This is a genomic window from Luteimonas terrae, assembly GCF_031457535.1.
Classification (GTDB): Bacteria; Pseudomonadota; Gammaproteobacteria; order Xanthomonadales; family Xanthomonadaceae; genus Luteimonas; species Luteimonas terrae_A.
The window spans coordinates 57672-115342 of sequence record NZ_JAVDWO010000014.1 but is presented as its reverse complement, the minus strand read 5'-3'; the positions used below and the strand labels follow the sequence as shown (position 1 = coordinate 115342).

45 protein-coding genes (1 of these 45 only partly in view) are annotated in these 57671 nt (G+C 66.3%); 24 read left to right on the top strand and 21 right to left on the bottom strand.

Annotated elements, in window-relative coordinates; all coding sequences use genetic code 11:
• Window positions 1-198 precede the first annotated feature (198 nt).
• Window positions 199-1161 carry a glycosyltransferase family 2 protein gene (locus J2W68_RS15400; protein WP_310237516.1) on the bottom strand — a complete coding sequence of 321 codons (963 nt, stop codon included), beginning with the start codon at window positions 1159-1161 and terminating at the stop codon, window positions 199-201.
• Window positions 1162-1309: 148 nt separating this feature from the next.
• Here J2W68_RS15400 and J2W68_RS15395 point away from each other — a divergent pair, with 148 nt between their 5' ends.
• The gene (locus J2W68_RS15395) at window positions 1310-2593 is read left to right on the top strand and encodes a polysaccharide pyruvyl transferase family protein (RefSeq protein WP_310237514.1); all 1284 of its coding nucleotides are present in this window, start codon (window positions 1310-1312) and stop codon (window positions 2591-2593) included.
• Window positions 2586-3503 (top strand): lysylphosphatidylglycerol synthase transmembrane domain-containing protein, encoded by a 918-nt coding sequence (locus J2W68_RS15390; RefSeq protein ID WP_310237510.1) that lies wholly within the window; start codon window positions 2586-2588, stop codon window positions 3501-3503. Before J2W68_RS15395 ends, J2W68_RS15390 begins: the two co-directional genes overlap by 8 nt.
• A 326-nt stretch (window positions 3504-3829) precedes the next feature.
• Here the strand turns inward: J2W68_RS15390 and J2W68_RS15385 are convergent, their stop codons facing one another.
• The 3 genes from J2W68_RS15385 to J2W68_RS15375 all read right to left on the bottom strand — a co-directional run bounded on the left by J2W68_RS15385 (window position 3830) and on the right by J2W68_RS15375 (window position 6725).
• A complete protein-coding gene (locus J2W68_RS15385; protein ID WP_310237507.1) occupies window positions 3830-4930 on the bottom strand; it encodes a nitroreductase family protein in 1101 nt (366 codons plus the stop codon).
• A gap of 1 nt (window position 4931) precedes the next feature.
• Window positions 4932-5876 (bottom strand): electron transfer flavoprotein subunit alpha/FixB family protein, encoded by a 945-nt coding sequence (locus J2W68_RS15380; protein WP_310237503.1) that lies wholly within the window; start codon window positions 5874-5876, stop codon window positions 4932-4934.
• 102 nt (window positions 5877-5978) lie between these two features.
• Window positions 5979-6725, bottom strand: coding sequence for an electron transfer flavoprotein subunit beta/FixA family protein (locus J2W68_RS15375; protein WP_310237501.1), 747 nt, complete (start codon window positions 6723-6725; stop codon window positions 5979-5981).
• 210 nt (window positions 6726-6935) lie between these two features.
• Between J2W68_RS15375 and rfbB the strand changes: the two genes are divergently transcribed.
• Genes rfbB through rfbD form a run of 4 tightly spaced genes read left to right on the top strand, consistent with a single transcriptional unit; the run spans window position 6936 to window position 10328 of the window.
• Window positions 6936-7991, top strand: coding sequence for a dTDP-glucose 4,6-dehydratase (gene rfbB, locus J2W68_RS15370; protein WP_310237498.1), 1056 nt, complete (start codon window positions 6936-6938; stop codon window positions 7989-7991).
• On the top strand, window positions 7988-8875 hold the full coding sequence (gene rfbA / locus J2W68_RS15365; protein ID WP_310237497.1) for a glucose-1-phosphate thymidylyltransferase RfbA: 888 nt from the start codon (window positions 7988-7990) through the stop codon (window positions 8873-8875). The genes rfbB and rfbA overlap by 4 nt, the downstream gene beginning before the upstream one ends.
• A complete protein-coding gene (gene rfbC / locus J2W68_RS15360) occupies window positions 8872-9429 on the top strand; it encodes a dTDP-4-dehydrorhamnose 3,5-epimerase (RefSeq protein WP_310237496.1) in 558 nt (185 codons plus the stop codon). Before rfbA ends, rfbC begins: the two co-directional genes overlap by 4 nt.
• Window positions 9426-10328, top strand: coding sequence for a dTDP-4-dehydrorhamnose reductase (gene rfbD / locus J2W68_RS15355; protein WP_310237494.1), 903 nt, complete (start codon window positions 9426-9428; stop codon window positions 10326-10328). Before rfbC ends, rfbD begins: the two co-directional genes overlap by 4 nt.
• Window positions 10329-10414: 86 nt before the next feature.
• Here rfbD and J2W68_RS15350 read toward each other — a convergent pair whose 3' ends face one another.
• Genes J2W68_RS15350 through J2W68_RS15340 form a run of 3 tightly spaced genes read right to left on the bottom strand, consistent with a single transcriptional unit; the run spans window position 10415 to window position 14405 of the window.
• On the bottom strand, window positions 10415-11581 hold the full coding sequence (locus J2W68_RS15350) for a nucleotide sugar dehydrogenase (protein ID WP_310237546.1): 1167 nt from the start codon (window positions 11579-11581) through the stop codon (window positions 10415-10417).
• 8 nt (window positions 11582-11589) lie between these two features.
• Complete coding sequence (locus J2W68_RS15345) at window positions 11590-13047, bottom strand: mannose-1-phosphate guanylyltransferase/mannose-6-phosphate isomerase (RefSeq protein WP_310237493.1); 1458 nt, start codon at window positions 13045-13047, stop codon at window positions 11590-11592.
• Between the two features lie 8 nt (window positions 13048-13055).
• Entirely contained in the window at window positions 13056-14405 is a 1350-nt protein-coding gene (locus J2W68_RS15340) for a phosphomannomutase (RefSeq protein ID WP_310237491.1), read from the bottom strand.
• Window positions 14406-14529: 124 nt separating this feature from the next.
• Here J2W68_RS15340 and J2W68_RS15335 point away from each other — a divergent pair, with 124 nt between their 5' ends.
• Window positions 14530-15273 carry a CoA transferase subunit A gene (locus J2W68_RS15335; RefSeq protein ID WP_430539750.1) on the top strand — a complete coding sequence of 248 codons (744 nt, stop codon included), beginning with the start codon at window positions 14530-14532 and terminating at the stop codon, window positions 15271-15273.
• Window positions 15273-15908: a CoA transferase subunit B gene (locus J2W68_RS15330; protein ID WP_310237489.1), complete on the top strand. Its 636-nt coding sequence runs from the start codon at window positions 15273-15275 to the stop codon at window positions 15906-15908. The genes J2W68_RS15335 and J2W68_RS15330 overlap by 1 nt, the downstream gene beginning before the upstream one ends.
• 3 nt (window positions 15909-15911) lie before the next feature.
• On the opposite strand, the gene J2W68_RS15325 is transcribed toward J2W68_RS15330, so the two are convergent.
• Entirely contained in the window at window positions 15912-18779 is a 2868-nt protein-coding gene (locus J2W68_RS15325; protein WP_310237487.1) for a rhamnan synthesis F family protein, read from the bottom strand.
• A 107-nt stretch (window positions 18780-18886) separates the two neighbouring features.
• Between J2W68_RS15325 and J2W68_RS15320 the strand changes: the two genes are divergently transcribed.
• The gene (locus J2W68_RS15320; protein ID WP_310237485.1) at window positions 18887-19489 is read left to right on the top strand and encodes an alpha-ketoglutarate-dependent dioxygenase AlkB family protein; all 603 of its coding nucleotides are present in this window, start codon (window positions 18887-18889) and stop codon (window positions 19487-19489) included.
• 107 nt (window positions 19490-19596) lie between these two features.
• Here J2W68_RS15320 and J2W68_RS15315 read toward each other — a convergent pair whose 3' ends face one another.
• The 4 genes from J2W68_RS15315 to J2W68_RS15300 form a co-directional block, all read right to left on the bottom strand.
• Window positions 19597-20295 carry an ABC-type transport auxiliary lipoprotein family protein gene (locus J2W68_RS15315; protein ID WP_310237482.1) on the bottom strand — a complete coding sequence of 233 codons (699 nt, stop codon included), beginning with the start codon at window positions 20293-20295 and terminating at the stop codon, window positions 19597-19599.
• Window positions 20292-21218 carry an MlaD family protein gene (locus J2W68_RS15310; protein ID WP_310152292.1) on the bottom strand — a complete coding sequence of 309 codons (927 nt, stop codon included), beginning with the start codon at window positions 21216-21218 and terminating at the stop codon, window positions 20292-20294. The genes J2W68_RS15315 and J2W68_RS15310 overlap by 4 nt, the downstream gene beginning before the upstream one ends.
• Window positions 21218-22042, bottom strand: a complete 825-nt coding sequence (locus J2W68_RS15305) for an ABC transporter ATP-binding protein (RefSeq protein ID WP_310237481.1) — start codon at window positions 22040-22042, stop codon at window positions 21218-21220. The genes J2W68_RS15310 and J2W68_RS15305 overlap by 1 nt, the downstream gene beginning before the upstream one ends.
• An 81-nt stretch (window positions 22043-22123) precedes the next feature.
• Entirely contained in the window at window positions 22124-23236 is a 1113-nt protein-coding gene (locus J2W68_RS15300) for an ABC transporter permease (RefSeq protein ID WP_310237478.1), read from the bottom strand.
• A gap of 117 nt (window positions 23237-23353) precedes the next feature.
• Between J2W68_RS15300 and J2W68_RS15295 the strand changes: the two genes are divergently transcribed.
• Window positions 23354-24607: a threonine/serine ThrE exporter family protein gene (locus J2W68_RS15295; protein ID WP_310237475.1), complete on the top strand. Its 1254-nt coding sequence runs from the start codon at window positions 23354-23356 to the stop codon at window positions 24605-24607.
• A 72-nt stretch (window positions 24608-24679) separates the two neighbouring features.
• Here the strand turns inward: J2W68_RS15295 and J2W68_RS15290 are convergent, their stop codons facing one another.
• The 3 genes from J2W68_RS15290 to J2W68_RS15280 all read right to left on the bottom strand — a co-directional run bounded on the left by J2W68_RS15290 (window position 24680) and on the right by J2W68_RS15280 (window position 27588).
• A complete protein-coding gene (locus J2W68_RS15290; protein ID WP_310152302.1) occupies window positions 24680-25054 on the bottom strand; it encodes an H-NS histone family protein in 375 nt (124 codons plus the stop codon).
• A gap of 179 nt (window positions 25055-25233) precedes the next feature.
• Window positions 25234-26928 (bottom strand): proline--tRNA ligase, encoded by a 1695-nt coding sequence (locus J2W68_RS15285; protein ID WP_310237472.1) that lies wholly within the window; start codon window positions 26926-26928, stop codon window positions 25234-25236.
• Window positions 26929-27183: 255 nt separating this feature from the next.
• Window positions 27184-27588, bottom strand: coding sequence for a DUF4124 domain-containing protein (locus J2W68_RS15280; RefSeq protein ID WP_310237468.1), 405 nt, complete (start codon window positions 27586-27588; stop codon window positions 27184-27186).
• A 107-nt stretch (window positions 27589-27695) separates the two neighbouring features.
• Here J2W68_RS15280 and pssA point away from each other — a divergent pair, with 107 nt between their 5' ends.
• From pssA to J2W68_RS15260, 4 genes are read left to right on the top strand one after another with little or no spacing between them, the layout of a single operon-like run.
• A complete protein-coding gene (pssA, locus tag J2W68_RS15275) occupies window positions 27696-28469 on the top strand; it encodes a CDP-diacylglycerol--serine O-phosphatidyltransferase (protein ID WP_310237464.1) in 774 nt (257 codons plus the stop codon).
• Window positions 28466-28720 (top strand): hypothetical protein, encoded by a 255-nt coding sequence (locus tag J2W68_RS15270; protein WP_310237461.1) that lies wholly within the window; start codon window positions 28466-28468, stop codon window positions 28718-28720. Before pssA ends, J2W68_RS15270 begins: the two co-directional genes overlap by 4 nt.
• Entirely contained in the window at window positions 28710-29216 is a 507-nt protein-coding gene (gene rimI, locus J2W68_RS15265; protein WP_310237459.1) for a ribosomal protein S18-alanine N-acetyltransferase, read from the top strand. Before J2W68_RS15270 ends, rimI begins: the two co-directional genes overlap by 11 nt.
• Window positions 29217-29272: 56 nt before the next feature.
• Complete coding sequence (locus J2W68_RS15260) at window positions 29273-30067, top strand: NYN domain-containing protein (protein ID WP_310237456.1); 795 nt, start codon at window positions 29273-29275, stop codon at window positions 30065-30067.
• 21 nt (window positions 30068-30088) lie between these two features.
• Here J2W68_RS15260 and J2W68_RS15255 read toward each other — a convergent pair whose 3' ends face one another.
• Complete coding sequence (locus J2W68_RS15255) at window positions 30089-32320, bottom strand: primosomal protein N' (RefSeq protein WP_310237452.1); 2232 nt, start codon at window positions 32318-32320, stop codon at window positions 30089-30091.
• Window positions 32321-32778: 458 nt separating this feature from the next.
• On the opposite strand from J2W68_RS15255, the gene J2W68_RS15250 reads away from it, so the two are divergent.
• The gene (locus J2W68_RS15250) at window positions 32779-33741 is read left to right on the top strand and encodes a hypothetical protein (protein ID WP_310237449.1); all 963 of its coding nucleotides are present in this window, start codon (window positions 32779-32781) and stop codon (window positions 33739-33741) included.
• Complete coding sequence (locus J2W68_RS15245; protein ID WP_310237447.1) at window positions 33728-34369, top strand: DUF3106 domain-containing protein; 642 nt, start codon at window positions 33728-33730, stop codon at window positions 34367-34369. Before J2W68_RS15250 ends, J2W68_RS15245 begins: the two co-directional genes overlap by 14 nt.
• 92 nt (window positions 34370-34461) lie before the next feature.
• Here the strand turns inward: J2W68_RS15245 and J2W68_RS15240 are convergent, their stop codons facing one another.
• Window positions 34462-35625: a DUF3667 domain-containing protein gene (locus tag J2W68_RS15240; protein WP_310237442.1), complete on the bottom strand. Its 1164-nt coding sequence runs from the start codon at window positions 35623-35625 to the stop codon at window positions 34462-34464.
• Between the two features lie 177 nt (window positions 35626-35802).
• Here J2W68_RS15240 and J2W68_RS15235 point away from each other — a divergent pair, with 177 nt between their 5' ends.
• Both J2W68_RS15235 and sppA read left to right on the top strand, forming a co-directional pair.
• Window positions 35803-37182 (top strand): MATE family efflux transporter, encoded by a 1380-nt coding sequence (locus J2W68_RS15235; protein WP_310237441.1) that lies wholly within the window; start codon window positions 35803-35805, stop codon window positions 37180-37182.
• Between the two features lie 117 nt (window positions 37183-37299).
• A complete protein-coding gene (gene sppA, locus J2W68_RS15230) occupies window positions 37300-39195 on the top strand; it encodes a signal peptide peptidase SppA (RefSeq protein WP_310237438.1) in 1896 nt (631 codons plus the stop codon).
• A 71-nt stretch (window positions 39196-39266) separates the two neighbouring features.
• Here the strand turns inward: sppA and J2W68_RS15225 are convergent, their stop codons facing one another.
• Window positions 39267-40295 (bottom strand): sugar kinase, encoded by a 1029-nt coding sequence (locus J2W68_RS15225; protein ID WP_310237435.1) that lies wholly within the window; start codon window positions 40293-40295, stop codon window positions 39267-39269.
• Window positions 40296-40487: 192 nt separating this feature from the next.
• Here J2W68_RS15225 and J2W68_RS15220 point away from each other — a divergent pair, with 192 nt between their 5' ends.
• The 6 genes from J2W68_RS15220 to J2W68_RS15195 all read left to right on the top strand — a co-directional run bounded on the left by J2W68_RS15220 (window position 40488) and on the right by J2W68_RS15195 (window position 54321).
• Window positions 40488-43274, top strand: a complete 2787-nt coding sequence (locus tag J2W68_RS15220; protein WP_310237429.1) for a TonB-dependent receptor — start codon at window positions 40488-40490, stop codon at window positions 43272-43274.
• 277 nt (window positions 43275-43551) lie between these two features.
• A complete protein-coding gene (locus tag J2W68_RS15215) occupies window positions 43552-46686 on the top strand; it encodes a TonB-dependent receptor (RefSeq protein ID WP_310237427.1) in 3135 nt (1044 codons plus the stop codon).
• Window positions 46687-46762: 76 nt separating this feature from the next.
• Window positions 46763-47662: a pectinesterase family protein gene (locus J2W68_RS15210; protein WP_310237424.1), complete on the top strand. Its 900-nt coding sequence runs from the start codon at window positions 46763-46765 to the stop codon at window positions 47660-47662.
• Window positions 47659-48720 carry a pectate lyase gene (gene pelA / locus J2W68_RS15205; protein WP_310237420.1) on the top strand — a complete coding sequence of 354 codons (1062 nt, stop codon included), beginning with the start codon at window positions 47659-47661 and terminating at the stop codon, window positions 48718-48720. Before J2W68_RS15210 ends, pelA begins: the two co-directional genes overlap by 4 nt.
• 55 nt (window positions 48721-48775) lie before the next feature.
• Window positions 48776-52591 carry a LamG-like jellyroll fold domain-containing protein gene (locus J2W68_RS15200; protein ID WP_310237540.1) on the top strand — a complete coding sequence of 1272 codons (3816 nt, stop codon included), beginning with the start codon at window positions 48776-48778 and terminating at the stop codon, window positions 52589-52591.
• Entirely contained in the window at window positions 52591-54321 is a 1731-nt protein-coding gene (locus tag J2W68_RS15195) for a glycoside hydrolase family 43 protein (protein WP_310237417.1), read from the top strand. The genes J2W68_RS15200 and J2W68_RS15195 overlap by 1 nt, the downstream gene beginning before the upstream one ends.
• Window positions 54322-54683: 362 nt before the next feature.
• Here J2W68_RS15195 and J2W68_RS15190 read toward each other — a convergent pair whose 3' ends face one another.
• The 3 genes in view from J2W68_RS15190 to J2W68_RS15180 are tightly spaced (at most 59 nt apart) and all read right to left on the bottom strand, a layout consistent with a single transcriptional unit that may run on beyond the window.
• Complete coding sequence (locus J2W68_RS15190) at window positions 54684-55577, bottom strand: rhamnogalacturonan acetylesterase (protein WP_430539749.1); 894 nt, start codon at window positions 55575-55577, stop codon at window positions 54684-54686.
• Between the two features lie 45 nt (window positions 55578-55622).
• Window positions 55623-56633, bottom strand: coding sequence for a glycoside hydrolase family 43 protein (locus J2W68_RS15185; protein ID WP_310237536.1), 1011 nt, complete (start codon window positions 56631-56633; stop codon window positions 55623-55625).
• Between the two features lie 59 nt (window positions 56634-56692).
• Window positions 56693-57671: the 3' portion of a carboxylesterase/lipase family protein gene (locus tag J2W68_RS15180; RefSeq protein ID WP_310237414.1), read on the bottom strand. It continues 629 nt past the right edge of the window; 979 of the gene's 1608 nt are visible here — the last part of the coding sequence; its start codon lies beyond the right edge, outside the window; its stop codon occupies window positions 56693-56695.

The following is a 57671-nucleotide window of genomic DNA, read 5'->3' as shown; positions in this document are numbered from 1 at the left end:
GAATATTCGATGTTTCTTCAATGGCGCAAGCATTGGGCGATCATCTCTCCAGTTCCGCTGCTGCGAATCTGGAACACGAGTTGAGAGGTGCAGGAAGACCTGTTGATCGTCACAGCGATTCCGTGCCATTGCACTGGGGCATGAAATAAACATATGCGACAGAAAGATCAAGCATAATCTCGGGGATGAAGGGATTTTTCAATCGGCGTTTCTGACCGCTTCGCGCTCGAACCTAAGCTTCAGGACTCCCACCTGGATTCGCTCGAGAATTTTCCTGTTGGCCGTGATCTGATCCGCAAGGAACGAAACAACAAAGAACAGAGAGCCGAGCATGACGCAGAGTGTGGCAAGCACGAGCGACTGAATATGCCCGGCTGTGCCGTGGGCCAAATAGGTGAAGACGAAGCGGGCAGTGACCAAGGCGCCGAGCGCCAGAAGAATCGATCCCGGCCAGATGAAGAACTTCGCGGGATGATAGATCACAAAGATTCTGAGGATTGTCCCCAAGGATCGGGTGACATAGCTGTAGATGCTCTTGACCAGTCTGGATGGACGTAGATCTCCATTGGTCCTGATTGGAACGGACGCGATCCGCAAGTTGCTGGCGCCCGCCTGGATGATCGTTTCAAGAGTGTAGGTATAGGCGTTGAAGACATTCAGCCGGTACGCTGTTTCTCGCGAAATCGCCCTGAAGCCGCTTGGCGCGTCGCCGACGGATGTGCCGCTGGCCTTGCGTACAGCCCAGCTCCCGAGGCGTTGCAGCTTCTTCTTGATCCAGGAGAAATGCTCGGTTTCGTCGATGGGCCTCGACCCAATCACCATGTCCGCTTCACCGTTGATGATCGGTGCGGTCAGGAGTGGAATATCGTCAGCCTCGTACTGGTTGTCCGCGTCGGTATTGACGATGACATCAGCGCCAAGTTGCAGGCAGGCATTGATTCCCGTCATGAAGGCCGTCGCCAGACCGCGGTTCACTGGGTGTCTGATCACGTGGTCGACGCCAAGCTCGGTGGCGATTCTGCCGGTGTCGTCGATCGAGCCGTCGTCAATGACAAGCCACTCAACGCGGTCGAAGCCCGGCACTTGGCGGGGCAAGGCATTGACGGCAACCGCAAGCGTGCCCGATTCGTTCAGGCATGGAATCTGGATAATGAGCTTCAAGTTGGAGGCGCCGGGTTAGGTTGCACGCAATTGTAGCGGGTCCGTCCAGCGCGTTCATCGCGGTTGATCGCGAGTCGCGTTGCCGCCACCGCTGAACTGCTAAACTTTATCGTTTTGCGGCCTGCGTCGGGGTCGCCAGGAGCTGCCCATGAAATCCTATTCGATCATCGCTGCAACGGCTTACGGCAATCGCGGGGCGGAAGCGATGCTGGAGACCGTGGTGGGTCGACTGAAGGCGGAAGATCCGCAGCTTGTGTTCCATGTCTTCAGTTACTACCCGGACGACGACCGGCGTCTGATTTCAGCACCGAATGTCCACCTGCATAGCTCCACGCCCCTGGCCCTTGTGGCATGGCTGTTGCCCTGGGCCGTGCTTTTCGGCGTGCTGCGACTTGTGCTGGGGCGGAGGATACTGGCCTTGGCCCCCGCGTCGATTCGCGCCTTGGGTCGCTCGACCGTGCTGGTGGATCTCGCGGGTGTCGCGTTTATCGACGGCCGTGAGAAGTTTCTTCCGTTCAACTTCCTCACCCTTCTTCCGGCTTGGTTGCTCGGGACGCCAGTCGTCAAGATGCCGCAGGCGGTGGGGCCTTTCGAGAAGCCGTTGAATCGGTTTGCCGCACGTTTGGCCCTGAGTCGCTGCACAATGGTCTGGGCACGCGGCGGCCGGACTCGCGAGCATCTGGATCACTCCGGCTTCAAAGGCCTGCGCTACCGCCAAGGCGATGACATCGCGTTCAACTACAAGATCGAATATTCACTGACGCGGGAGGGCGAGGCGCCGATCCACAAACTGCTCGAGACTTTGGCAACGGATCGGCGGGGCGACGGCGTAAGGGGTGTCATCGGCGTATGCCCGAGCTCGGTTGTTGCGGTGCAGGCGCGGCAGAGAGGTGACAGCTATGAATCCGTTCTCGTCGAGGTAGTGGCCGACCTGTCCCGAAACGGCTTCCTCGTGGTCCTGTTTCCCAACGCGACCCGGGAGAACGATGGCGATGCCGAACGCAACAATGATCTACCGCTGATCCGGCGGATTCTTGCGGGTACTGATGCGCTTGCGCTGCCGATCTCTCCGATCGCGTGTACGTTCGACATCAACGCGGCCGGCATCAAACGAATCATCGCCGAGCTCGACGTCGCGCTTGTCTCGCGATTCCATGCGATGGTCGGCGCGCTTTCCCTAGGCGTGCCTTGCGCGGTCCTGGGATGGAGCCATAAATACGCAGAAGTGATGGCGCGCTTCGGCCAGGAGTCCGAAGTGATGGACTACAAGCAGCTGAGCGCAGAGGAGTTGCGCGATCGTGTGGTCCGTGTGTTCGAACATCGGGTGGAGATCCGCGACTGCATTCTGGCGTCGCTGCCCGAAGTGCAGGCCAGCGCAGACCTTCCCGTCGCGGCCCTGCTGACTGAAGATCTCGGAGCATCGCTTGCGTAAGCTTTATGTCGCACTCGCCAAGTGGCTTTGGGTGGGGTGCGTCGTCGTTGCGGCGGGGGCAGTGGTATGGCGGTCGCGGGACGACGTGCTACGCATGTTCTCGCAGATGCCGCTCTGGCTGATGGCTCTGAGTTTCCTGCTTCTGGTGGCTGCCAAGTTGCTGCTCGGAGAGAACGCCCGTATTGCAGCGGCCCACAGCGGCATCGCGCTCGATTACGGCACGGCCACGAGGCTCTATAACCTGAGTCAACTTGGAAAGTATCTGCCGGGTTCGGTCTGGCAGTTTATCGGACGAGCCGCCGCTTACCGGACGCACGGGGCCAGTTATGCGCAGATCCGGGACGCTTTGCTCACCGAGAGCTTGTGGATCGTAGCGGCTGCATTCTGCATCGGAGGCCTGCTGTGTGGTCCCGCGCTTCTTTCGATCGTGCACAACAGTTTGTCCTCCGTTGTGGCTTGGTGGCTGCTGGCGCTGGTGGCAATTGGAACGCTGGGCGTGGCCGGTCTGCTCGTGTGGAAGCGCGCTGCATTCATGCGCTACCTCCGAAGCGCCGTTCCGACACTGCGGGCGGTTCTCGTACAGACGGCAATATGGTGCCTTCTGGGTGGATCGTTCTGGGTCCTGGTGCAGGCTTGCGATATGGATGCGGGGCTGGTGTTCTCGATCGGGCTGTTCGCAGCCGCGTATGCGGTGGGCTTTCTCGTGCCCATCGCCCCTGCAGGCCTGGGAATCCGCGACGGCATTTTGACCCTTGGCCTGTTGCCGTTCGCACCCGCCGGCGAGGCAGTGGCAGTCACGGTTGTCGCCCGTCTGATCTATCTGGTGGTCGAACTCGTGCTTGTGGCGATTCAGGAGCCGGTTGCGCGTCTGTTCGGCAAGCGCAGGTGCGACAGCGGTTCGGAGACATAGTCCCGGTGTTTCAAGAGGTTGGCGTCCGGACTTCACGCACGGATCTGCGCGCCAAGCCAATCGGATCGGCCGGTCGGCGCTCGGAAGAACGGTGTGGAGGCCTCACGCCTCCATTCGGGAATTGACACTGTCGCCGGTCAAGCGGCGCGCACGTGAACCACTCGATTCGAGCAGGCGGGCCCTGGGTCATCGTCGGGCTGCTCAAGGGCACCGGGTCTCGCGTGCACCAAACCCGCTTACCCGCGGGCGTCTGCGACACATCTGTGATCAGGACAGCACCGATCCAGCCCGTACGGCCCTGCGCCTTTTGCCCCGCCTGTCAACGATTACTGACCCAGGTCGTTGTATCGACGAATGATCCCGAGGGACTTCTTCTGCGAGTAGGGAATCAGACCATCGGGGTCGGCGTAACCGATGGCAATCAGCATGACAACCCGTTCGTCGTAGTCCAGATTCAACGTATTCTGCATTTTCTTTTCGAGAGGCTCGAAATCCGGCCAGTTGATAACGCTGGAGGACAGGCCCAGCGTTTCAAGCGCGAACATGAACCCCATTGCTGCCAGCGAACTGTCGACATAGATGGCGTGCCGGTCCCGCGCACTGAAGTAGTGATGCAAGCGGCCCACTACAACTGCCACTGCAGGAATCTGGTGTGAGTAACCCGCCGAGCCGAATGGAATGCCGGCGATACGCGTCACGAGCTCTGGATCATCGAAAATACGGAACTCGTAGGGCAGTCGGTTGCACGCCGTCGGCGCCTGCCGAGCGACCAGCAGCGCCTTGTCAAGCAGGTCTCGGGGCACAGCTTCCTGCTTGAACCAGCGAATGGAGCGCCGTTGCTGTGCGAGTGCGAGCATGTCCTCGTAACCAACCTCACTGAGGACGGTGTTGCTGCGAGGGTAGGGCTTCGACCTGGCATCGTCTGCCTTGAACAATGCATGGGTTGCTTGGAAACGAGTTCGTGCGGCTGCCACCAAGGGATGGCTCCCATCCACGATCGAGAAATATTCGGTCAGGACCGAATAGGCCCAGTCCATCTCCTCACGGTCGATGGAGCCCGACGCTGATTTTGCGAAGTCCGCCGAGGCCCTCTCATAGAACTCGATTGTTTCCAGAAGGTAATCCAGAGCAAACACCGGGCGGCGGGGTTGCATCGAGATCCCCTTTTCGAGACGGTGAATATTCCGCCGCAACTCCGTGTGGCTTCGCCGTTGGCGAGCCATGTTGCGGTAGTAATCCCGGCGTCCGCGCAGCACGGCAAACTGTTCGCGGTTGAACGTCGGAAACGTCGCCATGCTGTACGGAATTGACAGAATGCGGTGCGCGCCGAAGATTTCGGCTACAGAACGTTGCGACACTTCGTACAGCCGGCGAATCCAGACGATTGCGAGCAGCCGTTTGGCGAGGGCCTTGAGTCGATTGAGCATGTCAGCCGAGCGCCGCTTCGAGTTCCGGTAGCACCTTGAACAGATCACCGACCAGGCCAATGTCCGCGATCTCGAAGATCGGCGCATCGGCATCCTTGTTGATCGCGACGATCGTGCCCGCGTCCTTGATGCCGGTCAGGTGCTGGATCGCGCCTGAGATGCCAATCGCGACGTAGAGCTCGGGCGCGATGATCTTGCCGGTCTGGCCGACCTGCAATTCGTTTGGCACGTAGCCGGCGTCAACTGCAGCACGTGAGGCGCCGACGGCGGCGCCGAGCTTGTCGGCGAAGTCGAACACGATCTTGAAGTTCTCTTCCGAGCCGACGCCGCGGCCGCCCGAGACAACGCGCTTGGCGCTCTGCAGGTCGGGGCGGTCGGTGCTGCCTGCGGCGAGACCGATGAAGCGGGTATGCGTGGGCAGCTCGGTGTCGACGCTGGTCGTTTCGACCGTCGCGCTGCCGCTGCGTGCGGCTTCCTGCCAGGACGCCGTGCGCACTGTGGCGACGACCGGCTGGTCGGCCGGAGCTTCGACAGTGACGATCGCATTGCCGGCGTAGATCGGACGCTTGAAGACGTGGCTGCTCTCGACCGTCATCAGATCGGAGATCTGGTTCACGCCCAGCAGCGCGGCGACGACTGGCAACAGGTCCTTGCCGAATGTCGTCGACGGCGCGAAGACGTGGCTGTAGCCCGCGGCGAGCTTGGCGATCTGCGGGCCCAGCACCTGCGCGAGTGCCTTTGCGTTGGCCGGATTGGCGACGGCGAGGACTTTCGACACGCCGGCGATCGTCGCGGCCTCGGTGGCGGCGCCTGCCGGATCGGCGGCTAACACCGCGACGTCGATCGACTCGGGCGACAGCGCCTGCGCCGCGGCGACGGTCTTGGCGGTCGCGCTGGCGTTCAGGGTACCGTCGAGGTGCTCTGCAATGACAAGGACTTTGGACATGATGGCAGTTCTCCGAATGCATTGGGGAGGTCGCGCTTCGCGTCGGAACGGCGCGCCCTCACCCCAGCCCTCTCCCGCGAGCGGGAGAGGGGGCTAGAAGCGTTACAGCAGGCCCTTGGCCTTCAGGGCGGCGACCAGTTCGGCCGCGTCCTTGACCATCACGCCCTTGCCGCGCTTGGTCGGCGCCTCGTAATGCGTGGTCTTGAGCGTGTGGACCGATTCGACGCCGAGGTCGGCGAACGGGATCGATTCCATCGGCTTCGACTTCGCCTTCATGATGTCGGGCAGCTTGATGAAGCGCGGCTCGTTGAGGCGCAGATCGGTCGTGATGACCGCAGGCAGGTCGACTTCCAGCGTTTCCAGTCCGGCGTCGACCTCGCGTGTCACGGTCGCCTTGCCATCGGCAATCTCCACCTTCGAGGCGAACGTGGCCTGCGGGCGGCCCCACAGCGTCGCCAGCATCTGACCGGTCTGGTTTGCGTCGTCGTCGATCGCCTGCTTGCCGAGAATCACGACGTCCGGCTGCTCTTTCTCGACCAGCTTGAGCAGGGTGCGGGCGGCGGTCAGCGGCTGGATCGACTGGTCGCAGACCACGTGAATGGCGCGATTCGCGCCCATGGCCAGACCGTTGCGCAGGTGCGCTTGGGCGTCGGCGGGCGCGATCGTCGCGACCACGACCTCGGTGGCGATGCCCTTGTCGCGCAGTCGCAGGGCTTCTTCCAGCGCGATTTCATCGAACGGGTTGGCCGACAGCTTGACGCCATCGGTGACCACGCCGGACCCGTCCGGCTTGACCTGGATGCGGACGTTGTAGTCCACCACGCGCTTGTAGGCGACGAGGATCTTCATCGGTGCGGCATTCCTTGTGCGTTGCGGATCACCCGGCCGCGGCGGCTGGCGCGGGGCAATCCGTCGATTCTACCGGGGCTGCCTCTGGCGCGCGAACCGCAAATCGAACGCGTCTACGTTCACGTTCGTTCCGAAATCTGCTGGGTGAGCCGGTATCCTTGGCGACTTGGCCCTACCAAGGGCACCTTGATCGTCCACAGGAGTGAATTCGTGCCCACATGGCTCGTCACCGGCGGTGCCGGTTTCATTGGCGGCAATTTCGTACTGGAGGCCGTGCGTCACGGCGTCCGCGTGATCAATCTTGATGCCCTGACCTATGCGGGCAACCTGCAGACCCTGGCCTCGATCGAGTCCGATCCCAACCACGTGTTCGTGCACGGCGACATCGGCGACCGCGCGCTCGTCGCGGGCCTGCTGGCCGAGTATCAGCCCGACGCGGTGTTGAACTTCGCCGCCGAGAGTCATGTCGACCGGTCCATCGACGGTCCGGCCGCGTTTATCGAAACCAACGTCGTCGGCACGCTCGGCCTGCTCGAGTCGGTGCGCGACTACTGGAAGACGCTGCCGGACACCCGGCGCGAGGCGTTCCGCTTCCTGCATGTTTCGACCGACGAGGTCTACGGCACGCTGGGCGAAACCGGCAAGTTCTCCGAGACCACGCCGTATGCGCCGAATTCGCCGTACTCGGCGTCGAAGGCCGCGTCCGACCATCTGGTGCGCGCGTTCCACCACACCTACGGGCTGCCGGTGCTCACCACCAACTGCTCGAACAACTATGGGCCCTACCACTTCCCTGAGAAGCTCGTTCCGCTGGTGATCGCCAAGGCGCTGGCCGGTGAGCCTTTGCCGGTGTACGGCGACGGCAAGCAGGTCCGCGACTGGTTGTTCGTCACGGATCACTGCGCGGCGATCCGGACGGTGCTGGAGAAGGGCCGGGTCGGTGAGACCTACAATGTGGGCGGCGATTCCGAGCGCCAGAACATCGAAGTGGTCGAGACCATCTGCCGCCTGCTCGACGCGCGCCGTCCCCGCGAGGACGGCCAGCCGCGTGCCAGCCAGATCACCTTCGTGACCGATCGCCCGGGTCACGACCGTCGCTATGCAATCGATGCGTCGAAGCTGCAGGGTGAACTCGGCTGGAAGCCCGAGCACACCTTCGAGACCGGCATCGAAGCCACCGTCGACTGGTATCTCGACAACCAGGCCTGGGTGCAGCGCATCCTCGATGGCAGCTATCGTCTGGAACGCATGGGAGCGCAGGCATGACCGCGCGCAAGGGCATCATCCTTGCCGGCGGCTCCGGCACGCGTCTGTATCCGATCACCAAGGGCGTCAGCAAGCAGCTGCTGCCGGTGTACGACAAGCCGATGATCTATTACCCGCTCAGCGTGCTGATGCTGGCTGGTATCCGCGAGGTGCTGATCATCAATACGCCGCACGAGCAGGTGCTGTTCCAGACCCTGCTGGGTGATGGCTCGCAGTGGGGCATGGACATCCAGTACGCCGCGCAGCCCAGTCCGGACGGCCTGGCGCAGGCGTATCTGATCGGCCGCGATTTCGTCGGCGGCAAGCCGAGTTGCCTGGTGCTGGGCGACAACATCTTCCACGGACATGGTCTGACAGACACGCTCAAGAGCGCCGATGCGCGCAGTGATGGTGCGACGGTGTTCGGCTATTGGGTCAACGACCCCGAACGCTACGGCGTGGCCGAGTTCGATGCCGCGGGCAAGGTTGTCGACATCGCCGAGAAGCCCGAAACACCGCGTTCGAACTACGCGGTCACCGGGCTGTACTTCTACGACGGACGTGCAAGCGATTACGCGGCTGAACTCAAGCCGTCGCCGCGCGGTGAGCTGGAGATCACCGATCTCAATCGCCGCTATCTCGATGACGGCGCACTGTATCTCGAGCAGCTCGGTCGCGGCTTTGCATGGCTCGACACCGGCACGCACCAGTCCCTGCACGAGGCTTCGAACTTCATCCAGACCATCCAGGACCGTCAGGGTCTGCAGGTGTGCTGTCCGGAGGAGATCGCGTACGGCAACGGCTGGATCGACGCCGAGCAACTATTGGCGCTCGCCAGGCCTCTGTCCAAGAACGGCTACGGCCAGTATCTGATGTCGCTCGTGCAGCGGGGAGTCGTGCGTTGAAGATCATCGAGACCAAACTTCCAGGCGCCGTCGTGATCGAACCGGCAGTGTTCGGCGATGCACGTGGCTTCTTCTTCGAGACCTGGAATGTAGAGCGGTTCGGTCAGCGCGGCCTGCCGACCAACTTCGTGCAGAGCAACGTCTCGTCATCGTCCAAGGGCGTGCTGCGCGGCCTGCATTACCAGTGGCCGCGGCCGCAGGGCAAGCTGGTCAGCGTGCTGCGGGGCGAGGTGTTGGACGTTGCCGTCGACATCCGCCGCGGATCGCCGACATTCGGCCAGTGGGAGGGCGTGATCCTGAGTGAGGAAAACAAGCGCCAGTTCTGGATTCCCGAAGGCTTCGCGCACGGATTCGCGGTGTTGTCCGACAATGCGGTCTTCAGCTATCTGTGCACGGATGTCTACGTGAAGGAAGCAGATGCCGGTGTGCGCTGGAATGATCCCGCGATCGGTGTCGACTGGCAGATCGATGGGCCGCTGCTGTCCGACAAGGACACGCACGCGCCTTTGCTGGCCGATATCGCCGAGGATCGGCTGCCGGTGTTCGCCGCATGACCTCGCTGGTCTTCGGGGCGAACGGGCAGGTGGGTCGGGAGCTGTTGCGCGCGTTTGCGCCGCTGGGCGATGTGGTCGCCACGACCCGGACCGGCACGCTGCCTGACGGCAGTGCCTGCCTGACCGCGGACTTTTCGGATCCAGAGTCGGTTGTCGCGCTGCTCGACGCGACGCGGCCCACGCGCGTCATCAATGCAGCGGCCTACACCGCGGTCGACAAGGCCGAGAGCGAGCCCGCGGCCGCGCAGGCTGCTAACGCAGAAACTCCCGGCGCCATTGCGCGCTGGTGCGTGGTGCACGACGTGCCGCTGGTACATTACTCCACCGACTACGTGTTCGACGGCAGCGGCACGCGCCCGTATCGCCCTGAGGACGCTACCGCGCCGCTCGGTGTATACGGCGCAAGCAAGCTCGCGGGAGAAAACGCGATCCGCGCAGCCGGCGGTCGCCATCTGATCTTGCGTACCGCGTGGGTCTACGCCGCGCATGGCCAGAACTTCCTGCGCACGATGCTGCGGGTCGGCGCCGAGCGCGACGCGCTGCGCGTGGTCGCCGACCAGATCGGCACACCGACGCCCGCGGCGCTGATCGCGGACGTCACCGCGCAGATCCTGCGTGCCGGCAACGAAGGATCCGGTACCTGGCATCTGACGGCAACGGGCGAAACCAGTTGGCACGGATTTGCGCAGGCGATCTTCGAAGGCGCGATCGAGCGCGGCCTGATTGCGCGAGCGCCGACGGTCCTGGCGATCACTACCGCCGACTACCCGACGCCAGCAAGGCGGCCCGCCTATTCCCGGTTGGACACAGAATCGCTCGAGCGTGAATTCAGTATCTCGCTACCGGATTGGCGTACCGCGTTATCTGAAGTTCTCGATACGCTGAATCGATTGAGATAACCTGGTCAAGCACCTCTTGCGTCCGCGGCGCCTGTTCCAATCGCGGCTCCAAGCCTGCAGCCGCGATAATCCGCAGCAGAGTTCAGCTAGTTCTCACCGAAAAGGTCACGGGTGTAGACCTTGTGGGCGACATCCCTGATCTCGTCACTGATCCGATTGGCCACGATCACATCGCTGGTCGCCTTGAAAGAATCGAGATTTTTGACAGTCCGTGAATTGAAGAAGCTGTCTTCTTTCAATGCCGGCTCGTACACGATCACTTCCACCCCTTTGGCCTTGATTCGCTTCATCACGCCCTGAATGGAAGAGGCGCGAAAATTGTCGGAATCAGTTTTCATGGTGAGCCTGTAGATTCCGACTGTCGCAGGCTCGCGCCGGAGAATCTGATCCGCGATGAAATCTTTGCGGGTCGAGTTCGAGGCTACGATCGCGGCAACGAGGTTTTGAGGTACGTCCTGATAGTTCGCAAGAAGTTGCTTTGTGTCCTTTGGAAGGCAGTACCCCCCGTAGCCGAAAGACGGATTGTTGTAATGGTCGCCGATTCGTGGATCCATACCCACGCCTTGGATAATGGATCTGCTGTCTAATTGATGTGTCTGGGCGTAAGTGTCAAGTTCATTGAAATACGCGACACGCATCGCAAGATAAGTGTTCGCGAAAAGCTTGATAGCCTCCGCATCGGTTGGGTTCGTCAGAAGAACAGGTATATCTTTCTTCTCCGCACCTGCCTCAAAAAGCGCAGCGATATTTCTTGCCCGCTCCGAGCGTTCGCCGATGATGATCCGGCTTGGGTGCAAGTTGTCATGCAGTGCCCGACCTTCGCGCAGGAATTCTGGCGAGAACATGATGTTGCTGTTGGAGAATCGATGCTGCATCGCGCGCGTGAATCCAACGGGGACGGTGGATTTGACCAGAATCATGGCTTCTGGATTTTCGTTGATCACGGCCTCGATGACTGACTCGACCGAGCTTGTATTGAAGTAGTTTGCCAGTTCGTCGTAATCGGTCGGCGTGGCTATTACCACCAGGTTCGCGTCGCGATATGCGGACGTGCCATCCACAGTTGCGCGAAGGTCCAGATTTTCTTCTTTCAGAAATCGCTGAATGTCCCTGTCGTCGATTGGTGAAAGGCGTTTGTTGATCAAAGCAACCCGCACCGGGTCGATGTCTACCGCGACGACTCGATTGTGCTGAGCGAGTAGGATGGCATTCGACAACCCGACGTAACCGGTGCCGGCAACGGCAATGTTCATGCCTTTGCTCATTTCTGGGGCTCCTTTTTCCCGCGTCGCGGCACCTGCGTGCCCGATACGCGTCCATAGGTATCTTCGAAACGCACGATGTCGTCCTCGCCCAGATAGCTGCCCGATTGCACCTCGATCAGTTCCAGCGGCACCTTGCCCGGGTTGCGCAGCCGGTGCGTCACGCCGAGTGGGATATAGGTGCTCTGGTTCTCGCTCAGCAACAGCACGTCGTCGCCACGCGTGACTTCGGCCGTGCCACTGACGACGATCCAGTGTTCGGCGCGGTGATGGTGCATCTGCAGGCTCAGCACGCCGCCAGGCTTGACGGTGATGCGTTTGACCTGATGACGCGGACCATGGTCGATCGAGTCGTAGGCGCCCCACGGGCGGTAGACCTTGCGATGCCAGGCGGCCTGCGGCAGATCGCGTGATTTGAGTTCGGCGACCACGTCCTTGACCTGCTGGATGCGGTCGCTGCGCCCGACGAGGATCGCGTCGGGCGTTTCCACGACGATCGTGTCTTCCAGCCCGATCATCGCAATCAGGCGTTCGCCGTAGGCATAAGTGTTGCGGCAGTCGATCGACACGACCTCACCGTGATGCGCATTGCCTTGGGCGTCCTGCGGCGAGACCTCGCGCAGGCTCGCCCAGGAACCCACATCGCTCCAGCCTGCGTCCAGCGGCATGACCACCGCCGCGTCGGTTTTTTCCATAACGGCATAGTCGATTGAATCCGACGGGCTCGCAGCGAAGGCGTCCGCGTCCAGACGGGTGAAGTCGACGTCCTTGCGCGCGGCTGACCACGATGCGCGCACCGCCGCGAGCATCGCCGGTGCATGGCGTTCCAGTTCGGCGAGGTAGACATCGGCGCGGAACAGGAACATGCCGCTGTTCCAGAAGTGATCCCCCGATGCGACGTAGGCTTGGGCACGTGCCAGATCCGGCTTCTCGACGAAGGCTTCGACAGGCACAGGTCCGCCACCATTGCCGTTCGCGGCCTTGATGTAGCCGTAGCCGGTTTCCGGCCCGCGCGGCACGACGCCGAATGTCACCAGCTTGCCGGCCTCGGCGGCAGGCAGTGCGGTGCGCACCGCTGCATGAAAGGCCTCCGGCGTCTGCACGACATGATCGGACGGCAACACCAGCAGCACCGCATCGGGTGTCTCACGCAGCGCTTCGAGTGCAGCTGCCGCGATCGCCGGCGCGGTATTGCGGCCGACCGGTTCGAGCACGATCGCCGCGGGACGCGCGCCGACCTGCTGCAACTGCTCGGCGACGACGAAGCGATGCGCCTCGTTCGCGACGACGATCGGCCCCGCGCTGTCGGCCAGCGGCGCCGCGCGGAGCCAGGTCGCCTGCAGCATCGTGTCCGTGCCCACCAGAGGCAGGAACTGTTTGGGGTGCATCTCGCGCGACAACGGCCACAGGCGCGTGCCTGAGCCGCCGGAGAGCAGAACCGGGACGATCGTGGACATGACAGGCCTCAGGCGGACAACAGATCGGACAGTTCGCGCGTGCGGGCTTCGAGCAGTGCTTGGTTCGCGCGCGTCTCGATGTTGAGCCGCAGCAGCGGTTCGGTGTTGGAACTGCGCAGGTTGAAGCGCCAGTCGCCGAAGTCGGCGCTGATGCCGTCGGTGCGGTCGATCTCAGGCGATTGCGCGGCGTAATGCGCCATCACGCGATCGACCGCGACTTTTGCGTCCGCGACACGGAAGTTGATCTCGCCGCTGCACGGGAATTTCGCGACGCGTTCCGCCACCAGATCGCCCAGCGAGCGGCCGCTGGTGGAGACGAGTTCGGCGATCAGCAGCCACGGGATCATCCCGGAATCCGCATAGGCGAACTCGCGGAAATAGTGATGCGCGCTCATCTCGCCACCGTAGACGGCGTCTTCGGCGCGCATCTTCTCCTTGATGAAGGCGTGGCCGCTCTTGCACAGCACCGGCACGCCGCCTGCGGCTTCGACCTGTTCGACCGTGTTCCAGACCAGACGCGGGTCGTGCACGACCTTGCCGCCCGGCTGTTTGGCGAGAATCGCTTCGGCCAGCAGACCGACGAGGTAATAGCCCTCGATGAATTGGCCCGTCTCGTCGAAGAAGAAACAGCGGTCGAAGTCGCCGTCCCAGGCGATGCCGAAGTCGGCACCGTGTGCACGCACCGCATCTGCCGTGGCCTGACGGTTCTCGGTCAGCAGGGGATTGGGAATGCCGTTTGGGAAGTTTCCGTCCGCCTCGTGGAATACGCGCACGAACTCGAACGGCAGGTGGGGGCTGAGCAGATCGACGATCGAGCCGGCGCCGCCATTGCCGGCGTTGACCACGAGCTTGAGCGGACGCAGCGCCGCGCGATCGACATAGCCGAGCAGGTGGGCGATGTAGGCCGACTTGTCGTGCATGGGTGTTTCATGGCCGGGCGTCGCGACCGGCGCCGGCAGGTTGCCTGCCTCGACCGCATCGGAGATCGCGAACAGGCCGGTGTCCGAACTGATCGGCCGCGCATGTTCGCGGACCAGCTTCATGCCGTTGTAGTCCATCGGGTTGTGGCTTGCGGTCACCATGACGCCGCCGGCGGCGCCCAGGTGATCGACCTGGAAGTAGACCTCTTCCGTGCCGCCGACGCCGATGTCGATGATCTCGCGGCCCTGGCTGCGCAGACCTTCCGCCAGCGCAGCCTGCAGTTCCGGACTGCTCAGACGTACATCGCGCCCCAGCACGATCGCGCCGGGCGGCAGCTGACCCGCCAATGCGATACCGATATCACGGGCCAGGCCGGGGTTGAGTTCGTCAGGCACGCGGCCGCGGAGGTCGTAGGCCTTGAAGGCGGGCAGGGGCATCGTCGGTCCATCGGTACGGGGATGGGCCGATTCTAGCGTTTCGGCTGGACAGGACCGTTCGCCACTGCACCAAGGTCCAAGGCCGCGCGCCCGCGCAGCCGGTAGAATCGAAGGCCGTTGCGCCATGAGGATCGAAATGAGCGAGCAGAGTTCCGCCGCGGGTCGACGCGGCAAGCAGTATCCCGATGCCGTGACCGCATTGGCCGACATCGTCGCCGATGGACAGACCTTCGCCGTCGGCGGCTTCGGCCTGTGCGGGATTCCCGAGGCGTTGATCGCCGCCCTGCGCGATTCCGGCGTCAAGGACATCACGGCGATCTCCAACAACGCGGGCGTTGACGGCTTCGGCCTCGGCCAGCTGCTGGAGACGCGCCAGATCCGCAAGATGATTTCGTCCTATGTCGGCGAGAACAAGGAGTTCGAGCGCCAGTACCTCGGTGGTGAACTGGAACTCGAGTTCAACCCGCAGGGCACGCTGGCCGAGCGCCTGCGTGCCGGCGGCGCGGGTATCCCCGCGTTCTTCACCGCGACCGGTTACGGCACGATCGTCGCTGAGGGCAAGGAGACCCGCGAGTTCGACGGCAAGCACTACGTGCTGGAGACCGCGCTGGTTGCCGACGTCGCGCTGGTCAAGGCGTGGAAGGCCGACAAGGCCGGCAATCTCGTGTTCCGCAAGACCGCGCGCAACTTCAATCCGGCCTGCGCGATGGCTGGCAAGATCTGCGTGGCCGAGGTGGAGGAACTGGTCGAGACCGGCGAGATCGATCCCGACCAGGTGCACCTGCCCGGCATCTACGTGGACCGCATCGTCGTCAACGCGACGCCAGAGAAGCGCATCGAGCAGCGCACCGTGCGAGGAGTGAAGTAATGGCCTGGACCCGAGATGAAATGGCCGCGCGCGCGGCGCGCGAATTGACCGACGGCGCGTACGTGAATCTCGGCATCGGCCTGCCGACGCTGGTGGCGAACCACATTCCCGACGGTGTGGACGTGTGGTTGCAGAGCGAGAACGGCCTGCTGGGCATCGGCCCGTTTCCAGCCGAGGACGAGGTCGATGCCGATCTCATCAACGCCGGCAAGCAGACCGTCACCGCGCGCAAGGGCGCGAGCTACTTCGGCAGCCACGACTCGTTCGCGATGATCCGCGGCGGGCACATCGACCTGGCGATCCTGGGCGCGATGCAGGTCACCGGCAGCGGCGATCTCGCGAACTGGATGGTGCCCGGCAAGATGGTCAAGGGCATGGGCGGCGCGATGGACCTCGTCGCCGGCGTCAAGCGCGTCGTGGTGCTGATGGAGCACGTCGCGAAGGACGGCAGCCACAAGATCCTGCCCGAATGCACGTTGCCACTGACCGGCGTGGGCGTGGTCGACCGGATCATCACTGATCTCGCGGTGTTCGACGTGACGGCTGATGGTCTCGTGCTGGTCGAAGTGGCGGATGGCGTGGACGCCGACGAGTTGAAAACGAAGACCGGCGTCGCATTCGCGAAGGTGAACTGATCCTCAGGTCGCGGTGCGTGTGCCAGCCGCCGGGACCTCACCGCGCCCAGTGAACGCGTCCTCGACGCCGATATCCGCAAGCCAAAGCGCCTGCCAACGGCCGGTGCCGATGCACACAAGCGGGATCTGCACCGCGTCGGCATCGAATTCGAGCTCGGCTGCGAGCGGGCCGGCCGCTGCCAGTGCATCGTCGATGAATGCCAGCGCGCCGGTGTGGACGTCATTGATGGTGGACCAGCGGGCTGTGTCGATGTCGCCGGCGTACGTCGGGTGTCGCACGCCGCCGCGCATCTCGAAGCCCGCAAACTGTGAGTGGGGTGCGGTCAATATGCTTTCCAGAAGCAGATCGTGCGCGAGTACCGGCGAGTGGGCGTCACCGTGGCGCGCATCGTGATAACGGGCATGGGCGTTGCCGACGCCGGACAGCCGAGCGTCCGCGCGACCGTCGAGCGCGAAGTAGGCGCCATCAACCGGGCGCCCCAGCAGACATGAGAGATTCCGCTGAATCGTGCCCGCGTATCCAATATCCGCCAGCAGGACCGATGAGTTGCCGGCGCTTTCCTGCCAGTAGGCCTGATAAGTAAGACGCGCCATTTCGGCGACGGCCAGCAGCGCGTCAAAGGCGGGAATCAGGCGACCGACTGTGGCATCGCGCATTTCCGGAAGGAACACGGCTTCCTGCATGCCCGCAACGCCGATTCGTGCGCCCACTGCGGCGCTGGCGTCAGCGCCCAGTCGCGCGTGGAGCAGATCCGCCAGCGTGCCGTTGTAGGTCCCATCGAGCAGCATCAACAAATCGTCGGGGCTTCGCAGCGTCGCCAGTCCCGTTGCCTGACGCGAAGCGAGGAAGTAGCCGCCGCGCAACCCGCGCGTCAATGTCGGTGCGGCATCCTGCAAGCGTTCGAATGCGTGGCTCAGCAGATGGCCTTCCCGGCTCAGGAACAGCAGTGCCTCGACTCCGGTGTCGCTCGCCAAGCGTGACAGCCAGATCAGGTAATCGAGCACCATCGGGCCGATGACCACGTAGCCCAGCGTCCGCGGCGAGATCGCGGGCGCACCATGGAAGGCGTTGGGTCCGGTATCCGCAATGGCGCTGAAATGGTTGGCGATCAGCCCCAGGCGCAGCTGCTCGGACCAGGATGCGTCCGGCGTTGTGCGCAAGGGACGCAAGGCCGGCACGACGTCCAGCAGCGCGGCTGCACGCAGAACGTGCACGGGTGTCAGCATGCCGCGCCAATGCGGTTGCTGGATGTCGGCATGCTCGTTGTCACCGATGTGCAACCAGGCGGCGGGCGCAACGCCTTCACGCTTCGCGAGTACGGGCCAGACGCTGCCATCGTCCTTGCGCAAGCCGGTTTCGCACGAAACGTAGCAAGTGTCGGTCAGCGCGCTCACTGCAGGAGGAAGAATGTCTCGCAGCGTCGCTGCGTCCAGATACATGTCCGATAAAGCGACCAGACGCTTGTTGCGTGCCCGGAGCGCCGCCAGTGCCGAGATCACGCCCGCGCGGGGCGACAGCAGACGACGTTCTGTCGCGAGCTCCAGGGCGCACAGGGCTTCGACAGGCGCCGCCGGGGCGAGAGCGGTCATCGCTGCGTAGATTTCGGCGAGGGTCGGATCCCGGTGCACTTCATGGCGCGCGCGTGCCTCGGCGCGTGCTCTCAGGCGGCTGAAGTCCTCGACGCGCAATGACACTTCGGCCAGGCGCGACAGGTACGCCCGAGCGGCTTCCGGAGACAGGAATGGGCGTTGGACCAGCGTGTCGAATACGTCGAGCGACACCAATGCCGCATCGACCGCTGCGACATCGATCCGCGCCTGCAGCGAGGACGCGAAGTAGGTGGACCAGTTCCGGTTGCCTTCACTGGACAGCGCCAGCGCACCGTTGCGTGGCAGTACGCCCACGCGATAACGCCCCGCCTGCGAGACGGCGACGAACAACCGTTCTAACGCATGCTGCAGAGTGCCATCCAGCTGCCCCTGTTCTTCGGGAAATGCATCGAGCGAAAGCGCGAGCGACAGCAGTGGTCGGATCGCGTCGATCCGTGCCCAGAACATCGAGCCGGCAGGAAAATCGATGTAGGCATGCGGATTGATGGAAAACCCGATCCGGCGCGCGATGTCGCGCGCATCCGCCACGTTGCCTAACCAAGTGTGAGCCCAAAGTGGAACCGTTTCGTGACTTTCGGGATAGATCATGCCCAGCGTTGGTTCGGCCGCGAACATGCCCAGCTGCCACGCGATCCGATCCGAGTCTCCCAGCAGGGATTGCACGAGATAGCTGCGCCATCGGTTCTGGAGACTGCCGGTATGCAGCGATTTCTTGCTGTGCAGGTGCCCGACGATATCGAGTTCGAGTAGGGCCTCGCGGAATGTGACCAGCAACGGCGCGATGTCGCGACCGCGGTTCGGCACGCAGGCGATCTCGATGCGCGCGATGGCCTCGACATTGGCGAAGGCACTCCGCACCCGCGTCGCCGCCTCGGCATCGGTCACCGAGATCAGCAGCACGACGGGCACCGGCATCCGCGACAGTGCCAGCGCGAACTCTTCGGCGAGGTCCGGGTAGAACAGGTGCAGCATCACTCCAACGCGCAACGTCGTGTCGTCGATCGGTCGCGGCGGCGGAAACCGGAAGTCGTCTTCAGAGGCCTGCATCGCCGGCGACGGCCGTCCGGCCGCCTGCAGGCGCGCGATCACGCCGCGTGGTCCGAGCGCGCGCAGCATCCGCCAGGCGCGCGCGACAAGCGCAGCAGATCCCCGCAGCCCACCGCCTCTGACATCGATGCCGCGACGCACAGCGTCCAGCAGTCCAGCCAAACGTCCCGTCACCATACGGCTGCCCGCGCAGGCGCCGTGGAACCGCCACATGTGGCGGGCTCGAAGCGGTTGCTGACTGGCTGCATCGTCATGGAAGCGATTGTCGCGGCTCGTGCCACCACGCGGCAAACTGCCCGTGTCTGCGGCATGCTTGCAAGATGAAAGCGTTGCGCGACATGTCGGGTCTCGAAGGGGCGGTGCAACGTGCGCCGCACTGGCTTCCGGTGGCTGAAGCAGATGCCTTGTTCGAGGCGCTGCACATTGATATTCCATGGGCCCGCCACCGGCTGCGCATTTTCGGGCGCGAGATCGAGGCGCCGCGGCTCAGTTGCTGGATCGGCGATCCGGACGCGACCTACCGGTATTCGGGCACACGTTTTGTACCCCAGCCTTGGCCTGCCGCGTTGGCGCCGGTGCGCGATGCGGTGTCCGAGGCTGCGGGCATCGCCTTCAACAGCGTGCTCGCCAACCTGTATCGAGATGGGCAGGACGCGATGGGCTGGCATAGCGACGATGAGCGCGAACTCGGCCCGCGGCCGGTGATTGCGTCGCTGAGCCTTGGCGCGACACGGCGGTTCGTACTCAAGGCGCGCGCGCCGGACGCGGACGGCGTTGTTGCGCGGCATGTGCTGGCACTGCCGCACGGCAGTCTGCTGGTCATGCGCGGAGACACGCAGGCGCTCTACCGTCATGCATTGCCGCGGACAGCGCGGCCTGTCGGGCCGCGGATCAACCTGACCTTCCGTAAGATCCTGCGTTGAGGCTTGGCTGCCGGACGTTCCCAATCAATGAGGCCATCCGGCGGGACGATACGGATCGCATGAGACGAGGCGAACCAGGAACGACGCGCGAGTTTCGGTGGTGCGACTCAGCGTCGCGGAGCGGTTGAAACCCCCGGCCTGCCAGCGTGCGTTGCCTCGTGCGCATTGCCCGACGCGAGAATCCAGCCGACCATCTCGCCACTGATGCCCTGCAGCGCGACCGTGAACGCATCGACCACCTGCGCCACTTCGGTGCCGGTCGCGGTTTCGGCGGCGAGGAAGGTCCGCGAATCGACAACCGTCTGGTCGAGGTTGTGAATCAGCTTGACGTTGGCTTCGATCGTGGCTGCCGGCAGCGGATTACCGTTGTAGTCGGCTTCGAACCTGCGCAGGTCGATGACCAGCTTGTAGTCGGCGGTCATACCCGCGCCCTGCCGCGCGACGGCGGCGATATGGCCCGAATCCTCGAGCGCGCGCAACACCGTGTCCTGGAGCATGTCGGTGGGCGTTTTCGACCAGCTGGCGCCGCGATAGACCTGCAGTTCGGCCGGCGTTGGCCGTACGGCGATGCGGAAGCTGTCGATCATCCGCGCCGCGGTGGGCGGGCTCAGCATCAACTGCCAGTCCGCCTGGGGCCAGGCGGGATCGGCCGCCACGCGGGGGTCGGGGGCGTAGATCGTCGCGCGGTCACGGTCGCCACCACCGCCCCCCAGCAGCGAGCTGCAGCCGGCGAGCAGGGTGCCCAGTGCGAGCGCGATGGCGAGCCGGGGCAGGCGGCGTCGCGTGGATGTCGTGAGCGTACTCATTCGGGTTCGAACTCCTTCGGCGCATCGCGACCGAGCAGGTAGCGCGCAGGGTTGGCATCGAGGCGGTCGCTGATCCGGCGCAGGTCGCGGACCAGCGAACGCAGTTCACCGAGGGTCGGTCCGAGCTGCGACAGGCCGTCGTTGGCGAAACTGCTGATCGCCGCGCGGTTCTCGTTGAGGATGGTGTCGGCGCCGCCGGCGGCGGAATCCATGCGCGCCAATGTGCTCTCGAGGCTCGCGACGAGCGTTGGCAGCTTCTGCACCAGTTCGCGGTCGAAATTGGTCATCGCGCGATTCGTGGTGGTCAACGTCTGTTCCAGCTGCTCGCTGGCCGTGCGGGCGTTGATGATGATCGCCGCCAGATCCTCGCGTTGCCCGGCGACCGAGCCGGTCATGCCTTCGATGTTCTCCAGCGTGTTGGCGATGCGCGCGACATTTTCTTCGCTGAGCACCTGGTCGAGCCGCTCGACCAGACGGTTCGCGGTGTCGGAGATGTTCTGCAGCGCCGAGGCCTCGGTCTGGATGATCGGCACCCGGTCGCCGTCTTCCGACACCAGCATCGGCGCCTCGGGCGAACCCCCGGTGAGCTGGATGATCGGCGAGCCGGTCAGGCTGGTCATCGACATACGTGCGCGGGTGTCGGTCTTGACCGGCGCATTGGCCTGCACGCGCAGCCGCGCGATGACCTGGCGCGGATCCTGCGGCGCGAGCTGCAGGCTGTCGACCGTGCCGACCGCAATGCCGTTGTACTGCACGCTGCTGCCTTCGGTCAGGCCGGTGACCGGCTCGCGGAAGACGACGTCGAACTCGTTCCAGCTGCGGTCGGACGAGTACTTCGCCGCCCACAGCGCGAAGCCGAGCAGGGCGATCGACGCAATCAGCGTGAAGGCGCCGATGAGGACGTAGTTGGCTCTGGTTTCCATCAATGAGCTCCCGAGGCGTGGGCCTTGGCATCGCGTGCGGCACGGCCGCGCGGGCCGTGGAAATAATCCTGGATCCAGGGGTGATCGACCTGTTCGATCTCCGCCACTGGCGCGACCGCGACCACCTGGCCGTCGGCCAGCACCGCGATGCGGTCGCAGATCGCGTACAGCGTGTCGAGGTCGTGCGTGATCAGAAACACCGTCAGGCCCAGCGCTTCCTGCAATGTACGGATCAGTCGGTCGAACGCGGCCGCGCCGATCGGATCCAGGCCGGCCGTGGGTTCGTCGAGGAACAGCAGCGGCGGATCGAGCGCCAGCGCCCGCGCTAGGCCCGCGCGCTTGCGCATGCCGCCCGACAGTTCCGCGGGCAGTTTGTCGAGCGCGTTGGCCGGCAGGCCGGACAGCTTGACCTTCAGCAAGGCCAGTTCGTAGCGCAGTGAATCACGCAGGTCCGGATGATGTTCCTTCAGCGGCACCTGCACGTTCTCGCCGACGGTCAGCGACGAAAACAGCGCGCCGTCCTGGAACAACACGCCGGTATTGCGCTCGATATGTCGGCGCTCTTCGACATCGCGGGACAGCGCATCGGCGCCCAGCACCTCGATGGCGCCGGCCTGCGGCGGACGCAGACCGAGAATGCTGCGCATCAGCACCGACTTGCCGGTCCCCGAGCCGCCGACCACGCCGAGAATCTCCCCTCGGCGGACGTCGAGATCGAGATTGTCGTGCACGGTCTGCGAACCGAACCGGTTGACCAGGCCACGCACGCGGATGGCGATGTCGCCATCGGTGTGATTGGTGATTGGTGATTCGGAATTGGACACGGCGTCAGCCTCCCGATCCCCGGGTGGGCTCACGCGCGCCTGCTCTTTCGAATCACCCGTCACGAATCACCTATCACGTCGTCACCAACCCACGTGCATGAACCAGATCGCGGCGAACGCGTCGAACACGATCACCAGCGAAATGGTCTGCACCACGCTCGAGGTGGTGCGTTCGCCGACCGACTGCGCCGTGCCCTTGACCTGCAGGCCTTCCAGGCAGCCGATCAGACCGATCACCAGCGCAAAGATCGGCGCTTTCGACATGCCGACGAAGAAATGCCGGACGTTCATGGTTTCGTACATGCGCGCCATATAGGCCTGCGGTGGAATGTCGAGGCTGAAGGCACCCACGGTCAGGCCGCCGACGAGGCCGGCGATCATCGCCACGAAGGTCAGCAATGGCAGCATCACCATCAACGCCACCACGCGCGGGATCACCAGCAGGTCCACCGGATCGAGCCCGAGGGTGCGGATGGCGTCCACTTCTTCCCGGCTCACCATCGCGCCGATCTGCGCGGTGAACGCGCTGGCGGTACGGCCGGCGAGCAGGATCGCCGTCAGCAGCACGCCGAACTCGCGCAGGAATGCGATCGACACCAGTTCCACGACGAAGATGGTCGCGCCGAATTCCGCGAGCACGGTCGAACCGAGGAACGCGATGACTGCGCCCACCAGAAACGACAACAGCGCGACCAGGGGGACCGCGTCCAGGCCGACCTGTTCCATGTGGTGCACGGTCGAGGTCAGCCGGAAACGCCGCGGCGATACCAGCAGGCGGCCGAGCTTGAGCAGAGTCTCGCCAAGGAAGCTGACCAGCGCGACGACCTCGCGCCCGTTGTCATGCATCGTCTCGCCCAGGCGCGCCAGCGCAGCCTGGAAACCGTAGTCCCGCTTCTTCTTCGGACGATCGTCGGCGACATCCTCGATCGCCTCCACCAGCGCATGGTGGTCGTCGCGGAAGCGGAACGTCGCGAAATCGAGGTTGCGCTTGTGGGCGAAGCGCAGCAGTTGCAGCACGCCCACCGAATCCAGCCGGTCGACGCCCGTCGCGTCGACAGGGCCCGCGGGCGCCTCGTGCGCACGCAGAACGGTTTCGATGTCGCCCGCATGCGCCAGTGTCCATTGACCGCGCAGCCGCAACGACCCACCGTCGCCGGATTCGGCGCTGGGCGTGGCGTGTCGGGGGACGGTCATGCAGGCATCGGTCGGTCGAGGTGCAAACGCCGGTGAGCATACCGAAATCCCGCGTGACGCCGCGCATCACGGCCGCGACGCCTACCGGGGGGCGGTCGCCCGTGCGATCCTGTGCGGATGTCGCGCGCCACTCCGCTCACCACCGCCAGCTACGCCACGCGCATCGCCTTTGTGGTCGAGTTGGCCGAGCATCTGCACGCCTATGGCACCACCGCGCAGCGCCTCGAGGGCGCTGTGATCTCGGTCACCCAGCAGCTCGGCATCGACTGCGAGCCCTGGGTCAACCCGACCGGCATGGTGCTGTCCTTCAGCGATCCGCTGCGACCCCCGGGCGACAGCGACACCACGCGCGTGATCCGCATGTCGCCGGGCGACGTGGATCTCTACAAGCTGTGTGAGACCGACCGGATCGCCGAGCAGGTGATGGCTGGCGAGATGGATCTGGCCGAAGGCTATGCCGCCCTGCGCGCGCTCGACGAACGCCAGCCGCGGGCCTGGGGCAAGGCGCTCCAGGTCATGGGCTTTGCGATGGTGGCGATGGGCGTCGCCGGTCTGTGGCGGCTGCCTTGGGCCGACATCGCGACCGCGGGCACCATCGGCCTGTTGATCGGCCTGCTCGACATGGTCACCCGCAACGGCACCCGGCTGAAGGAGGCGCACGAGGCATTGGCCGGCATGCTGGCCGGGCTGGTGGCGATCCTGGTGTCGGCCTTCATCGCCCCGCTGAATCTCAATACCGTGGTCATCGCGTCGCTGATCGTGATGCTGCCGGGTATGGCGCTGACCAACGCGATCAACGAGCTGACCAGCCAGCATCTGGTGTCGGGCACCGCGCGCTTCGCCGGGGCGATCACGACCGTACTCAAGCTCACCATCGGCACGATCATTGCGCTCACCCTGATGCAGATGCTCGGGGTCACCCCGAACGTACGCGCGCTGCGGCCGCAGCCCGACTGGGTGGAATGGGCGGCGCTGGCGACCGCGGCCGGTGCGTTTGCGATCCTGTTCCGGGCCGGACGCCGCGATGTGTTGCTGGTGATGGGCGCCGCCGCTTCGGGCTATCTCATCTCACGCTGGGTCGGCGCGGCGCTGGGTCCGAACATTGGTTTGTTCGTTGCTGCGCTGGTGACCACCGCCGCGGGCAACGGCTACGCGCGCTGGGCCAATCGCCCGGGCGCGGTGATCCGGGTGCCCGGTCTGATCATGTTGGTGCCCGGCAGCAACAGCCTGCGTGGGCTGATGAATCTGGTCCAGCAGCAGGACATGGCTGCAGGCCAGGAAGCCGCGCTGGTGGTGATGAACATCGTGCTGGCACTGATTGCCGGGCTGTTGTTCGGCAACGTCGTGTTGCCGGCGCGCAAGAATCTCTGACGCCGCATACGAAAACGCCCTCCATGCGGAGGGCGTCGTCGAAACGGTGCTGCGCGGTCTGCGCCGCCGCAATCACTTCTGGATCAGGAATTCTTCCAGCTTGCGGCCCTTCTTGGTGTGCGCGGCCAGCCACAGCGGCTGCTTGCCACGACCGGTCCAGGTCTCGTTCTTGTTCGCGGGGTTGCGGTACTTCGGCGCCACCTTGCCGAGCTTGCGGCCCTTGGTCGCGCTCTTGCGCGTCGCCGGGGCTGCGGCCGGTGTCGCGCGCGGCGTGCTGCCACCGAACAGCTCGGCGATGCTGTAACCCTCGGCCGCGGCCATGTCGGTCAGCTTCTTGCGCACGGCCGTCAGCGGCTTGCGCTTTTTGAGCGTGGTCTTGCGCTCTTTGGCCTGGGTGATCAGCGCATCGAGCTGCTGGGGGGAAAACGCATTGAGGTCAAACGCCATTCGAGTCGGCTCCGGCTGATTATTGGGAATACCAGTCCATTGGCATGGGCCGCATCTTAATCCGGTTTATCCCCGGCGGACAAATAACGGCCGCGCGGGCACGTCGCCTGCGCGGGCAGGCGGCGTGGAGGATCCGGATTATCCGGCGGTAAATACCGCCGGTTTCGCGCTGGAAATTCTCAGCCGCGCAGACGTGAAAACAGCGCCTCGCGGTCGAGATTCTCGGCTTCGCTGGCGTTGCGCGCGCGGTATTCGAACGCGCCCGATTCCAGCCCGCGCGCCGACACCACGACGCGGTGGGGAATGCCGATCAGCTCGATGTCGCCGAACATCATCCCCGGGCGCAGGCCACGGTCGTCGAGCACGGTGTCGAAACCGGCTGCGTTGAGTTCGCGATAGAGCGCATCGGCCGCCTCGGCCACGTGGGCCTCGTTCTTCGGGTTGATCACGCACACCGCCACCTGCCACGGCGCCATCGCGACCGGCCACAGGATGCCGTTGGCGTCGTGGTTCTGTTCGATCGCCGCGGCGACGATGCGCGACACGCCGATGCCGTAGCAGCCCATGAAGGGCACGGTTGCTTTGCCGTTGGCGTCGAGCACCTTGAAATTCATGGCCTCGGCATATTTTCGGCCGAGCTGGAACACATGGCCGACCTCGATACCGCGCGCGACTTTCAGTTCGCCGCCGTCTTCGGCGCGGTCGCCTGCAACGACGTCGCGGATGTCGGCGACGACATCGGGCTCGGGCAGATCGCGGCCCCAGTTGACGCCGGCGATATGGAAGCCGGTTTCATTGGCGCCGACGACAAAATCGGCCAGGGCGGCGACTTCCAGATCGGCGACGACGCGGATTGGCCCGGACGCACCGATCGGGCCGAGGAAGCCCGGTGTTGCGCCGAGGTGCGCGGCGATTTCCGCATCCGTCGCCATCCGGTGATCGGCAAGGCCTTCGACCTTGGCCAGCTTGATCGCATTGACCGCGTGGTCGCCGCGCACCAGCGCCAGCACGAAAGTCTCGCCGGCCATCAGCGCAATGGATTTGGCGGTGCGCGCGAGCGGCATGCCGAGCAGCTCGGCGACAGCTTCGCAGGTCTTCTGCGTCGGCGTGTCGACCTTGCGCATCTCTTCCGACGCCGCCGGACGTGGCGCGGGTGCGGCCGCGCGCGCGGCTTCGACATTCGCGGCGTAGTCGGACCCGGTCGAGAACACCAGCGCGTCTTCGCCCGAGTCGGCGATCACGTGGAATTCCTGCGAGGCGTCACCGCCGATCGCGCCCGAATCGGCCTGCACCGAGCGGAACTCCAGCCCCAGACGGGTGAAGATGCGCGTGTAGGCCGCATGCATGGTCTGGTACGAAGCGGCCATGCCGGCCTCGTCGATGTCGAACGAGTACGCGTCCTTCATCAGGAATTCGCGTGCGCGCATCACGCCGAAGCGCGGGCGGATCTCGTCACGGAACTTGGTCTGGATCTGGTAGAAATTCACCGGCAGCTGCTTGTAGCTGGCGAGCTCGGCGCGGGCGAAATCCGTGACGGCTTCTTCGGCGGTCGGCGAATAGCAGTATTCGGCGTCCTTCTGGTCGCGGACTTTCAGCAGCAACGGGCCGAACTTCTGCCAGCGGCCACTTTCCTCCCACAGACCCTTGGGCTGGATGGTCGGCATCAGCAGCTCGACCGCGCCGGCGGCGTCCATTTCCTCGCGCACGATCGCTTCGACCTTGCGCAGCACCCGCAGGCCCAGCGGTGACCAGGTGTAGAGGCCGGCGGCCAGCTTGCGCACCATGCCGGCCTTGAGCATCAGCTTGTGGCTGGTGATCTCGGCCTCGGCGGGCGTTTCTTTCTCGGTGCGGAGATGGAACTGCGACAGGCGCATCGGCGGCTTCTGGCTGGGGACGAAGGGCGCGTATTGTGCCACGCGCGCCTCTGCGTTCCGGTCCGCCGAGGCGCCATGCGGTCTGAGCTGTCAGCGTCACTCCCGCCTGATATTCGCCGGCCAACCGTTCCCGCTCAGCTTCTGTAGGAGCGCGCTTGCGCGCGATCGAGCGTTTCCTGCGAATGCCTCGATCGCGCGCAGGCGCGCTCCTACAGAAATTCCCGGCGCCCTTGGGCCGCCAGGGCTTACCGAACCCTAGCGGCAGTAGGCGCGAACCGCGGCTTCCGACAGCGCGAGCTGGTCGGCGCGCTCGTTGCTGCCGAGTTCGCGCGGGGTGCCGTCGGCGTCGAGTTGCTGCACCGCGCCTTCGCCCCTGAGCGCGGCGACGTTGGTCCGGGCGAGTTCGCACTGCGTGCTGTCGCCGGCGCCATCCGCGTTCGTCGCTCCGGCCGCAGCTGCGGCGGCGGGCGCTGGCGTCGTCGGCGTGGAGGCGGCAGCCGTGCCCTGCATGTTGCGCACTTCGAAGCGCGTGCCCGCGGGCGGTGGCGTCTGCGAATAATGGGTGACGCCGCGCGCGTCCTTCCAGCTGTAGACCTCGCTGGCAGCGAGTGGCGCGGCGGCGACGAGCAGCGCAAGGGCGGTCACGAAAGTGCGGCGCATGGTGTTCCCCGGCGGATGCTCGAATGTGGCGGCGATTGCAGCACTCCCGGCCTGCAGGTGCAACCGGCGCCGCCGAACGGCCCGAAGCAGGCGCTACACTGCCCGCTATGAGCCAACCCGACCCGACCCCGCGCCGCGGCCGCGGCATCTATCTGCTGCCCAACCTCTTCACGACCGGTGGCCTGTTCGCGGGATTCTTCGCGATCATCGCCGCGTCGCAGGGTCGCTTCAGCGCCGCCTGCATCGCGATCTTCGTGGCCGCGGTACTCGATGGGATCGACGGCCGGGTCGCGCGCCTGACCAATACCCAGAGCGAGTTCGGCGTGCAGTACGACTCGCTGGCCGACCTGATCAGCTTCGGTCTGGCACCGGCGCTGGTCATGTATCACTGGTCGCTGATGGCGATGCGCCTCGACGGCACGACGCTGGGCAAGATCGGCTGGCTCGGGGCGTTCCTCTACGCCGCGTGCGCGGCCTTGCGTCTGGCGCGCTTCAACAGCCAGGTGGCCACGGTCGACAAGCGTTACTTCGTCGGCCTGGCGAGTCCGGCCGCTGCGGGCCTGATGGCGAGTTTCGTCTGGACCTGCCACGAACTCGATTTCACCGGCGACGCGCTGCGCTATGTCGCGCTCGCGGTCACCGTGGTCTGCGGCCTGCTGATGGTCAGCCGGATCCGCTACACCAGCTTCAAGGGCAGCGGCACCGGACCGAAGGCCGATCGCGTGCCGTTCGTGGCGCTGGTGGTCGCGGTCGGCCTGCTGATCGCGATGTGGGTGGATCCGCCCAAGACCCTGCTGATCGCCGCCGTGCTGTACGCATTGTCGGGTCCGGGTCTGTGGGTGTGGCGCCGCCGCCGCGGAGGCGCGGAGGCCGCGTCGTGAGCTGGGACTCGCTGCAGATCGCGGCGCTCGATGCGCTGGGACACGATCGCTACCGCGTGCAGGTGCCGGGCCAGGTGTTGCCGGACGATCCGTTGGTCGACCCGCTGCTGCGCGCCGCCGGCCTGCATCGCGATGGCGACGGCGCGTTCGCATTCGTGCGCAGTCTGGGCGCGCTGTCTGAACTGCGTTCCGCGTCGGCCAAGCGCGCCCTGTGGCCGCGCCTGCGCAAGCTGCGCCGCCATGGCGGCTGAGCCCGACACGCAGGCGATTTCAGATGTCGCTGCTACGGCGCGCGACTGGGCGCTGCGTCCGATGCGCGCGACCGATGTCGACGCGATCATGGAGATCGAACTGCGCGCGTATCCGTTTCCGTGGACGCGCGGCATTTTCGACGATTGCCTGCGCGCGGCGTATCCGGCGTGGGTACTGCATGTCGACCGGCGACTCGCCGGCTACGGCGTGCTGAGCATCGCAGCCGGCGAAGCGCACGTGCTCAATGTCTGCGTCGATCCCGAGCTACAGGGCCGCGGCTACGGGCGGCGACTGTTCCGCGCGCTGGTCGATCTGGCCCAGCAGCACGGCGCGCAGCGGGTATTTCTCGAGGTGCGACCGTCGAATCCCAATGCGGTCGCGCTCTATCACGACGAAGGCTTCAACGAGATCGGCCGGCGGCCGCGTTACTACCCGGCGCACAACGGCCGCGAGGACGCGATCGTCATGGCCCGCGAACTGTTCGGCGCGGACTGAACCCCGTCGCCGCGCTGCATCCGGCGCGCGCTGCGCCCCCCGACCGGAGAATCGCCATGGGCGAACACACCCGTATCGACAACGAGAAACGCATCGCGCTGCTGATCGATGCCGACAACGCGCCGGCGGCGAAGATCGACGTGATCCTCGCCGAAGTCGCGCGCCATGGCGTCGCCAATGTGCGCCGCGCCTACGGCAACTGGAAAAGCCAGCACCTGGTCGGCTGGGAGAAAGTGCTGCACGAATATGCGATCCGACCGATCCAGCAGTTCGCCTACAGCACCGGCAAGAACGCGTCCGACATGGCGATGGTCATCGACGCGATGGACCTGATGTACGCGCGCAATCTCGACGGCTTCGCCATCGTGTCCAGCGATGCGGATTTCACCCCGCTGGTGATGCGGCTGCGCAACGACGGCTACGCGGTCTACGGTTTCGGACAGGAGAAAACGCCGACGCCGTTCGTCAAGGCATGCTCGACGTTCCTCTATCTGGAAAAACTCCGCGCGGCCGACGAGGTCGACAGCGGCGGCACGACCAAGCCGCGCACGGGGCGCGAACTGCAGACCGATCGCGAACTCGTGCAATTGCTGCGTAATGCAGTGTCGGCGGGCGCCGACGATGCCGGCTGGTCGCATCTGGGCGAAGTCGGCAGTCACGTGCGCAACCAGGGCTCATTCGACGCGCGCAACTACGGCTATCGCAATCTCAGTGCGCTGATCGATGCGACCGGTCTGTTCGAAGTGCGCCGGGTCGGGCAGGCGGTCGAGATCCGCGAGGCGCCGAAGAAGCCTGCCGCGAAACAGGCCTCGCGCGCACGCGGTCGTCGCAAACCTGCGGCGACCGACTGACCCATTCGCGCGACGGTCGACTCAGTACAGATCGACCGGATCCACATCCAGCGACCAGCGCGCACGGCGCGCTTCCGGCAGCGCGTGGATCAACGGCAGGGCTGCATCGAGAATCGCGTGCAGGCGCGGACGCTGGTCGCTGGCGATCAGCAATTGCGCGCGATACACGCCGGCGCGGCGCGGCATCGGTGCGACCACCGGGCCATCGAGCAGCAGCGTCGGCATGCCGGCGGCGTCGCGGCCGGCATGGGGCGCGAGCACGCGGCGCGCAGCCTGCAGGAACGCCATCGGCGGTTCGGACTGCTGCGATTCGGCGCGCAGCAGCGCGAGCGGTGCGAACGGCGGAAAGCCGGCGGCTTCGCGCTGCATCAGTTCCTCGGCGGCGAAGGCGTGATAGCCACCGCGGATCAGCGTCAGCAGCAGTGGGTGCTCCGGATGATGGGTCTGCAGCAGCACGGTGCCGGCTTTCTCCGCGCGTCCGGCGCGGCCCGCGACCTGGATCAGCAGTTGCGCGAGTTTCTCGCCGGCGCGGAAGTCGGCCGAGAACAGGCCTTCGTCGATGCCGACCACGCACACGAGTGTGAGATTCGGCAGGTCGTGGCCCTTGGCCAGCATCTGCGTGCCGATCAGGATGCCCGGCTGATTGCCGAGTTCGCCGAGCAGGCCTTCGAGCGCATCGCGTCGGCGCGTGCTGCCGCGGTCGATGCGCAGCACCGGCACATCGGTGAAGCGCGCGGCCAGCAGCTCTTCGATACGTTCGGTGCCCACGCCCTGCGGCTGCAGGCCCAGACTCGCGCAATCGGGGCAGGCCGGCGGCGCGCTCGCGCGATGGCCGCAGTGATGGCATTGCAGGCGACGGCCGCCGGCGTGCACGGTCATCGGATGCGGACGGTCGGGCGTGCTGCAGCGCGGGCAGTGCGCGCTCCAGCCGCAGTCGTGACACAGCAGCACCGGTGCGTAGCCGCGGCGGTTCTTGAACACCAGGACCTGTCCACCGGCGGCTAGCGCGGCGGAGATCGCCGCGAACATCTCGGGTGACAGGCTGGCCTCGAGCGGGCGCTTGCGCACGTCGAGCACGCGCACCGTCGGCGGCTTTGCCGCACCCGCGCGATGGGTCAGGCGCAGATGCGCGTAGCGGCCGGAGACGGCGTTCTGCAGCGATTCCAGTGATGGCGTCGCGCTGCCCAGCAGCACCGGCACATCGAGCGCCTTAGCGCGCACCAGCGCGAAGTCGCGTGCGTGGTAGCGGATGCCGTCCTGCTGTTTGTAGCTGCCGTCGTGTTCCTCGTCGACGACGATCAGCCCGGCATCGGGCAGCGGCACGAATACGGCCGAGCGGGTACCGACGACGACGCGCGCCTCGCCACGCGCCGCCGCCGCCCAGACCCGCGCGCGTTCGCCATCGCCCAGCCCCGAGTGCAAGGCATGGACGGGCACGCCGAGACGCGCACGGAAACGCGCGAGCGTCTGCGGGGTCAGGCCGATCTCCGGTACCAGCACCAGCGCCTGGCGCCCGCGGGCGAGACAGTCGGCGATCGCCTGCAGATAGACCTCGGTCTTGCCGCTGCCGGTCACGCCGTCGAGCAGCAACGCGGCGAACCCGGTGCAGGCGGCGAGGGCATCGACCGCCTGCTGTTGTTCGTCGTGCAGCGCGGGTCCGGGCTGCGGTGTGGGCGCCAGCTGCGACGCCGGCACCGCGAAGCGTTCGACCAGTCCGCGACCGGCCAGCGTGCGCGCCGCGGTGCGCCAGCCCGCCATCGCCAGATCCAGCGCGTCCTCGTCGCGCGGGGTCGGCGCGAGCAGGGTGGCCAGGCGCTGCGGGCGGCCGCCGGCCTTCAGTCCAGACAGCGCGGTCTGGCCGGCTTCGGTCAGCCGCCAGGCCCAGGCGTGGGTGTCGGGCAGGGCTTCGCCACGGCGCAGGGCCGCGGGCAGGGCCGTCGCCAGGACCTCGCCGAGCGGCGCATGGGTGTAACGGGCCAGCCAGCGCAGCGACGCGTCGAGCTCGCCGTGCAGCAGCGGGGCATCGTCGAGCCATTCGATGGCGGTGCGCAGTGCCTGCGACGGGTCATCCGGCGGGCCGACCGCCGCGACCACGCCAATGAGTTCGCGCGGGCCGAAGGGCACCCGCACGCGTCGGCCGACGGCGTCCGGCGCGGCCGTCGCGCCCGCAGGCGCGACGTAGTCGAACAGGCGCGGCAGGGGCACCGGCAGGGCGACCTGGAGGACGGCAGCGGGGGCGGTCGTATCGGGCACGGGCAAAGTCTATCGGGTCGCCGGCGGGCTTCGATCATTTGCGCGCGGAACCTCGCCCCGCGCGCACGTTGTGGCTGCAAGTGCCCGAAAGAAAAGGGATTGCCGTTTATCCACATGATCTGTGGATAAGCCTGTGCATACAGTTCCGCGAATACGACGTTATGCGGTATTCAGTGGGGTAAAAGATGTGTTGGACAAAAAAGTGCCATATGACTAATTCCAAATAAAATCAAATACTTGGCCGTGAAACATTGTTGTCATGCAGCATCGGCAGGTGGTCATCTTCAGTCGGGTGACAGCGTTGTGAACCCTGTGAACAACCACTTGCGGGCAACGGGGCCTGTGGAACGTTTGCGAGCCGGTCTGTCAAGGCTTGGGAGATCGCGAGGGGTCGTTATGATGCGCGGTCGCACACGCTGGCCCCGATGACCACGCCTTCCCAGTCCGCTCCACCCGGCATGTCCTCCGCCGTCGCCGCGTTCCTGCGCGGGGTGGAGCGGCGCGCGGCCGCGTTTGCGCAGTGGCAGAGCGGCGATATCGAGACCGGCGATGCTGCGCTGGCCGTTGCGATGACCGATTTCGGCCAATTGGCGACGAATACCCCGTTCCCGGATTGGCCGCGCCGGTTCTGGGCCCAGTTGCTGGCATCCCCGGCACTGCGCGCGCCGGGGGTGCTGCCCGACGACGCCGACGGGCTACCGGCCTTGGCTGGGTTGTCCGGCGGTCCGCGGGTGACGGTGCTGCTGCGGATGGTGGCCGGACTTCCGGAGCACGAAGCGGCTGCGGTGCTCGGCGTGACCCGGGCCACCTACCGACTCGGCCTGCAGCGCGCATTGCCGCACCGTGAGGACGGCAGCCCGGATCCCGAAGCCTGGCGTCGCATCGCGGAAGCCGCGCAGGCGGCGATCCGGGCGCTGCCGCCGGACCGGCTTGCGCGTCTGGCCGGTCTGCGCGAGGCCGCGCTGCGCGGCCAGGTCCCACCGCTGCGCCGGTTTCCGCTGCAGCGTGCGGTCGTCGCGCCGCCGCCGGCCCAGGCGACGGAGTTGCCCGGGCGGACCCGGGCGCGTTGGCTGTGGCCGGCGCAGGCGGTCGTGCTCGTTGCGATGCTCGCCGCCTTGGCCTGGACCTGGCGCGAGGCCTGGCCCGGTGGTGGCCCGGGCGACGACACGACGATCCGGATCGAAGCACTGCCGGCCGCGCAGTCGCCTGCATCGACCTACGATGACGAGATCGCGCTGCTCACCGCGCCCGACTTCGAACTGCTGAGCGAGCCCGACCCGGCGGCGTGGCGCGAGGACCCTGCGTTCTACGCCTGGCTGTCCACCCAGATCGAAACTCCGACAGACGACACCCGCGACGCCCATCTGGACGACGCGCCGGATGTTGCCGACGGCATGGAGACCACCGATGCCGATCTCTGAGCGGGTCCGACGTCGTGCCGGTGTCGCATTGCTGCTGCTGGCCGCGCCGCTCGCGCATGCCGCCTTGCCCGCCGCGTTGAAGGCCGATGCCTTGCCGGCTGCCCAGCGCGCCCAACTCGAAGCACGGGCCGCACGCCTGGCGCAGATGACGCAGGCCGAACGCACCGCGCTCCAGGCGCGCATGGCGGACTGGCAGGTGTTGCCGGCTGGCGAGCGCACCCGCAGGCGGCTCGCCCATCAGGCCGCCGATGCGCTGCCGCATGCCGAGCGCATGCGTCTGCAGCAGGCGGCGTCGCAGTTCGCCAGCATGCCCGAGGCGAAACAGCGCGAATTCCGGCTTGCCTTCGAACAGCTCGACCTGGGTCTGCGTCGCGGCTGGCTGCTGGGCCCGGTGCTCGGTGCCGACTGGCCGCGGCTGCATCCGCTGTTTTCGGCGCTACCCGAGTCGCAGCGCGATCCGGTCCTGCTGGCCTTGCGTGCGACCTCGCCGCAGGCGCGTGACGACCTCGCCGCACTGGCGCAGCGCACGCCGCCGCAGGAACGCGCCGCGCTGCGTGCCCAATGGCTGGCGGTGCCGGCCGACGGCCGCGATGCATGGCTGCGCGCGCGGGTATCCGGCACGCCCTGACACTTTTGCAGGCGCGACCCGTGGGGGCGTCGCGCGGCATCAAGCGCTGGGCGCGACCTTATCCAGCGCTCCGTCTTCTTGGCCCGGGAGCGCTACAGCGCGTACAGCGCATACCCCGCCATCGGAATGGCCACGCTGAGGAACAGGGCGAAATACAGCACGCCGATGATCACGAACTTGACCAGTGTCCATGGCCACGACTGGCCGTAGACGCGTTTCTGCATCAGCAGCAGATAGACGGGCATCGCCCACAACAGCAGGCTCTGCAGTACGACGACCGCGCCGGCGCCCCATAGCGCGTGCAGGCCCAGCCACGGGATCACGAGCGCGCCGCAGAACACCAGCAGCAGGCCCAGCATCAGGGCCGCGTGGCTGTAGAGGCCGACGACGACATGCTCGAGATACAGGCGGCCCTGGAAGAGATACAGCAGCTTGAGTAGCACCGCGAACAGCGGCACCAGGATGAACAGTGCGGTCGGCGCGACGCCGAGCACCGCGCGTGCGTAGAGCTGCGGCTCGTCGCGCAGGCGCATGACGTTGCGCTCGATGCGTTCGCCGATCGGACCGCCCACGGTCGGGGGCGTGCGCGGTGTGGTGCGGGCACCGTCGGCGGCGGGCTTTGTCGCGGCCGCGCCCTGCGCGTCGACCGGCGTCGAGGTTGCATTTGCGATCGTTTCCGCAGCTGCGGGCGATGCGTCGTCTGCCCCGAGCTCGGCAAGGCGACTGCGCGCGTGCGCGCGCACCTGGGTTTCGGCGATGTCCAGCTGCGGCGATACGCCAGGCAGTGCGCCCACGGTGCGACGCGTCTCGTCGATACCTGCGAGCGCTGCGTCGAGAACCGCTCGCACATCGTCGTCGGTGCGCGCCTGCGAGAACTCGACAGCGACGTCGTCGGTGCGCACCTGGCCCGGTTCGAGACTCTGCATCGCATCCTGCACCACGAACTTCGCGACGAAGAACGTCAGCAGCGTCAGGATCACGAACAGCCGCATCGGGGCGACATAGCGCACGCGCTGGCCGTCGAGATACCGGCTGGCGATGCGCCCCGGCACGAACAGATCACGCACCGTACGGAAGATGCGCCCGTCCAGGTGCCAGAAGGACTCGAACACTTCCTCCACCGCATGCGCGACGTGGCGCACCGGGCTGTGGGTGGACTGGCCGCAGGCGTGGCAGAAGTCGCCCTGCAGGGGCGTGGCGCAGTTTTCGCATGCGGGCGGGTGGGTGTCATCGGACGGCAGGACGGCGTGGGACATGCGCGGACGGATTCCTGACAAGGCCGCAGCGCAGCCGCGGACACGGAAAAAGAGGGCAGATGTGGAGGGCCGCGCGTGTCGCTCCCCTGCGCGGTGACGGTAGAATGCCCGTCCTTCGCGCCCCGGTGCCAGCGCACGCATCCGTCGTACGCGCGGCCGCAGTCGCAGAGTCGCCCCATGTCTTCCATCATCACGCCGCCGCCCTTCGGTCACGAAGTGCGGCGCACCGCCGTTCTGGCGGCCCCGCTGGTCGCCGGCCATGTCGCCACCGGCCTGATCGGCTTCGTCGATTCCGTCATCGCCGGCCACCACGGCACCGCCACCCTGGCGGCGGTCGCGGTGGGCACGGCGATCTTCTGGCTGCCGCTGATGGTGCCGATGGGCACGCTGATGGCGGTGCCGCCGTCGGTGTCGCAGCTCGACGGTGAAGGCCGCCACGCCGAAGTCGGCCCGCTGTTCCGCCAGGCGTTGTGGCTGGCGGCGGGGCTGGGCCTGGCGCTGTTCGGACTGCTGACGGCGCTGGCCGCCGGGCTCGGGCCGTTCGGCATCGCCCCGGACATCGTGCCGGGCGCGACCGCGTTCCTGCACGGCATCCGCTGGGGCGTGCCGGCGCTGACGCTGTACTTCTGCATGCGCTATCTCAGCGACGGCCTGCACTGGACGTTGCCGACGATGGTGTTCGGCTTCGGTGGCCTCGCCGTGCTGGTGCCGATGGGCTATGCGCTCGCGTTCGGCTGGGGCCCGTTTCCCGAAAGCGGCGCCGGCGGCCTGGGGGTCGCGTCGGCGATCATGATGTGGATGCAGTCGATCGCATTCGCGCTGTATCTGGCGCTGTCGAAGCGCTTCGCCCGCTACGAGTTGTTCACCCGGTTCGATCCGCCGCGCTGGGCGGAGATCCGCGCGCTGCTGCGCACCGGCCTGCCGATCGGCGTGACGGTGACGATGGAAGGCAGCCTGTTCGTCGTGACCGCGCTGCTGATCGGCCGGCTCGGCGAGATCGAGGCGGCCGCGCACCAGATCGCGATCAATGTCGCCGCCCTGTGTTTCATGGTGCCCTTCGGCCTGGCCGAGGCGACCACCGTGCGCGTGGGCAATGCGATCGGCCGCGGTCTGGGCAGCGCCGGCGTGCGTCGCGCGGGCTTCGCGGGTCTGACGCTTGTATTGATGACGCAGACGGTCTCGGGCGTGCTCCTGTTACTGGGCCACGACCACGTGGTGGGCATCTATACCGAGGACGCCGCGGTGGCCGCGCTCGCCGGCTCGCTGCTGCTCTATGCCGCCGCGTTCCAGTTCCCGGACGGCATCCAGGCGCTGTCGGCCGGCGCGCTGCGTGGGCTTAAGGACACGCGTGTGCCGATGTTCTTGGCCGCAGCCGCCTACTGGGGCGTGGGCATGGCGCTGGGCGCCACGCTCGGTCTCGGCCTGGGCTGGGGGCCGAAGGGCATGTGGATCGGCCTGATCGCCGGATTGACCGTCGCCGCGGTACTGCTGGGCACCCGTTTCCTGCGCAGCAGCCGGCGCGTGCCTGCGCCGTCGGTTGATCCGACGGCACAGTGACGACCGGCGCATGCATTGACCTGCCGCGCCCGGTAGGCTGCGCCCTGGGATCGACCATGGCCGCACCGCTGCCGGCGGCCAGACCCCGACACTTTTTCTGATGGAGCTGTTTCACGCATGAGTACTGTGCAGCCACGCGCGCCGCTGACGCGCTTCATTGTCGGCATCTGGGACGGGATGAATTTCATCCGCCGGTTGATCCTCAATGTCCTGTTCTTCGGTCTGTTGTTCCTGTTCGCGCTGCTGGTGCTGATCGCCATCGTCGGCGGCGGCTCGCGGCAGTCGCCGCTGCTCGACCGCACCACGCTGGTCATCGCGCCCGAGGGCGCGCTGGTCGAGCAGTACAAGTCCGATCCCTTCATGCGCGCGCTGGCCGAGAACAGCGGCAGTGGCGTGGGTGAGGTGCAGCTGCGTGACATGCTGCGCGCGCTGGAAGCGGCGAAGACCGACGACCGGATCGAGCGCGTGCTGCTGCGCACCGATCGCATGACCTTCTCCGGGTACGCGTCGATGCGCGAAGTGGCGGACGCCATCAGCGAGGTGCGCGCGGCCGGCAAGCAGGTCGTCGCGTTCGGCGAGTATTTCGGCCAGCAGCAGTATCTGCTCGCCGCGCAGGCCGACGAGGTCTACCTCGATCCCGAAGGCGGCATGATGCTCGAAGGCCTCGCCGGCTACCGCCAGTACTACCGCGAGGCGCTGGCCGACAAGCTCGGCGTGGACGTACACCTGTTCAAGGTAGGCGAATACAAGTCGGCGGCCGAGCCCTACATCCTCGACGGCGCGTCGCCGGAGTCCAAGGAAGCCGACCTCTACTGGATGAACGACATCTGGCAGCGGCACATCGCCGACATCGCCAAGGTGCGCGGCACCACGCCCGAGGCGCTCAACGCCGGCGTCGACACGCTGCCGCAGGGCATCGAAGCTGCGCAGGGCGATCTCGCACAGTACGCGCTGTCGCAGAAGTTCGTCGACGGGCTGAAGACGCGTGGCGAGGTCGAAGACCTGCTGGTCGAACGTGGCGTCGCCGACGAAGACGCCGAGGGCGGGTTCCGCCAGGTGTCGATGCGCGATTTCCTCGCGCACGTGTCGCCGGCCAATTCGGCCGCGGATCGTCGCGACCAGGTCGCGGTGGTCGTGGCCGAGGGCGGCATCACCGGCGGCGAGCAGCCGCCGGGCACGATCGGTGGTGAGTCGACCTCGGCGCTGCTGCGCGAGGCGCTCGAGGACGAGCACGTGAAGTCGGTGGTGCTGCGTGTGGATTCGGGCGGCGGCGAAGTGTTCGCCTCCGAGCAGATCCGCCGCGAGGTCGATGCGCTCAAGGCGGCCGGCAAGCCGGTGGTGGTGTCGATGGGCGACGTCGCCGCGTCGGGTGGTTACTGGATCAGCATGAACGCCGATCGCATCTACGCCGATGCCTCGACGATCACCGGCTCGATCGGCATTTTCGCGCTGGTGCCGACCTTCCCGCGCACGCTGGAGAAGATCGGCGTGCGGACCGACGGTGTCGGCACGACCCCCTTCGCCGGTGCGTTCGATCTGACCCGCGACCTGCAGCCCGAGGCCGGTCAGGCGATCCAGGCGATCATCGACCGCGGCTACCGCAACTTCATCGGTAAGGTCGGCGAGGCGCGTGGTCGCAGCGCGGAGGAGATCGATACCGTCGCGCGCGGTCGCGTGTGGAGCGGCACCCAGGCACTCGATCGTGGTCTGGTCGACGAACTCGGTGGCCTGCGCACCGCGATTGCCAAGGCCGCGGAACTCGGCGGCCTGGAAGAGGGCAAGTGGCGCACGCGGTATGTCGAGAAGACTGCGACGCCGTTCGGACGTTTCCTGACCGGTTTTGTCAGCGGCCGTCTCGGCGGCGCGCTGGTCGGCCACAGCGACATCGCCCGTGGCCTGCTGGCCCGCGTGGTACCGCGTGCCGAACAGGACCTGCAGTTGCTCGAAAGCGTGATCACCCCGCAGCCGGGTCGCCCGGTCAAGGCGGTCGCGTACTGCTTCTGCGAGCTCTGACGCCGCGCAGGTTCTGAAACGCAAACGGCCCGCCAATGGCGGGCCGTTTACGTTGGTCTGTCGCAACCCGCTCAGCGGCGTACGTCGAGCCGCGCGCTGTCGACCAGTGCGTCCACGTCGGCGACGCCGACCAGATTGAAGTCGCCCGGCACGCTGTGTTTGAGCCGCGCCGCCGCAAGACCGAATGCGAGCGTGCGCGCGTCGTCCAGCCCCGACAGCACGCCATGCAGCACGCCGGCAGCGAACGCATCGCCGCCGCCGATCCGGTCGACGATGCCATCGACCGGCAGCGCATCGATGCGCTGCGCGCTGCCGTCACGACCGACCAACAGCGCACCGAGCGCATGCCGGTCGACGCTGTGCACCGTGCGCTGGGTGCAGGCGATGCGTTGCAGATGCGGGAACGCGGCGAACGCCCGTGCGGACGCCTGCAGGGTGCGCTCGGCACTGGCGTGTTCGCCGGTCTCCGATGCATCTGTGCCAAGCAGGAGATCGATGTCGCGGTGATCGATGAAGGCGATGTCGGTCTCGGCCAGCAGGCCGCGCAGCAGCGGCGCCGGGGTGTCGTTCCAGGTCGCCCACAGCTTTGGGCGGAAGTTGCCGTCGAACGAAACCGTCGTGCCGCGCGCGCGCGCGGCGCGGACCGCCGCCAGTGCCGCGTCCGCCGCATTCGGCCCCACCGCGGGCGTCACGCCGGACACGTGCAGGCAGTCGATACCGTCGAGCAGGGCCGGCCAGTCGTAGGCCTCCGGCGCGGCGCACGCGAACGCCGAATCGGCGCGGTCATAGACCACGTCGCTGGGGCGCAGTCCGGCGCCGGCGGCGAAGAAGTAGAGCCCCATGCGCCCCGGTGCGCGGATGACCCGAGAGACATCCACGCCGTGCCTGCGCAGTTCGCCAAGAGCGGCATCACCCAGCGCATTCGCGGCGACTGTGCCGGCCAGCGCGGTGTCATGGCCCAGACACGCAAGCGAGACCGCGACATTGGTTTCGGCGCCGCCAACGTGAACGTCCAGATGCCGCGATTGCAGCAGCAATTCGCGCCCCGGAGCGCCCAGACGCAGCAATAGCTCGCCAAAACAAAGAATGTGTTTGCCCATCGCGGCGGTGCCTTTTCGATCGGGCCCGGCGGGGGCGGGCGGGGTGGATGTGGCGGCGCAACATGCTTTGCAGAAGTCGCTCTGCTAGCGTTTGGCCCGCGGTGTCATTCCGGCACCGACGATCACCATAACAAGCGCGTCCATGCAGTCAAGACGCGCCGAGACCGCTTCGCACCCTGGGAGGGGAATGACATGACGCAGCTCTTCGGTACAAAAAAGACACCGGTTACCTTGCTGGCGGCGGGTATCGCACTTGCGCTGCAGGCGGTGGCCATGCCCGTCTTCGCGCAGACCGCCGGCAGCACCGCAGATGACGGTGTCGAAGAGACTGCCACCACCGGTGATGCCACGCAGCTGGAAGCCGTGCGCGTCGTCGGCTATCGCGCCAGCGTCGAGCGCGCGCTCGACATCAAGCGTGGCGAAGCAGGCGTGGTGGACGCAATCGTCGCCGAGGACATCGGCAAGTTTCCGGATCTCAATCTGGCCGAATCACTGCAGCGCATTCCGGGCGTGGTGATCACCCGTGACGCGGGCGAAGGTCGCGCAATCTCCGTTCGTGGTCTGGGCCCGGACTTCACCCGTGTGCGCATCAACGGCATGGAAGCGCTGACCACCGTCGGCGCATCCGACCAGAGTGGCGGTTCGAATCGCGGCCGCGGCTTCGACTTCAACGTGTTTGCCTCCGACCTGTTCTCGCAGTTGATTGTGCGCAAGACCGCGTCGGCGGAAGTCGAAGAAGGTTCGCTCGGTGCGACCGTCGACCTGCGTACCGCGCGCCCGTTCGACTACGACGGCCTGACCGTCGTCGCCAGCGGGCAGGCGAGCTACAGCGACATGGCCGCCAAGGCCGACCCGCGTGTCGCCGGCCTGATCGCCAACACCTGGGCTGATGGCAAGTTCGGCGCGTTGCTGTCGGTCGCCTACAGCGAGCGCCAGGCGCTGGAGGAGGGCTCGGGCAGCGGGCGCTGGGCCAACGGGCCGAGCAACGGCGGTTTCAGTCCGGATTCGCCGTACACCCCGGCGCTTTCCGCCGATACCTTTCACCCGCGCTTCCCGCGCTACACGCTGATGGAGCACGAACAGAAGCGCACGGGCGTCACCGCGTCGCTGCAGTTCAAGCCGACCGATCGCGTCGAACTCTCGCTCGATGGTCTGTACTCGAAGATCGACGCGGTGCGCGACGAGAAGTACATCGAGGCCATCTCCTTCAGTCGCAGCGGTACAGGTAAGCCGGAGACGATCGTGCGCGATGGTGTCGTCGACAGCAACGGCGCGCTCGTCTACGGCGAGTTCGACAATGTCGACATCCGCTCGGAAAACCGCCACGACGAATGGAATACGGTGTTCACGCAGTTGACACTGGATGGCAAATTCGATGTCACCGACGACTTCACGATCTCCGGCAAGATCGGCACGTCGTCATCGGAGCATGAGAATCCGATCCAGACCACGATCATCATGGACAAGAACAACGTCGACGGCTACAGCTACGACTACCGTGGCGATCACTACAAGCCGGTACTGAATTACGGCATCGATCCCACTGATCCCAACGGCTGGACGCTCGCGGAAATCCGCATCCGTCCGCAGTACGTCGAGAACTCGTTCGACACCGCCCAGCTCGATTTCAACTGGAATCTCAGCCCGGGTTTCCGCCTCAAGGGCGGCGTGCAGGCCAAGGACTACACATTCTCCACCCGCGAACTGCGTCGTTCGACGGAATCGTTGACAGGCGTGCCGACGTTTGCCGACGGCAGCTACATCGTGCCGATTGATCTGACCGGCCAGGCCAATCTCAGTGGCATCGACGGCTCGCCGGGCACGTGGGTCGTGCCGAACTACAACAGCATTGCCGAATTCTTCGACATCTACAGCAACTCTGGTGCGTTCGCGCTCAACGAGCGCGCACTCAACAGCCGCAGCGTCGAAGAGAAGGATCGTGGCATCTATCTGCAGGGCGAATTCTCGACCGATCTGGGATCGATCCCCTTCTCCGGCAACTTCGGCGTGCGCTACGTGCAGACCGAGCAGACCTCGACCGGCACGGCGACCGCCAGCGGCAGCCCGGTGGTGTCGACCGTCACGCGCGAATACAGCGACACGCTACCGTCGATGAACCTCGTGGCCGAACTGAGCCCGGACTTCCTGGTCCGGCTCGGCGCGGCCAAAGTCATGTCGCGGCCCGGTCTCGGCTTCCTGACGCCGGGCGTCACCGTCAACGTCAGCGGCGGCGCGCGCACGGTCAGCGGCGGTAACCCCGCGCTCGACCCGATCCGCGCCAACACCGTCGACCTCGGCTTCGAATGGTACTTCGACGAAGGCGCGATGCTGGGCCTGGGCCTGTTCTGGAAGGACATTGAGACCTTCGTGCAGACCACCCGTGAGGTGCGCAGCTATGCCTCCAGTGGGCTTCCGGCCAGCCTGCTCGAGGGCACCGGTGCGACCGTCAACGACGACTTCGTCTTCAGCGTGCCGCTCAACACGCCGGGCGGTGAACTGAAGGGCTTCGAAGCGAACTACACGCAGCCCTTCACGTTCCTGTCGGGTGCGTGGAGCAATTTCGGCGTGCAGCTCAACTACACCTATGTCGATTCCCAGATCCAGTACGTGCTGCCGTCGGGCGCCAGCTCGCTGGAGACCGACCTCGTCGGCCTGTCGAAGCACGCGTGGAATGCGACGCTGTACTACGAAGGTCCGGTGTTCTCGGGCCGCGTCTCGGCAACCAATCGTGACGACTATCTGCTGCAAGTACCCGGCACCGAGCAGGGATTCAATGAAGACGTGCATGGCCAGGACGGCACCACGACAATCGACGCGTCGCTGCGCTACCGGATCAGCGACCAGATCGAGTTGAGCCTCGAAGGCATCAACCTGACCAACGAGCCGTCAGCGTCGTGGGTCGGCGCGGATTCTCGTCTGCCGCTCGATTACAGCGAGACCGGTCGCCAGTATCTGCTGGGACTGCGCTACAAGTTCTGATCGTTTTGCGCGAAGAAAGAAGAAGCCGGAGCGGCGACGCTCCGGTTTTTTTTGCCCGCGATACGCGTCGCACAACGCCCACGGCATAGACACGGAATCGTGCATCCGAAAGCGCGCATCCGGTGCCGTCTTGTTGCGTTGCAAGATGTCGCGCGCGGCACGCGCTGTTAGCGTACGCGCCTCGATGACCATCGGTGTCATTCATCGAACAGAGGAGGCGCCGTGCGCGACCTCCCGCAGACAGCACACCACATTCGTTTCGGGGAGAAGCACGCAAATGGATCGTATCCGTGAATGGCGGAAGACACCGGTTACCCTGCTTGCCGCGAGCATCGCGGTCGCCTTGTCGTCGCCCGTGATGGCGCAGCAGTCCGCCGAGCAGGAACGCGCCGTCGACATGGCCGCAGTGACTGTCACCGGCTACCGCGAAAGCCTGCAGAAGTCGCTCGACGAAAAGCGCTACAGCGTCGAGCAGGTCGATGCGATCTTTGCCGAGGACATCGGCAAGTTCCCCGACCAAAATCTCGCCGAATCGCTGCAGCGCGTCGCCGGCATCTCGATCGACCGCGAAGGCGGCGAAGGCCAGCGCATCTCGGTGCGCGGTCTGGGGTCCGACTTCACCCGCGTGCGTCTCAACGGTCTGGAAGCGCTGGCCACCGCCGGTAGCGGAAGCGCCGGCGTCAACCGCTCGCGCGGGTTCGACTTCAATACCTTCGCCTCGGAGCTCTTCAGTCAGGTCAAGGTCAACAAGACCCAGTCGGCGCAGATGGACGAAGGCTCGCTGGGCTCGACGGTCGACCTGCGCGGTGCGCGTCCCTTCGATTTCGACGGCTTCCGCGCATCCGCCAGCGGTCAGCTGGGCTACAACGAGCTGTCCGAGGAGAACGACCCGCGCGTGTCGGGTCTGGTCAGCAACACCTGGGCCGATGGCCGCGTCGGCGCACTGCTGTCGGCGTCCTACAGCGAGCGCACGATCTTCGAGGAAGGCTACAACCCGGTCCGCTGGGAGCACGGCAACCACCGCAATTCCAACCAGTCGAACGCCAACAACAACGGCACCTACGGTTTCTGCTCGCCCGCTGGATACGACCCGCAAACGCCGCGTAACCCGATCGGCAACGAGTTGACAGATCCCAGCAGCAACAACGGGTATGGCACCTGGGGTATCGACGCCAACAACTGCGGCACCGGCGTTCCGCGTCCGGAAGGTTCACAGGCCAACATCGACGCTTACGAGACGGCGACAAACGCCTGGATTCCGCGTTATCCGCGCTACATCCGCACCAAGCACGAGATCGAGCGGCTCGGCGTCACTGCCGCACTGCAGTTCCGGGTCAGTGACGACACCCTGCTGAGCTTCGACGCGATGTACTCCAAGCTCGACAAGGACCAGCGCGAAGACTCGCTGGGCGCGAACCTGCACCGCACCGGCAATCTCGGTGGCAAGACCCAGATCGTCGTGCGCGAGGCCCAGGTCGACGACCGCAATCGCCTGCAGTACGGCGTGTTCGACAACGTCGACTTCCGCACAGAATCGAGCCAGATCGAGGAGTCCACCGAGTTCAAGCAGTTCAGCCTGCAGCTTGAACATCGTTTCAACGATGCCGTGCGCCTCGACGCCACGATCGGTCACTCGACGTCTGACTATTCGCGTCCGGTGTTCTCGATGGTCAGCTTCGACAACTCAAATCTCGACGGCTTCGTGCTCGACATGCGCGACAACCCGAACATGCCCAGCATGACGTTCCCGTTCGACGCCAGTGACCCGAACGCCTGGTCCTGGCTCGGCTACGGCAGCGTGCCGGTCAACAGCAACGGCACCGCGCGCGGCGGCAACATCAGCGAAGTGCGGCTCAATCCGAACTACGTCGAGAACGCGTTCGATACCGCGAAGGTCGATCTGTCGTTCGACCTCAACCCGACCTTCACCTTCCGCACGGGCCTGGCGTACAAGGACTACGACATGCGCAGCGAGGAGTACCGGCACATCAGCTACGGACGCCTGCCGCAGGCGCTGCCCGACGGCATCGATGTCGGTGACCTCAGCACCACGCTCGACGGCTTCGGCAAGAACCTGTCGGGCAATGTGCCCGGCTCGTGGCTGATTCCGGATTTCGACAGGATTTCGGAACTGCTCAACATCAACAGCAATGCCGACAACGGCGTGCTGGGCGGCGACTACCGGCTGGCCGGCATCGGCCACTTCGGTTCGTCGAACAACAACTTCGCCGTCAACGAGCGCACGATGGCGACGTATGCCCAGCTCGACTTCAACACCGATCTTCTGGGTCGCGCGTTGCGCGGCAATGTCGGCGCGCGCCTAGTCAAGACCCAGATCACCGCCTCGGGCTGGGCGCCATGCCCGGCAGGCAACGAGGCCAACTGCCAGAGCTTTCTCGGCGTCGCGAGCGCGACCTCGGATCCCGGCGAACGCCTGCTGATCGAAAGCGTGGTCAACCACAACTACACAGACGTGCTGCCCTCGTTGAACCTGTCCTGGGACGTCGCCGACAGCGTCGTCGTCCGCTTCGGCGCGGCCAAGACGATGGCGCGTCCGACGCTGACCTACATGTCGCCAAGCGTCAGCGGTGGGCCGTCCAACTTCTTCGACGACGGCCGCTACTACTCGATCAACCTCGGCAATCCGAAGCTCGATCCGTTCCGCTCGACCAACTACGACCTCAGCGCCGAGTGGTACTTCGGTGAGGGCGCGCTGTTGTCGGCGGCGGTTTTCTACAAGGACATCGACAGCTACGTGCAGCGCACGCGTCTGTTGAGCAACTGGGCGGATCTCGGCTACTCGCTGGATCTGCTGCCGCCGGGTTTCACCGCCGACACGATCTTCAACGTCCAGAGCTACTACAACACGCCGGGTGGCCCGCTGAAGGGCTGGGAGCTGGGCTACCAGCAGCCCTTCACGTTCCTGTCGGGTTTCTGGTCGAACTTCGGTGTGCAGATGAACTACACGCACGTCGATTCCGACATCGAGTATTTCTTCAGCACCGCTGCCAACAGCAACACCACGATTGTCACCAATGTCACCGACAACCAGCTGGTCAACCTGTCGCCCAATTCCTACAACGCCACGCTGTATTACGACGACGGCAAGTTCAGCGCACGCGTTTCCACCAGCTACCGCGATGGCTACATCGGCGAGGTGCTGAGCCAGGAGAATGTCTACGACCTCGACGGCAACGAGTTCGCGACCGCCGACGTGACCGGAAAGCGCAGCGTGCGCAATGTGGACTTCAACATGTCCTACGCGGTGACCGACAAGCTGAGTCTGACGCTCGAGGCGATCAACCTGCTCGATACCGAGGACCAGCGCTACGTCGACTCCGACCTCATGCTGCCCGACCGCTACACCACGACCGGTCGCCAGTACTACGTCGGTGCCCGCTATCGCTTCTGAGGCCTCCCTGCGTCGCCCGCTGCCGTCGCTCCGGCGACGGTGGCGGGGGCGTGTCTGCCTCGCACTGTCATTGCTGATGCTCGCGCCCGCCGCCACAGCCGCGCGCGTGTTCGATGTCGGGACCGGTGACACTGCGTTCGCCAGTGTCCAGGCTGCCGTCGATGCGGCCGTCGCGGGTGGTGATGCCGCGACGATCCGGATCGCGGCCGGCACCTGGCGCGGTGTCGTCGACGTGCCGCCGGGCGCACCCGCGTTGCGGTTCATCGGCGCGGGCGCGGCGCACACCCGCATCGTCCACGATCACCACGCCAGCCGGATCGACCCGCGCACCGGTCAAGGTTTCGGCACCTACGGCTCGGCGACGATGTTCGTGCGCGCCGATGACTTCCACGCTGAAAAACTGACGATCGCCAACGACGCCGGCCCGGTCGGGCAGGCGGTTGCGCTGGTCGTCGACGGCACGCGCGCGTCCTTCGACGACGTGCATCTGCTCGGTCATCAGGACACGCTGTACCTGCGCAATGCCGGCACGCGGGTGTGGTTCCGCGACTGTCGCATCGAAGGGACAGTCGATTATGTGTTCGGCGCGGCGACTGCCTTGTTCGAACGATGCGTGCTGCATTCGGTTGGCGATGGCTACGTCACCGCGCCGTCGACACCGGCGGACCAGGCCCAAGGCTTTGTGTTCCGCGACTGCACGCTGACCGCTGCGACCGGTGTGAGTCGCGTGTATCTCGGACGCCCATGGCGACCGCATGGCGCCACGCGCTTCGAACATTGCCGCATCGACGCGCCGGTGCCGGCCGCGGGTTGGGATGACTGGGGCAAGCCTGACAACCAGACCACCGCACGCTTCGCCGAGCACGACAACACCGGCTCCGGCAGTGCACTCGACGGCCGCGTGCCGTGGCTGCGCGACAGCGCTGCAGGACCCGATACCGCCACGCTGATGCAGGACTGGAGGCCGTTCGAATGAGACGTTCGATGCGTGCGTTGCAGTGCGCCGTGCTGCTGGCGGGCCTCGTCGCGGGCACCGCCGCATTCGCTGCCGGGGCGGATCCGGTCGCCGAGCGCATGTTGCAGGCGCAGACCGCGTCGGGTGGCTGGCCCAAGCATCTCGACGGCAAAGCGATCGACTACGCGAAGCCGTTCGATACCGCCGCGAGCGCCGCACTCGCGCAGAGCGATCGCGTCGACGACGCGACGATCGACAACGACGCGACCACGCGGGAGATTCTGCATCTGGTGGACGCCTGGCGCGCGCACGGCGAAGACCGCTATCGCGACGCGGCAGTGCGTGGTGTCGATTATCTGCTCGCTGCGCAGTACGCAAACGGCGGCTGGCCGCAGTTCCATCCCGACCGGTCCGGCTATCGCGGCCAGGTCACGTTCAACGACGACGCGATGACCCAGGTCGTCGACCTGTTGCAGGACATCGCCGAGGGCAAGGGTGCAGTCGCGGCATTGCAGCCGCTGCGCGGTGACGCCGCGGCGGGCGCGGTCGAACGCGCGATCGCGCTCATCCTCGACCTGCAGGTGCAGATCGATGGCGTGCCGACGATCTGGGCGGCGCAGTACGACGAGACCACGCTGCAGCCGGCGACCGCGCGTAGCTACGAGTTGCCGTCGCTGGCGAGCGCGGAATCGGTCGCGATCGTGCGCCTGCTGATGCGACAACCGCCGTCGCCGCGTGTCGTCGACGCGATCGAGAACGCAGCGGCGTGGTTCGAGGCGCACGACCTGGAAAACACCGCGATCGAGCGCATCGGGCGCGACGGATCGCGTCCGCGCGATGTCCGCCTCGTCGCGCAAGCGGGCGCGACGGTCTGGGCGCGCTTCTACGATCTGCAGCGGCAACGGCCGTTGCTGGTCAATCGTGGCGGCGCGGTGGTCGCGTCGCTGGCTGACATGTCGGACGAACGCCGCACCGGCTACGCCTGGTACGGCGTCTGGCCACAGGTGCTGCTTGAAAAGGATCTACCCCAGTGGCGCCGGCGCCATGCGCTGCAAGGCCGTCAGGCCGACAATCCGTAATTCACGCGTCGGCTCCGGCCGACGCGTCGCTGTCGAGGAGAATGATTTGAACCAGATGTCGAAGCGGGTCCTGGCCGTTGCCTGTGCGCTGGGTCTGTCCGCCGTTGTCCATGCGGACGACACGCCCCGCCTGCTGTTCCACGTGTCGGCCGACCAGGATTTCGTCGCCGATACCGCGGCGGGCGATCCGGTACCGAACTTCAAGGACAAGGTGCGTCTGGTCGATGACGGCGTCCGCGGGCGCGCGATCGAGTGGGACGACGACGGTGTGCTGTCATGGAACGCCCCCGGCAACATCGACGCCGCGCGCGGCACGCTGAGCTTCTTCTGGCGTTCGCGCGATCCGGTCGGCGAGGCGCCGTTCGTGATCTTCCGCGTCGGTTATGCCGACCACTCCAGCTGGGACATGGCGTGGATGCGCATCGACTGGAACGGCGAAGGCTTCGATGCCTTCGTCACCGACGCCAACCTGTCGCGCTCGCGCGTGTCGTTCCGCATGGACACGCCGCCGGCCGCCGATGCCTGGACCCACATCGCGTTCGCCTGGGACGAGACCGTCGGCGTGCGTCTGTATATCGACGGCCGCGAAGTCGCGCGCGAGGAACGTCCCGCGAACCAGCAGGCGGGCTTCGACTTCGACGCCGGACTGGACCAGTTCGGCCTGGCCGCGCGCATCCTTGCGCCGCACCAGGTACAGAGCCGTTATAACTTCCTGCGCGGCAGCGATTTCGACGACATCCGCGTGCACGACCGCATGCTCGATGCCAGCGGCGTGCAGGCCGTGCGCGGCTTCCGCGCACCGTCCGCCGCCGTCGCGCCGAACGATCGCCATGCCGCGTGGCTGTTCCGCCACGGCTGGGGAAACGGTGCCGCGCCGCCGGTGCTCGATGCGCCGGTGACGTCGATCCGCAAGGTCGAGTTCGCCGATACCAAGGATCTCAAGCAGTGGATGTGGAAAGCCACCGACGGCATCTCCGAAACCACATGGCCGGGCGTCTACAACCGCTCGCGGCTGCGCGGGCGTGACGACTACTTCCAGCTGCCCGACTGGGACACCTATGTCGATGGCGGCAAGGCGCTGGATCTGACCCTGCCCGACGAGCCGGTCAACCGGGTCGAGATCCGTGGCGCCGCCTACGGCGAAGCGACCTACGGCGCCGATGCCGACGCGCTGCAGCCGTTGTTCGCGCGACCGCAGGGCGTGGTGCGCAGCGTCGACAGTTTCGAGACGAAGCAGGGCGGGCATCTGCGCTTCGCCAACACCGCGCAGGAAACCCCGATCCAGGAGATCTGGGCCTACCACGTCAGCGATGCCGCCGAGCCGGAAGGCTCGGTCAAGCAGGCTTACACGATCCGCAGCAACGCCGAGATCGACTACACCAACCTCGCCGACCTGCGCGGGTTCATCGAAGGCCGCTACGCGCCGGAAGAGCGCAGCATGGTGCTGGCACTGCCCGGCCGCGCGGCGTTCCGCGAACGGCAGACAGCGCCGGTCCGCGATGCGGTGCAGCCCATCGTGCACGTGCTGGTGCCGTCGGGCATCGGCAACGCGCCGGCCGCGCAACCGCTGATCCGCAGCTGGGCGCACAGTTGGGAAAACATGTACGACGGGCTCGACGGCATCGCCATCGACATTCCCGCACTGGATCTGCCGGCGACGCACAGCGTCGACGGCGTGGCGGTCATTCCGCTCAACATCCGCATCAAGGATCCGATCTGGCCGGCACGCGACATGATCGACGTGTCGGTCTCGGTGACGCCGGGCGAGAAGCGCACGCTGTGGCTGGACCTGCGTGACCGCATCCTCACCGACGACAGCCTGTGGATCAGCATCGCCTCGGCGGCGCCCGGCTTCGATGGCGCCGCACTCGACGGCGCCGAAGTGCGCATGGTCTACAAGCCGCGCGAGCAGGCGATTGCCGAGCACGTCACGGATCGCTTCAACCAGGTGCGCGACAACTGGGGTTTCCTGGTCGAGGAACACACCACGTCCAAGCGCCAGCGCCTCTACCAGCGCGTGCATGCCGACATCAGCGATCTGCTGCGGGTGGATCCCGGTCATGAACTCGGCCGGCGCTACTGGAACTACATGAGCTACAACAGCCAGGGCCTGCCGCCGTTCGAGCAGCCGCAAGCGCCGGCCGGCGTGCCGCTATGGGCGTTCCGCCAGCTCGAGGATCTCAAGGCCGTGCGCCGCTTCATCGAATGGTGGATCGACGAGCGCCAGGTCGAATTCGGCGATTTCGGCGGCGGCATTTCCGACGACAGCGATCTGTCGCAGCAGTGGCCGGGCCTGGCGCTGATGGGCGTGATGCCGGACAAGCTCAACGCCTCGATCACCGCGCTCGCTGATGCCGCCTACGAGAACGACATGTTCGTCGGCGGCCTGTCGACGATCGAGACCGACGAGCTGCATGCCTACGAGGAAGGCATCAACACCAATAGCGCGATGTATCTGCTCAACTGGGGCGACCCGCTGACGATGACGCGCCTGATGGAGACCGTGCGCGATCTCGACGAGAAGATCGTGCTGCGCAACCCGCAGGGCCACGTGCTGTTCTCGAGCAACTGGTTCGGCGGCAACAAGGTCTATCGCGAGCCGCGCTGGCAGTGGCAGAAACCGTACTCGTTCCCGGTGCTGCATCCGGCGTTCCTGCTCGGCGTGTTCAATGCCGACCCGACCAGCCGCGCGATGATCACCGGCCTCGCCGATGGCTATCTCGCCCACGCCTATACCGACGACAAGGGCGCCTGGCAGCTGCCGAACGAGATCAACTGGGCGACCGGCGAGCGCCGCGGCGGCGATCTGTTCGACGGCTCCGGCGGCGCGGACACGATGCATCTGTACTGGGCCGCGTGGCGCTGGACGGGTGACGACAAATACCTGCAGCCGTTGCAGTACCGCGTGGACCGCAGCGGTCCAGCGGGCCTGTCGAATCTGGCCGAGAACTACGTCGACGTGCTCGGCAAGCGCGAGGACTGGGGTACGCGTCTGCAGCAGTCGGCGGACAAGGGCGACACCGGCGTGCAGAGCGTGTTCGCCTGGCAGCAGACAGGCGACAAGGCCTACCTCGAAGCCCTGCATGCCGACGGCATCCAGGCCAAGGCGATGCGCGAATACATGAACACCGAAGGCCACTGGTGGTCGGACCGCGTCGATGCGCCCAGCGAGTTCCTGCAGCGTGCGCGCCTCGGTGGTCTGGCCCTGCGTCGCAATACCACGTATCCCGGCCACACGGTGAGCTGGCGCTTCACGGATGACGCGCAGGCCGAAACGGTCGCGTTGCTGGTGTCGGCGCCGTCGCGCGAGGCGTTCAAGGTGATCGCGCACAACACCGGCGCGCGCACCGCCAACGCGGCGATGACCGGCTGGAACGTCGCGCCCGGCCGCTGGCGCATCACCAGTGGTGTGGACCGCAACGGCGACGAGACCATCGACGGCCGCGCGCAGACGCGCGAGGTGATGCTGGAATCGAGCGCATCGGTGGAGCTGGCGTTCGCGTCCGGCCAGACGCAGGTGTTCGAGTTCGAACTGATCGAAGCCGGCACGCCGGTCGAGATGCGCGCGGATATCGGTATCGGTCGTGGCGACGTGCGCGCGGTCGACGGGGCGGTCGAAGTGACCGTACACAGCCTCGGTCATGCCGATGCGCCGGGTGGCGTCGCGATCCTCGAGGACGCGCGGGGCCGCGAGCTCGCCCGCGCCGACATTCCCGCACTCGAAGCGCCACGCGATCTGCGCCCGCGCAACGCGACGCTGCGTCTCGAGCACGCAGCCGGTGTCGATCCGCGCGGCGGACGCGTGCGCATCGCGCTGCCGGGCGATAGCGAGGAAGTGACGCGACTCAACAACATCGCCGAGGTGCGTTGATGCGGGCGGCCCGCGGTCTTCGGGCCGCGCTGCTGGCGGGCGCGATCGCCGGTGCCTGCGCGGCGCCGGCCATCGCCCAGCCGCCGATGGCGCCCGGCGTGTGGAGTCCGGACCAGGGCGACGGCACTTACGCCAATCCGATCCTGGCCGGCGACTACTCCGATCCGGACATCGTCCGGGTCGGCGAGGATTACTACCTCACCGCATCGAGTTTCGCGAACGTGCCCGGCCTGCCGGTGCTGCATTCGCGCGACCTGGTGAACTGGACGCTGATCGGCCATGCGCTGACCCGCCTGCCACAGGCGCACCACGATGTGCCGCGTCGCGGCGGGGGCGTGTGGGCACCGGCGATCCGCCATCACGACGGCCTGTTCCGCATCTTCTGGGGGGACCCGGATTTCGGCATCTACACCGTGACCGCGACCGATCCGGCCGGGCCGTGGAGCGATCCGATTCTGGTCGACAATCCCGGCGGCGCGATCGATCCGGCGCCGTTCTGGGATGACGACGGCCAGGGCTGGATCGTCTATTCGTATGCGAAATCACGCTCGGGCAAGATCAATCTCGTCGCGCTCAAGCGCCTCGATGCCAGCGGCACGCGCGCGGTCGGCGAGGAACGCGTCATCGTCGACGGCGACACGCTGGCGCAGGTCGGGACCTCGGACGGGCCGAAAACCTGGGTCGTCATCGAAGGCGGCAAGCTCTACAAGCGCGACGGCTGGTACTGGCTGTTTGCGCCGTCGGGCGGAGTCAAGGGCGGCTGGCAGGGCGTCTTCCGCGCGCGCGAGATCGCCGGGCCCTACGAGGCGCGCAACGTGCTCGACCAGGGCGACACGCCGGTCAACGGTCCGCACCAGGGCGGCTGGGTCGACACACCGCAGGGCGAACACTGGTTCGTGCATTTCTCCGATGCGGATTCGTACGGGCGCCGCGTCCATCTGCAGCCGATGACCTGGAACGACGACGGCTGGCCGCTGATCGGTACGCCGCAGCCGGGCACGCATCGTGGACAACCGGTGCTGAAGCATGCCAAGCCGGCGTTGCCGCCGCAGATGGCGGGTGCGCCAGTCGTCGACGACAGCTTCGACGACGGCTTTCATCTGGGCTGGCAGTGGCAATCGAACCCGGCGAGCGACTGGCACGATGCATCGGCCAAAGGAGTGCTGCGGCTGAAGTCGGCGTCGTCGCCTGCCAATCTGTGGGAAGCCGGGCACGTGCTGTCGCAGAAGCTGCCGGGCATGACCTTCAGCGCGACGACGACGCTGGACTTCGCACCGGTCGCGCTCGGCGAGCGCGCGGGCCTGACGCTGTTCGGCGCGGCCTACGGCTGGATCGGACTCGAGCACACCGCGGACGGCGTGCGCCTCGTGCAGGTCACGCGTGAGGACGCGGCGGGCCAGGGCGAAGCGCGCAGTGTCACTGCCGATGTCGCGATCGACGGGCCTGTGCATCTGCGCGTCGATGTCGGGCCAGTCGAGGTTGCAGTCGCGCCGCCGTCGGATCCCACGCGTTACTGGCCGTCGATGGAGCGCGCGTATCACGCGCGCGCACAGTTCCACTACAGCCTCGACGGCGACACCTGGACCGCGCTCGGCACACCCGTGGATGTCCTGCCTGGTCGCTGGGTGGGATCGCAACTGGGCCTGTTCGCGCAGAGTCCGGCCGGCACGCCGTCGTTCACCGCGACACGGGTCGGGTACGCGGACTTCGACGACTTCGAGGTCCGCTAGGGATCAGGCGCGCAGAGGCGACCGCCCGGGCCTGTAGGCGCGCGCTCGCGCGCGATGGGGCGTTGCCGGTGAGGCTCTGTTCGCGCGCGAGCGCGCGCCTACAGCGAGTGGGATCGGCAGCCGACGTGTGTCCTGCGCCTACGGCTGCATTGCGCGCGCCTCTCGCGATGTGGCATCCCGGTCTGCCTGATGCACACGGTCATGCAGACACTCAATGCGGTGCAGGTCGGGCGCGCGACACGGCCGCAATCGGCATCCGTAGGAGCGCGCTTGCGCGCGATGCGGCGTCCCCGTAACGCTCCGTTCGCGCGCGAGCGCGCTCCTACAGAAGAGCGGTCAGCGGCCGACGCATGCGCGTCCGCTCACGGAATCAGATGCCGTCGCAGCGCCGGCACCTGCTGCGCGAGTTCGTCTGCAACGATCGCGGCGAACAGCGCGGCGCCTTCCGGGCCGAGATGCGTGTAGTCGAACGCGAGCTTGGCCTGGCCCATGGGTTCGGTCGCGGCGTTGTCCTGCGCAACAGATGCGGCAGCCGCGGCTGCTCCCGGAGGCGCGGCTGTTGCCGTGGCGGCGCTGGGCGGCGTGCCGATCGTCGTGCCCGCCTGCGCGGCGACGACCTGTTCGGGTGCTGCCGGTCGCTGTGCGGCGCGCATCGCGAGCACCGGGCCCATGCCCTGCACGAGGTCCCGGCTGCGCGCGTGCAGATCGACCAGCGGCACGTCGAGTTCGCGCGCGACCGCACGCGTCGCCTCGGCCCAAGGCGCGAGATCGTCGAGCAGGCGGCCGTCCTCGAACTGCCGGCGCGTCAACGGTGTCACCAGGACCGGGTGCGCGCCGGCGGCGCGGATCTCGGCGACATAGCGGCGCAGATTGTTCGGGAATTCGGTGGTCAGATCGGTCGAGCGGCCGGGCTTGCCCGGCTGATCGTTGTGGCCGAACTGCACGAGCACATACACCGCGTCGAACGGCCCGGTGCGCATCTCGTGCAGCGCGATGTCCCACGAGCCCTCGGCGCGATAGTTGTAGGTGCTGCGGCCACCGCGGGCGAGATTCACGCAGGCCAGAAACGAGGCCACGTGGCGATCGCAGAACGCGCCGCCCCAGCCGCCCTGCACGGCGGTCGTGGAATCGCCGACGAGTACGATCTTGCTGGCCTGGATCGGCGTGACCGGCGGGCGCATCGGATTGTCCGTGCCGAAGGCGGCGACGGGACAAGCCACCGACAGGGCGAGGGCGAGCAGGCGCGGATGGCGCATGGGTTGGGTTCCGAAAGCGGGGTGGATGCGCGTCGGGCGCGGATATCAACGCACGAAGGGATCGATGGTGCGGATGCGGCCGTCGGCCTCGTGCACAAGCTCGGCCACCTTCGCGCTGCGCAGGTGGGTGCGGTCCGACAGCTCGGTGTCGTGATAGAACAAATACCAGCGGCCATCGACGTCGACGATCGAGTGGTGCGTGGTCCAGCCCTGCACAGGCGCCAGCACGACGCCGCGATACGTGAACGGCCCGTATGGCGAGTCGCCGGTGGCATAGGCGATCGTGTGGGTGTCGCCGGTCGAATACGTGAAGTAGTAACGCCCGTCGTGCCTGTGCACCCACGCCGCTTCGAAGAAGCGCCGGTCGAGATCGCCGCCGCGCAGCAGTGCACCGTCGTCGTCGAGCAGCATCACCTCGCGCGGAGTCTCGGCGAAGGACAGCAGATCGTCGGACAGCCGGGCCACGCGCGGCATCAGCGCGGGCGCCTCGGGCTGCTGCAGGTCGGTGATGCCCATGGACGCGTCGTAGCGGCCCGATACCCAGCGCTGCAGCTGGCCGCCATGGATGCCGCCGAAATAGAGGTAGCGCGCGCCGTCGGCGTCGGCGAACACCGCCGGGTCGATGCTGTAGCTGCCCGCGATCGGCTCGGGCTGCGCGGTGAACGGACCTTCGGGCCGGTCGCCGGTGGCGACGCCGATGCGGAAAATGCCTTCAGCATCTTTCGCCGGGAAGTAGAGGTAGTAGCGGCCGTCGTGCTCGGTCGCATCAGGCGCCCACAGCTGCATCGAGGCCCACGGCACGTCTTCGAGCCGAAGTCCGGGCGCATGCACCGTCACCGGTCCGCCGATGCGGTCCATCGACAGCACGCGGTAGTCACGCATCACGAAGCCGCTGCCGGGCTCGTCGTCGCGCGCCGGCTCGTCGACATCGTGCGAGCCGTAGACGTAGATCCGACCGTCGAACACGTGCGCGGACGGATCGGCGATGAACAGGTCGCGGACCAGCGGTGCGTGCCGGAACGTGGTCGCGCCGGCTGCTGGCGTGTCGGTCGCGATTGATGCGCAGCCGGCGAGCAGTACGACGGCTGCGAGGGTCACTGCGGCATGGTGTGGGCTCACTGCGTACCTCGCTGGATGAAGGGTGCCTGCTGGTAGAGCATGCGCTCACCGCCGCGTGGATCGTTCTCGAGACGCGCAGCGGCGTCGAACACCATCGTCTCGCGCGCCGCCATCGAGTACGGCGCCCAGATTGGCATGCCGGCATGGTTGGGATCGCCGCTGCGCACGAAGGCCAGCAGTGCGTCCCGCATCGTTTCGGCCACGGCGCGCGCTTCGACCGTGTCGCCAGTCTTCGCGCCGGTGACGCCGGTGTTGCCGAACACCAGCGGGATGTCGAGCGTGTGGAAGGCGCGCATGCGCGCGCCTTCTTCGGTACGCGGATACCAGTCGAGCTGGTAGGCCCAGGTGTTGGTGCCCTGTGCAGCGCGTACTTCGAGCTCCTCGACCGCGCCACGCCACGAGCGTCCGGCGGTGGTCGCCGCGAAGAACACCTCCGAGGGTGTGTAGTCCGGATACAGGCGCCGGTACTCGGCCACGACGACGGCCGGGTCGAGATCGACGAACTGCTGCGTGCGCAGGTTCGCCGGCAGGTCGTCCCAGTGCATCGTGAAGTTGTGCGGATCGTTGCCGAGGAATGCGCGGGTCTCGTCGCGGGTGTTGCCGATGACCATCGGGATGTCGGCCGACTGCGGCGGCGCGTCGGGCCAGAATGGATGCCGCGGCAGGTTGACCGTGTCCACGACCGGTCCAAAGTAGAGCGCGCTCTCTTCCACGCGCGAGGGGTCGCGCACTGTCTGCGCGTCAAGCAGCGCCTGCATCGGCAGCGTGCGCAGCCGGACGATCTCTGCCGGCTGCAGGCCGAGTGCATCGAGGTAGATCTGCGCACGCTGGGTGGCGGCGCGCGGGCCGGCGGCGGTGACCTGCTGGCCGCTCATCGTCCAGGCCCGGTGGAACAGGCCGCGCGCCGCCGGCATCGCCATCAGCGTCGCGATCTTCGCGCCGCCGCCGGACTGGCCGAACACGGTGACGTTTGCG

Coding starts and splice junctions, on each gene's coding strand:
- J2W68_RS15395 (WP_310237514.1), top strand. CDS start 1,310: ATGAAATCCTATTCGATCATCGCTGCAACGGCTTACGGCAATCGCGGG.
- J2W68_RS15385 (WP_310237507.1), bottom strand. CDS start 4,930: ATGCTCAATCGACTCAAGGCCCTCGCCAAACGGCTGCTCGCAATCGTC.
- J2W68_RS15380 (WP_310237503.1), bottom strand. CDS start 5,876: ATGTCCAAAGTCCTTGTCATTGCAGAGCACCTCGACGGTACCCTGAAC.
- J2W68_RS15375 (WP_310237501.1), bottom strand. CDS start 6,725: ATGAAGATCCTCGTCGCCTACAAGCGCGTGGTGGACTACAACGTCCGC.
- rfbA (WP_310237497.1), top strand. CDS start 7,988: ATGACCGCGCGCAAGGGCATCATCCTTGCCGGCGGCTCCGGCACGCGT.
- rfbD (WP_310237494.1), top strand. CDS start 9,426: ATGACCTCGCTGGTCTTCGGGGCGAACGGGCAGGTGGGTCGGGAGCTG.
- J2W68_RS15350 (WP_310237546.1), bottom strand. CDS start 11,581: ATGAACATTGCCGTTGCCGGCACCGGTTACGTCGGGTTGTCGAATGCC.
- J2W68_RS15345 (WP_310237493.1), bottom strand. CDS start 13,047: ATGTCCACGATCGTCCCGGTTCTGCTCTCCGGCGGCTCAGGCACGCGC.
- J2W68_RS15340 (WP_310237491.1), bottom strand. CDS start 14,405: ATGCCCCTGCCCGCCTTCAAGGCCTACGACCTCCGCGGCCGCGTGCCT.
- J2W68_RS15335 (WP_430539750.1), top strand. CDS start 14,530: ATGAGGATCGAAATGAGCGAGCAGAGTTCCGCCGCGGGTCGACGCGGC.
- J2W68_RS15330 (WP_310237489.1), top strand. CDS start 15,273: ATGGCCTGGACCCGAGATGAAATGGCCGCGCGCGCGGCGCGCGAATTG.
- J2W68_RS15325 (WP_310237487.1), bottom strand. CDS start 18,779: ATGTGGCGGTTCCACGGCGCCTGCGCGGGCAGCCGTATGGTGACGGGA.
- J2W68_RS15320 (WP_310237485.1), top strand. CDS start 18,887: ATGAAAGCGTTGCGCGACATGTCGGGTCTCGAAGGGGCGGTGCAACGT.
- J2W68_RS15315 (WP_310237482.1), bottom strand. CDS start 20,295: ATGAGTACGCTCACGACATCCACGCGACGCCGCCTGCCCCGGCTCGCC.
- J2W68_RS15310 (WP_310152292.1), bottom strand. CDS start 21,218: ATGGAAACCAGAGCCAACTACGTCCTCATCGGCGCCTTCACGCTGATT.
- J2W68_RS15300 (WP_310237478.1), bottom strand. CDS start 23,236: ATGACCGTCCCCCGACACGCCACGCCCAGCGCCGAATCCGGCGACGGT.
- J2W68_RS15295 (WP_310237475.1), top strand. CDS start 23,354: ATGTCGCGCGCCACTCCGCTCACCACCGCCAGCTACGCCACGCGCATC.
- J2W68_RS15290 (WP_310152302.1), bottom strand. CDS start 25,054: ATGGCGTTTGACCTCAATGCGTTTTCCCCCCAGCAGCTCGATGCGCTG.
- J2W68_RS15285 (WP_310237472.1), bottom strand. CDS start 26,928: ATGCGCCTGTCGCAGTTCCATCTCCGCACCGAGAAAGAAACGCCCGCC.
- J2W68_RS15280 (WP_310237468.1), bottom strand. CDS start 27,588: ATGCGCCGCACTTTCGTGACCGCCCTTGCGCTGCTCGTCGCCGCCGCG.
- pssA (WP_310237464.1), top strand. CDS start 27,696: ATGAGCCAACCCGACCCGACCCCGCGCCGCGGCCGCGGCATCTATCTG.
- rimI (WP_310237459.1), top strand. CDS start 28,710: ATGGCGGCTGAGCCCGACACGCAGGCGATTTCAGATGTCGCTGCTACG.
- J2W68_RS15260 (WP_310237456.1), top strand. CDS start 29,273: ATGGGCGAACACACCCGTATCGACAACGAGAAACGCATCGCGCTGCTG.
- J2W68_RS15250 (WP_310237449.1), top strand. CDS start 32,779: ATGTCCTCCGCCGTCGCCGCGTTCCTGCGCGGGGTGGAGCGGCGCGCG.
- J2W68_RS15245 (WP_310237447.1), top strand. CDS start 33,728: ATGCCGATCTCTGAGCGGGTCCGACGTCGTGCCGGTGTCGCATTGCTG.
- J2W68_RS15240 (WP_310237442.1), bottom strand. CDS start 35,625: ATGTCCCACGCCGTCCTGCCGTCCGATGACACCCACCCGCCCGCATGC.
- J2W68_RS15235 (WP_310237441.1), top strand. CDS start 35,803: ATGTCTTCCATCATCACGCCGCCGCCCTTCGGTCACGAAGTGCGGCGC.
- sppA (WP_310237438.1), top strand. CDS start 37,300: ATGAGTACTGTGCAGCCACGCGCGCCGCTGACGCGCTTCATTGTCGGC.
- J2W68_RS15225 (WP_310237435.1), bottom strand. CDS start 40,295: ATGGGCAAACACATTCTTTGTTTTGGCGAGCTATTGCTGCGTCTGGGC.
- J2W68_RS15220 (WP_310237429.1), top strand. CDS start 40,488: ATGACGCAGCTCTTCGGTACAAAAAAGACACCGGTTACCTTGCTGGCG.
- J2W68_RS15215 (WP_310237427.1), top strand. CDS start 43,552: ATGGATCGTATCCGTGAATGGCGGAAGACACCGGTTACCCTGCTTGCC.
- J2W68_RS15210 (WP_310237424.1), top strand. CDS start 46,763: ATGCTCGCGCCCGCCGCCACAGCCGCGCGCGTGTTCGATGTCGGGACC.
- pelA (WP_310237420.1), top strand. CDS start 47,659: ATGAGACGTTCGATGCGTGCGTTGCAGTGCGCCGTGCTGCTGGCGGGC.
- J2W68_RS15200 (WP_310237540.1), top strand. CDS start 48,776: ATGTCGAAGCGGGTCCTGGCCGTTGCCTGTGCGCTGGGTCTGTCCGCC.
- J2W68_RS15195 (WP_310237417.1), top strand. CDS start 52,591: ATGCGGGCGGCCCGCGGTCTTCGGGCCGCGCTGCTGGCGGGCGCGATC.
- J2W68_RS15190 (WP_430539749.1), bottom strand. CDS start 55,577: ATGCGCCATCCGCGCCTGCTCGCCCTCGCCCTGTCGGTGGCTTGTCCC.